Origin of the sequence: Zunongwangia pacifica, from assembly GCF_023499215.1 — a bacterium.
GTDB classification, from domain to species: Bacteria; Bacteroidota; Bacteroidia; order Flavobacteriales; family Flavobacteriaceae; genus Zunongwangia; species Zunongwangia pacifica.
Genome location: NZ_JAKHSK010000004.1, coordinates 1 through 57,671, shown reverse-complemented (window position 1 = coordinate 57,671; position 57,671 = coordinate 1). Strand labels below are relative to the sequence as shown.

General features: G+C 36.1%; 50 protein-coding genes (1 of these 50 running past the window's edge). 18 read left to right on the top strand and 32 right to left on the bottom strand.

Annotated elements, in window-relative coordinates:
• Nucleotides 1-521, bottom strand: the start of a protein-coding gene (locus L1967_RS03940; RefSeq protein ID WP_249600421.1) for a RagB/SusD family nutrient uptake outer membrane protein. The gene continues 1,399 nt to the left of window position 1, outside the view; the window shows 521 of its 1,920 coding nt (coding positions 1-521); it begins with the start codon at nt 519-521; the stop codon falls past the left edge of the window.
• Between the two features lie 9 nt (nt 522-530).
• The gene (locus L1967_RS03935; protein WP_249600420.1) at nt 531-3,671 is read right to left on the bottom strand and encodes a SusC/RagA family TonB-linked outer membrane protein; all 3,141 of its coding nucleotides are present in this window, start codon (nt 3,669-3,671) and stop codon (nt 531-533) included.
• A gap of 566 nt (nt 3,672-4,237) precedes the next feature.
• On the opposite strand from L1967_RS03935, the gene L1967_RS03930 reads away from it, so the two are divergent.
• On the top strand, nt 4,238-5,044 hold the full coding sequence (locus L1967_RS03930) for an IS5 family transposase (protein WP_249600532.1): 807 nt from the start codon (nt 4,238-4,240) through the stop codon (nt 5,042-5,044).
• Between the two features lie 145 nt (nt 5,045-5,189).
• Here the strand turns inward: L1967_RS03930 and L1967_RS03925 are convergent, their stop codons facing one another.
• From L1967_RS03925 to L1967_RS03905, 5 genes are all read right to left on the bottom strand, one after another.
• A complete protein-coding gene (locus L1967_RS03925; protein WP_249600419.1) occupies nt 5,190-5,756 on the bottom strand; it encodes a phosphatase PAP2 family protein in 567 nt (188 codons plus the stop codon).
• A 106-nt stretch (nt 5,757-5,862) separates the two neighbouring features.
• Nucleotides 5,863-6,093 carry a hypothetical protein gene (locus L1967_RS03920; RefSeq protein WP_092544865.1) on the bottom strand — a complete coding sequence of 77 codons (231 nt, stop codon included), beginning with the start codon at nt 6,091-6,093 and terminating at the stop codon, nt 5,863-5,865.
• A 12-nt stretch (nt 6,094-6,105) separates the two neighbouring features.
• On the bottom strand, nt 6,106-7,479 hold the full coding sequence (locus L1967_RS03915; protein WP_249600531.1) for an MATE family efflux transporter: 1,374 nt from the start codon (nt 7,477-7,479) through the stop codon (nt 6,106-6,108).
• A gap of 100 nt (nt 7,480-7,579) precedes the next feature.
• Nucleotides 7,580-7,987, bottom strand: coding sequence for a hypothetical protein (locus tag L1967_RS03910; RefSeq protein ID WP_249600418.1), 408 nt, complete (start codon nt 7,985-7,987; stop codon nt 7,580-7,582).
• Nucleotides 7,988-9,370: a M20/M25/M40 family metallo-hydrolase gene (locus L1967_RS03905; protein ID WP_249600417.1), complete on the bottom strand. Its 1,383-nt coding sequence runs from the start codon at nt 9,368-9,370 to the stop codon at nt 7,988-7,990. It abuts the gene before it with no gap.
• Between the two features lie 186 nt (nt 9,371-9,556).
• Between L1967_RS03905 and L1967_RS03900 the strand changes: the two genes are divergently transcribed.
• Nucleotides 9,557-10,153: a hypothetical protein gene (locus L1967_RS03900; RefSeq protein ID WP_249600416.1), complete on the top strand. Its 597-nt coding sequence runs from the start codon at nt 9,557-9,559 to the stop codon at nt 10,151-10,153.
• A gap of 85 nt (nt 10,154-10,238) precedes the next feature.
• On the opposite strand, the gene L1967_RS03895 is transcribed toward L1967_RS03900, so the two are convergent.
• Entirely contained in the window at nt 10,239-10,679 is a 441-nt protein-coding gene (locus L1967_RS03895; protein ID WP_249600415.1) for an Hsp20/alpha crystallin family protein, read from the bottom strand.
• Between the two features lie 171 nt (nt 10,680-10,850).
• Between L1967_RS03895 and L1967_RS03890 the strand changes: the two genes are divergently transcribed.
• The 3 genes from L1967_RS03890 to L1967_RS03880 all read left to right on the top strand — a co-directional run bounded on the left by L1967_RS03890 (nt 10,851) and on the right by L1967_RS03880 (nt 14,710).
• On the top strand, nt 10,851-12,149 hold the full coding sequence (locus L1967_RS03890) for a DUF2254 domain-containing protein (protein ID WP_249600414.1): 1,299 nt from the start codon (nt 10,851-10,853) through the stop codon (nt 12,147-12,149).
• 94 nt (nt 12,150-12,243) lie between these two features.
• Nucleotides 12,244-14,085, top strand: coding sequence for an ATP-binding protein (locus L1967_RS03885; RefSeq protein WP_249600413.1), 1,842 nt, complete (start codon nt 12,244-12,246; stop codon nt 14,083-14,085).
• A 1-nt stretch (nt 14,086) separates the two neighbouring features.
• The gene (locus tag L1967_RS03880; RefSeq protein ID WP_249600412.1) at nt 14,087-14,710 is read left to right on the top strand and encodes a response regulator transcription factor; all 624 of its coding nucleotides are present in this window, start codon (nt 14,087-14,089) and stop codon (nt 14,708-14,710) included.
• A gap of 67 nt (nt 14,711-14,777) precedes the next feature.
• Here L1967_RS03880 and ettA read toward each other — a convergent pair whose 3' ends face one another.
• The 3 genes from ettA to L1967_RS03865 form a co-directional block, all read right to left on the bottom strand.
• Complete coding sequence (gene ettA / locus L1967_RS03875; protein ID WP_249600411.1) at nt 14,778-16,469, bottom strand: energy-dependent translational throttle protein EttA; 1,692 nt, start codon at nt 16,467-16,469, stop codon at nt 14,778-14,780.
• Nucleotides 16,470-16,569: 100 nt separating this feature from the next.
• The gene (locus L1967_RS03870; protein ID WP_249600410.1) at nt 16,570-17,028 is read right to left on the bottom strand and encodes a DinB family protein; all 459 of its coding nucleotides are present in this window, start codon (nt 17,026-17,028) and stop codon (nt 16,570-16,572) included.
• Between the two features lie 25 nt (nt 17,029-17,053).
• The gene (locus L1967_RS03865; protein ID WP_249600409.1) at nt 17,054-17,233 is read right to left on the bottom strand and encodes a CAL67264 family membrane protein; all 180 of its coding nucleotides are present in this window, start codon (nt 17,231-17,233) and stop codon (nt 17,054-17,056) included.
• A gap of 183 nt (nt 17,234-17,416) precedes the next feature.
• Between L1967_RS03865 and L1967_RS03860 the strand changes: the two genes are divergently transcribed.
• Complete coding sequence (locus L1967_RS03860) at nt 17,417-19,045, top strand: acyl-CoA carboxylase subunit beta (RefSeq protein ID WP_249600408.1); 1,629 nt, start codon at nt 17,417-17,419, stop codon at nt 19,043-19,045.
• A gap of 83 nt (nt 19,046-19,128) precedes the next feature.
• The gene (locus tag L1967_RS03855; protein WP_249600407.1) at nt 19,129-20,760 is read left to right on the top strand and encodes a M1 family metallopeptidase; all 1,632 of its coding nucleotides are present in this window, start codon (nt 19,129-19,131) and stop codon (nt 20,758-20,760) included.
• 66 nt (nt 20,761-20,826) lie between these two features.
• On the opposite strand, the gene L1967_RS03850 is transcribed toward L1967_RS03855, so the two are convergent.
• From L1967_RS03850 to holA, 10 genes are all read right to left on the bottom strand, one after another.
• A complete protein-coding gene (locus L1967_RS03850) occupies nt 20,827-21,024 on the bottom strand; it encodes a PLD nuclease N-terminal domain-containing protein (protein WP_249600406.1) in 198 nt (65 codons plus the stop codon).
• A 92-nt stretch (nt 21,025-21,116) separates the two neighbouring features.
• Nucleotides 21,117-21,317, bottom strand: a complete 201-nt coding sequence (locus L1967_RS03845) for a helix-turn-helix transcriptional regulator (protein ID WP_249600405.1) — start codon at nt 21,315-21,317, stop codon at nt 21,117-21,119.
• Nucleotides 21,317-21,712, bottom strand: a complete 396-nt coding sequence (locus L1967_RS03840) for a hypothetical protein (protein WP_249600404.1) — start codon at nt 21,710-21,712, stop codon at nt 21,317-21,319. The genes L1967_RS03845 and L1967_RS03840 overlap by 1 nt, the downstream gene beginning before the upstream one ends.
• Nucleotides 21,713-21,932: 220 nt before the next feature.
• Nucleotides 21,933-23,030 (bottom strand): AMP-binding protein, encoded by a 1,098-nt coding sequence (locus tag L1967_RS03835; RefSeq protein ID WP_249600403.1) that lies wholly within the window; start codon nt 23,028-23,030, stop codon nt 21,933-21,935.
• Between the two features lie 78 nt (nt 23,031-23,108).
• Nucleotides 23,109-24,095 (bottom strand): CPBP family intramembrane glutamic endopeptidase, encoded by a 987-nt coding sequence (locus tag L1967_RS03830; protein WP_249600402.1) that lies wholly within the window; start codon nt 24,093-24,095, stop codon nt 23,109-23,111.
• Between the two features lie 8 nt (nt 24,096-24,103).
• Complete coding sequence (locus L1967_RS03825; RefSeq protein WP_249600401.1) at nt 24,104-25,138, bottom strand: o-succinylbenzoate synthase; 1,035 nt, start codon at nt 25,136-25,138, stop codon at nt 24,104-24,106.
• 89 nt (nt 25,139-25,227) lie between these two features.
• On the bottom strand, nt 25,228-25,581 hold the full coding sequence (locus L1967_RS03820) for a four helix bundle protein (protein ID WP_249600400.1): 354 nt from the start codon (nt 25,579-25,581) through the stop codon (nt 25,228-25,230).
• 66 nt (nt 25,582-25,647) lie between these two features.
• Nucleotides 25,648-26,328: a metal-dependent hydrolase gene (locus L1967_RS03815; RefSeq protein WP_249600399.1), complete on the bottom strand. Its 681-nt coding sequence runs from the start codon at nt 26,326-26,328 to the stop codon at nt 25,648-25,650.
• Nucleotides 26,329-26,415: 87 nt separating this feature from the next.
• Complete coding sequence (gene menA / locus L1967_RS03810; protein WP_249600398.1) at nt 26,416-27,318, bottom strand: 1,4-dihydroxy-2-naphthoate octaprenyltransferase; 903 nt, start codon at nt 27,316-27,318, stop codon at nt 26,416-26,418.
• Nucleotides 27,319-28,323, bottom strand: a complete 1,005-nt coding sequence (holA, locus tag L1967_RS03805; protein WP_249600397.1) for a DNA polymerase III subunit delta — start codon at nt 28,321-28,323, stop codon at nt 27,319-27,321. It abuts the gene before it with no gap.
• 83 nt (nt 28,324-28,406) lie between these two features.
• On the opposite strand from holA, the gene L1967_RS03800 reads away from it, so the two are divergent.
• The 3 genes from L1967_RS03800 to L1967_RS03790 all read left to right on the top strand — a co-directional run bounded on the left by L1967_RS03800 (nt 28,407) and on the right by L1967_RS03790 (nt 30,791).
• Entirely contained in the window at nt 28,407-28,856 is a 450-nt protein-coding gene (locus tag L1967_RS03800) for a type I restriction enzyme HsdR N-terminal domain-containing protein (RefSeq protein ID WP_249600530.1), read from the top strand.
• Entirely contained in the window at nt 28,857-29,852 is a 996-nt protein-coding gene (locus L1967_RS03795) for a glycosyltransferase family 2 protein (protein ID WP_249600396.1), read from the top strand.
• A 93-nt stretch (nt 29,853-29,945) separates the two neighbouring features.
• Nucleotides 29,946-30,791 (top strand): OmpA family protein, encoded by an 846-nt coding sequence (locus tag L1967_RS03790; protein WP_249600395.1) that lies wholly within the window; start codon nt 29,946-29,948, stop codon nt 30,789-30,791.
• Nucleotides 30,792-30,948: 157 nt separating this feature from the next.
• On the opposite strand, the gene L1967_RS03785 is transcribed toward L1967_RS03790, so the two are convergent.
• The 3 genes from L1967_RS03785 to L1967_RS03775 all read right to left on the bottom strand — a co-directional run bounded on the left by L1967_RS03785 (nt 30,949) and on the right by L1967_RS03775 (nt 34,228).
• Entirely contained in the window at nt 30,949-31,569 is a 621-nt protein-coding gene (locus L1967_RS03785) for an L-threonylcarbamoyladenylate synthase (protein WP_249600394.1), read from the bottom strand.
• 2 nt (nt 31,570-31,571) lie between these two features.
• Nucleotides 31,572-31,784 (bottom strand): hypervirulence associated TUDOR domain-containing protein, encoded by a 213-nt coding sequence (locus L1967_RS03780; RefSeq protein WP_249600393.1) that lies wholly within the window; start codon nt 31,782-31,784, stop codon nt 31,572-31,574.
• A gap of 119 nt (nt 31,785-31,903) precedes the next feature.
• The gene (locus L1967_RS03775) at nt 31,904-34,228 is read right to left on the bottom strand and encodes an ATP-dependent helicase (protein ID WP_249600392.1); all 2,325 of its coding nucleotides are present in this window, start codon (nt 34,226-34,228) and stop codon (nt 31,904-31,906) included.
• A gap of 171 nt (nt 34,229-34,399) precedes the next feature.
• On the opposite strand from L1967_RS03775, the gene L1967_RS03770 reads away from it, so the two are divergent.
• On the top strand, nt 34,400-34,972 hold the full coding sequence (locus L1967_RS03770; RefSeq protein WP_338063511.1) for a DUF7935 family protein: 573 nt from the start codon (nt 34,400-34,402) through the stop codon (nt 34,970-34,972).
• 474 nt (nt 34,973-35,446) lie between these two features.
• Here L1967_RS03770 and L1967_RS03765 read toward each other — a convergent pair whose 3' ends face one another.
• The 3 genes from L1967_RS03765 to L1967_RS03755 are packed head-to-tail and all read right to left on the bottom strand — an operon-like array spanning nt 35,447 to nt 39,399.
• Nucleotides 35,447-36,367: a patatin-like phospholipase family protein gene (locus tag L1967_RS03765; protein WP_249600391.1), complete on the bottom strand. Its 921-nt coding sequence runs from the start codon at nt 36,365-36,367 to the stop codon at nt 35,447-35,449.
• Complete coding sequence (locus L1967_RS03760; protein ID WP_249600390.1) at nt 36,367-37,269, bottom strand: patatin-like phospholipase family protein; 903 nt, start codon at nt 37,267-37,269, stop codon at nt 36,367-36,369. The genes L1967_RS03765 and L1967_RS03760 overlap by 1 nt, the downstream gene beginning before the upstream one ends.
• A 12-nt stretch (nt 37,270-37,281) precedes the next feature.
• Entirely contained in the window at nt 37,282-39,399 is a 2,118-nt protein-coding gene (locus L1967_RS03755; RefSeq protein ID WP_249600389.1) for a M1 family metallopeptidase, read from the bottom strand.
• Between the two features lie 162 nt (nt 39,400-39,561).
• Here L1967_RS03755 and recG point away from each other — a divergent pair, with 162 nt between their 5' ends.
• Nucleotides 39,562-41,661, top strand: a complete 2,100-nt coding sequence (gene recG, locus L1967_RS03750; RefSeq protein WP_249600388.1) for an ATP-dependent DNA helicase RecG — start codon at nt 39,562-39,564, stop codon at nt 41,659-41,661.
• A gap of 97 nt (nt 41,662-41,758) precedes the next feature.
• The gene (gene pheT / locus L1967_RS03745; protein WP_249600387.1) at nt 41,759-44,185 is read left to right on the top strand and encodes a phenylalanine--tRNA ligase subunit beta; all 2,427 of its coding nucleotides are present in this window, start codon (nt 41,759-41,761) and stop codon (nt 44,183-44,185) included.
• 79 nt (nt 44,186-44,264) lie between these two features.
• Here the strand turns inward: pheT and L1967_RS03740 are convergent, their stop codons facing one another.
• On the bottom strand, nt 44,265-44,849 hold the full coding sequence (locus tag L1967_RS03740) for a DUF4136 domain-containing protein (protein ID WP_249600386.1): 585 nt from the start codon (nt 44,847-44,849) through the stop codon (nt 44,265-44,267).
• A gap of 508 nt (nt 44,850-45,357) precedes the next feature.
• Here L1967_RS03740 and L1967_RS03735 point away from each other — a divergent pair.
• From L1967_RS03735 to L1967_RS03725, 3 genes are all read left to right on the top strand, one after another.
• Nucleotides 45,358-46,095, top strand: coding sequence for a hypothetical protein (locus L1967_RS03735; RefSeq protein WP_249600385.1), 738 nt, complete (start codon nt 45,358-45,360; stop codon nt 46,093-46,095).
• Nucleotides 46,096-46,283: 188 nt separating this feature from the next.
• The gene (locus L1967_RS03730; protein ID WP_249600384.1) at nt 46,284-46,532 is read left to right on the top strand and encodes a putative signal transducing protein; all 249 of its coding nucleotides are present in this window, start codon (nt 46,284-46,286) and stop codon (nt 46,530-46,532) included.
• Nucleotides 46,525-46,734 (top strand): hypothetical protein, encoded by a 210-nt coding sequence (locus L1967_RS03725; RefSeq protein ID WP_249600383.1) that lies wholly within the window; start codon nt 46,525-46,527, stop codon nt 46,732-46,734. Before L1967_RS03730 ends, L1967_RS03725 begins: the two co-directional genes overlap by 8 nt.
• 156 nt (nt 46,735-46,890) lie before the next feature.
• Here L1967_RS03725 and L1967_RS03720 read toward each other — a convergent pair whose 3' ends face one another.
• A complete protein-coding gene (locus L1967_RS03720) occupies nt 46,891-47,919 on the bottom strand; it encodes a 3-oxoacyl-ACP synthase III family protein (RefSeq protein WP_249600382.1) in 1,029 nt (342 codons plus the stop codon).
• 137 nt (nt 47,920-48,056) lie between these two features.
• On the opposite strand from L1967_RS03720, the gene L1967_RS03715 reads away from it, so the two are divergent.
• On the top strand, nt 48,057-50,519 hold the full coding sequence (locus L1967_RS03715) for an alpha/beta hydrolase family protein (RefSeq protein ID WP_249600381.1): 2,463 nt from the start codon (nt 48,057-48,059) through the stop codon (nt 50,517-50,519).
• Between the two features lie 219 nt (nt 50,520-50,738).
• Here L1967_RS03715 and L1967_RS03710 read toward each other — a convergent pair whose 3' ends face one another.
• Both L1967_RS03710 and L1967_RS03705 read right to left on the bottom strand, forming a co-directional pair.
• Entirely contained in the window at nt 50,739-52,046 is a 1,308-nt protein-coding gene (locus L1967_RS03710) for an ABC1 kinase family protein (RefSeq protein WP_249600380.1), read from the bottom strand.
• A gap of 53 nt (nt 52,047-52,099) precedes the next feature.
• The gene (locus L1967_RS03705; protein ID WP_249600379.1) at nt 52,100-52,774 is read right to left on the bottom strand and encodes a TetR family transcriptional regulator C-terminal domain-containing protein; all 675 of its coding nucleotides are present in this window, start codon (nt 52,772-52,774) and stop codon (nt 52,100-52,102) included.
• A gap of 224 nt (nt 52,775-52,998) precedes the next feature.
• Between L1967_RS03705 and htpG the strand changes: the two genes are divergently transcribed.
• A complete protein-coding gene (gene htpG, locus L1967_RS03700; RefSeq protein ID WP_249600378.1) occupies nt 52,999-54,882 on the top strand; it encodes a molecular chaperone HtpG in 1,884 nt (627 codons plus the stop codon).
• A 306-nt stretch (nt 54,883-55,188) separates the two neighbouring features.
• On the opposite strand, the gene L1967_RS03695 is transcribed toward htpG, so the two are convergent.
• Nucleotides 55,189-57,405 (bottom strand): tetratricopeptide repeat-containing hybrid sensor histidine kinase/response regulator, encoded by a 2,217-nt coding sequence (locus L1967_RS03695; protein WP_249600377.1) that lies wholly within the window; start codon nt 57,403-57,405, stop codon nt 55,189-55,191.
• Nucleotides 57,406-57,671: the final 266 nt, after the last annotated feature.

Sequence of the window (57,671 nt, the reverse complement as noted above, 5' to 3'; positions counted from 1 at the left end):
GCAGAATTGTTAAATGCTAATTCGCCAGAACCTAAGTCTAGTGGTACACCTCCATAATTTTGCACCAATAAAAAGTAATTAAATGCTCTAAAAAACCTTGCTTCTGCAATTAGTGAATTATCAAGCCCTACCGCTTCAGCATTTTCAATAATTCCGTTTGCTGTATTTATGGCAGGAAAAGAATTCCCCCAAACAATACCCACTGAAAATCCACTTTCTGAACTTAGATTACCTTGCCCTGCAAGATCTAAATCGTAAAAGTTATTATTCGCACTTTGGGCAGCAACATATTCATCTGTACCTGTTTCTGTTAAGTTTAAATAATATGCAAACCCAAATACGTTTCGCATATTCTGATACAAATATGTTAAACCTCCCTGAACACCAGTTTCTGTAGTAAAAAAATCGGGAGTAAATACTCCTCTTGTTTCTTCTTTCAGTATATCATCTGTACAAGATTTTAAACCGAATACCGACACCATTGAAAATATGGCTATAGGTATAATTCTAAATTTTCTCATATTTTCTATTTAAAATGAAATGTTTAAGCCTATCAAATAATTTCTCGTAGAAGGAATGTTAGTCCCAATTGTTGGTATACCCCTAGAAATATTAGTAGTATTCACAGCGGCATTTTGACGATTACCATTACCATCAACTCCTGAGTTCGTAATCTCTGGATCTAAACCAGATTCATCATGAAAAGGTGAAAAAAGCACGAATGGGTTTTGTGCAGATGCATAAACACGTAATCTTTTTAACCCGATATTAGTAATAAATTCTTGCTCAAAATTGTATCCCAAAGTAATGGAACGAACTTTTAGATATGAACCGTCAAAATAACCTAAAGTACTAGCATATTCCTGGTTATCACCACTTTGAAGCCCTCCAGGAGCAGGATACTTAGCATCTGTATTTGTTGGTGTCCAATAATCTACATCAACGTTATTTTGTCTACCTGTTAGTAAGTTAAGATAACTACTTGATGAATAGAGTGTACTTACCACAGTACCTCCATGTTGAAACGTACCAACCATACTTAAGTCGATATTTTTATAAGCTAGACGAGTGTTAAAACCACCTTGAAAATCTGGAGTAGGATCTATAACTACCCTATCCTCAGCACCTATAGGTCGTACCGGAGATCCGTCTGCATTATATTCTCCAGTATATCGTACCTTGATCATTCCAGGGCCACTAGCTCCTGGTTCGTATTGTTGTAAGTATTGAAAATCTGGATCAGACTCATTCCAAAGACCAATTTTATCATAATCATAAATAACATTAATAGGTGAGCCAACAAACCAAAGGTTACCTTCATCACGTAATTGTCCTGAAGCTAAAGCGGTGATTTTATTTTTATTGCTATAAAGGTTAATACCAGCATCCCAAGTAAAACCATCTGGGTTATCTATTATAGTTCCGTTTAATGAGATTTCGAATCCCTTATTCTCGGTTTCACCTATATTAGTGGTTATATTCCCTACACCTGATGTAGGAGGAAGTCCTAGTGCATATAAAATATCGTTGGTTTTAGTTATATAATATTCAACAGTACCCGATAAGCGGTTATTGAACAATCCAAAATCAAGACCATAGTTATACGTCTGAGAAAATTCCCATCCCAAATTGGCATTAGGTACTTTATCTATAAAGTAACCTGTAGCAAACGTACCTCCAAAGTTATAATTTACGGTACCAAGTCTACCCTGAACGGAATAAGGAGCTATAGCCTGGTTAGAGGTTTCACCATAACCTGCACGTATTTTCAATTGGTTTAACCAACTCACATCCTTCATAAAGCGCTCATTACCAATATTCCAACCTACAGATACCGCAGGATAAGTAACCCACTTTTTACCCGGGGCTAATCTGGAAGATCCATCGGTACGTATGGTCGCGGTCATTAAATAACGGTTGTCATATTGATACATAACCCTACCCATATAGGATAATAATCCAGTAGCAGAATATCCAGTTCCATAGTTTGTGATATCTTCAGAAATTGCTGAATCTAAATTATACCATAAAGAGGATTCATCAGGAATATTCCTTGCCGTTAAACCAATATTATCATACTCTGTATTTTGAGAAGAAAATAATCCTACAAAGTTCACTTTATGCTTTTCAGCAAATGTTCTATCATATAGTATTTGATTTTCTATAACGTAGTCTCTTGTGATTGAACTGTTATAACTTGCTGATGAAGGGTTTTGTTCATTATAATTAAAAACCCCCTGTCCTGTAAAGTCTCCATCCCTATCTGTACGGAAATTCAGACCAATATTAAGTCTATACTTCAATCCTTCCACCCAGGGTATTTTAACTTCAGCATAAACGTTATTATAAGACCCGTAATCCAATTGTTGGTTTTTTCTACGGTCTCCTATTCTATTCACTTCATTCTCTGTAGGGATCCAAAGGTTATCAGCTTCAGTTTGAAGTCTTACAGATTGTAAAAAATTTCCGTTTTCGTCGTATGGACTTAATAACGGTGAAGCCGCTAATGCGCCAAACACTCCTACAATACTGCTGCTTTTGTTGAAATTCATTACTGAATTCAAACCAAATTTAAAATAAGAACCTACTTCCTGATCTACCTGAGCTCTTAACGAATATCTTTCGAAAGAATCTCCCGGTACAACTGAAGTCTCTTTAAAATATCCCATTCCAATATTATAAGACCCTTTTTCAGAACCACCTTTAACACTAATATCGTGTGTTGTTTGAAGTCCGGTACCATATAAAAGGTCCTGCCAATCGGTATCATTTGCAAGATCTTCATCACCACCTAAACCATAAATTGGACTACCACCCTGATTTGGGTGGGCTGCAACATCGGCACGTAATTGCGTAAGTTGCGCAGCATTCATCATTGGATATTTAGCAAACACATCTTTTACCGCATAATACGTATTATACGAGAATGTTGGTTTTTGCCCTTGTCGTCCAGACTTGGTGGTTATCAATACAACACCATTCGCTCCTCTAGAACCGTAAATAGCTGTTGCAGAAGCATCTTTAAGAATATCCAGACTTTCTATATCATTAGGGCTAATATCACTTAAACCACCAGAAAAAGGAATACCATTTAATACAATTAAAGGATCATTGTTACCTGAAAGGGAACGCGTACCACGAATACGAACTTGTGGAGAAGCTCCCGGTCTGGTACTGTTGGTAGAAATATTAACACCAGCAGCGCGCCCTATAAGTGCTTCCTGAAAGTTTGCCGTTTTTACTTCGGTTAATTCTTCGCTTTTCAATGAGACCACCGACCCGGTAACAGATTCTCTACTTTGGGTACCATATCCTACAACTACTACTTCGCTTAATGCTTCTGTATCGTCTTGCATGGTTACATTAATTTGTGTGCGTCCATTCACCGGGATATCCTGACTTTGATAGCCCATAAAACTATAGCTAAGTGTAGCGTCTGAAGGCACATTATCTAAAGTATATTTGCCATCAAAATCTGTTGTGGTCCCCCTGCTGGTACCAACAAGGAAAACATTTACTCCAGGCAAAGGCATCCCCTGTGCATCAATGACTTCTCCAGTTACTGTTATATCCTGGGCGTAGGCCCCAGTAAATATCATCAAGAAAAGTAGGAGTGAAAATTTAGGTTTTCTACCCAAACTTCTTACATAGTTAGTAATCTTTTCTTCCATATTAAGAAATTTTAAATTAAAAGATTTAAATCATATTAGAATCACAAAAATTGATAGGTTAAATTTTTGATATGATAAATATATTATAAAATTACTAATTACGAAATCGGTTGCGCTATTTTTTATATTCAAAATGACTATAAGTGCAGAAATAAACAGTTAAAAACTTAAAAATCAACAAATTAAATACTTAAAATTATTTTAAAAATAAATAAAAAGGAGGTAAAGTTGCGCTATTTTTAACCCAAATGGATTATATATAATCCGTCATTTATTAAAAAAATACTACTATGAAGATCAAATTATAGTTAATAAAGGTTAAATTTTAATAATGCTTCAAAAATAAGCGTAATAATTACATACAAACACAATACGCAATCGGTTGTTTTTAATTTGCACACAAAGTTTCTATTAATTCATGTTAAAAATCTTAAAAAGGTACTAAATGGTTTATTTAGTAAATGAATTCATCTTGACTTTTCTTTTAGAAAAAATAAAAGGGTTGTAGATATTTGTGTTGCGAAACATAAACATACAACCCAGTGTACAAAGTACTAGACAAAGATATGATAGAATTAGAAATAGTTCCCTATTTACCGGTAACAAAAAGGGGGTTCAAACCCAGGGCACCTCTATATGAAATCATTAATGCAATTTTATATAAGCTAAAGACAGGGGTGCAATGGGAATATTTACCGGTCGAAAGTTTGTTCTGTAATGAAAAACTGCACTATAAAACTGTTTTTGGCCATTATCGAAAGTGGTGCCTTCAAGATGTTTGGAAATCCTGTTGGATACAAACCTTAAAAAATAACAAGTCAAATATTGACCTATCGAGCGGCGATCTGGATGGTAGCCATACCACGGCATTAAAAGGTGGCCAGCAGGTAGGTTACCAAGGCAGGAAAAAGCGAAAAACCACCAATGCACTATATTTAACGGACAGGCAAGGGCTGCCGTTAGCCATGTCCGAACCGGTATCGGGAAACCACAATGATTTGTTTGACATAGAGGTCAGCTTTGAAGAAGTGTTGGGTACATTGGAGCAGGCCGAAATTAGTGTGGATGGACTTTTCATCAATGCAGATGCGGGTTTTGACAGTCAAAAATTAAGGGATAAATGGGAGAACAAGGGAATAATAGCCAATATTTGCCCGAACAGGCGTAATGGTAATGCAGATGCCAACCATTACTTTGATGAAAAATTATATAAAGAGCGCTATTCAGTTGAACGTACCAACGCTTGGATGGATGGTTTTCGTTCTCTTTTAAACCGTTTTGATACAACAATAACAAGCTGGAAGGGATTTAACTTTCTCGCATTTATAGTCATCGGACTAAAGAAATTTTATAAACTTAAAATGTCAAGATGACTTCAATGACCCCAAGGCAAGCTCCTGAGAACGAATAGGAACTTTATCCCGCTGATCGAGTAAAGGTTGATGAGCTTAAAGAAGAAGAACCTTAAGCTATATAAAGGTGAATACTATTACAACAAAAATTCTCTTATTATATTAGTTAAACCAATTTTAGCTTTTTAACTGCAAACTGTTGGAGTAAATAAAGTAGATAACCATATAATATTCCAAAAATAGCCCCTATAAGTATGTCCCCGGGATAATGCACCCCAAGATAAATACGGCTATAAGCTACCAAGGAAGCCCAAACCAGAAGATACCCGATTAGGCTTGGAATTTTCTTTTTAAAGATAGATCCTAAAAAAAAGGCCAAAGCAAAAGTACTTGAAGCATGTGCCGAGTAAAATCCGTATTTCCCACATCGCTCTGCTATAATCCTGGCAAATTCGGTTACGCCTTCCTGCCTACAGGGACGCGGACGCATAAAAAAGTCTTTAAAAACATTAGACATCTGGTCGGTACAGGTAATTAACAACGCTATGCAAACCATCGTTACCACACTGTACTTCCAGTCAAATTTTTTAAAGAGAAGAAATAGTAATAAAGCATAAAGTGGGATCGCCATCCATTTATCGCTAATAACGATCCACATCCCATCCCAGGTTTCAGAACCTAGATTGTTTAAATAAAGGAATAATTTGTGGTCTAATTCAATTAATTCTTCCATGCTTTTTTACTCGATAATCGATATTAACTACGTCAAGGCAAACCTCGAAATTAAAATCATTTTCTAACAAGTGCACCATGGGCTTTCCATGAGATGATTTACTGTTTTAATCTTCCTCGTATCGAGCTACTTCACGATCGTAGAAATCATTAGCCTGCTGAATTAAACTTTCGGCTTCATTTGCCAGTTCTTCTTCATCAGCTTTATCAAAATCTTCCAACCATTCTACCTCATCATTTTCAAGATTAATGATAAAACGGGGAAACTCAGTATGAATTACAAAAATCGCATCTGAATAATCAGTATTATCACCCAATAAAAATTTAGGAAATTCCATTGTATATTATTTTTAAACAGTTTCGTTTTTAATTTCTTTTGATTTATTCGCAATCAATTTATGGCTTAAATAATTGAACCTAAAATACAACATTAATGCAGAAGCGGTTAATCCTGCCAATAAGCCCATCCAGATGCCCATACTTCCCATATTTTCAGCTTTTCCAAAATACCAGGACACCGGAAAACCGATAATCCAGTAAGCGACAAAACAAATCGCTGTGGGTACTTTTACGTCTTGTAACCCCCGTAGTGCACCAAGAATCACCACCTGCATGCCATCACTTAACTGAAATAATGCCGCTACGATTAATAATTGCGATGATAAAAGTACAACTTCGGCATTTTCAATATAAAAAGTAGGCAGCCAGTCTTTAAGTAAAATAAAACCTACTGCGAATATGGCTTCGATAATAAAGACCAGCAAAAATACCGACATTGCAATTCTACGCAACTCTTTATAATGATGCAATCCTTTTTGATTCCCAACACGAATGGTTGCCGTAACCCCTAATCCTACAGCGATCATAAATGTCATCGAGGCTAAATTTAAAGCAATTTGGTTTGCTGCCTGCGGATTTGTTCCTAAAAGTCCCGCCAGGAATACGGTAGCTGTGAAAATTGCAACTTCAAAAAACATTTGTAGCGCTGTTGGGAAACCTAGACTTAATATCTTTTTGAAAATATCGGCTTTAAAAAGTTCTTTTTTAGACCAGACAAAATAGGCTTTAAACTTCGATTTTCGCCTTAAAATCTCCCAAATAAACCAAAGCATAAAGAACCTTGAGATTAAAGTACCTATGGCTGCTCCTTCTAAACCGAGTTCTGGAAAAACCCAAACTCCATAGATTAATAAATAATTGAACAGTACGTTAACCACATTGGCCAATATGGTGGCATACATCGAATATTTGGTTTGGGATAAACCATCGGCAAATTGTTTGTAGGCCTGGAATATCATTAAAGGAAGCATCGAAAAAGCTACAATTTCGAGATAAGGTATAGCGTATTCGACCACTTCTGGTGGCTGATCCAGATAATATAAAAGTGGTTTTGCCAATAGAAGCAGCAAAAAAAGAAGAATTCCGTTTATTCCGCAGAGAATAATCCCATGATGAAAATAACTTCTCCCCTTTTCTATGTCGCCAGAGCCATCGGCTTCAGCAATAAGTGGAGTGATCGCAAAAGAAAAACCGATTCCCAGGGATAGTGCGATAAATACCAAACTATTTCCCAGAGAAACTGCTGCAAGGGGAGCTGCTCCTAGCCTACCAACCATAAGATTATCGGCTAGTCCTACAAGTACATGCCCTAATTGTCCTAACATCACCGGATAAGCGATGTTTAGATTTTTCCCGAATTCCTTTGTGTAATCTGAAAGCTGCAAAACCAAAAATTTAGTCCGCAAAGATAATGGGTTTTATCTGGCTTCAGATTGATTTATCATTAAAAAATTGCTTTAAAAAACCTACAATATTACAAGATAGCTAGTTTTGCTTTCCTAAAATTAATTCTTGATAAGAATTTGCCTTTCTAAGTTCTAAAATCCATTTTACTTCAAAATTGCCATAGCCTAAAGTTTTTACTCTTTCAATCATAAAATCACGTAGATCATTTAAAGTCAGATACTCATTAGTCGCTTCAAAAACCAATTCAATTTTATAGCTATTGGGCAAAAAGAAAAAGACTTTTCTAAAGATTGATTTTGGTTGTTTTTTGCCGATAATTTTAAAGATTTTACCGTTGCTATCACAAAAAAAATGTTCATTTAAATATTCCTGAAAATAAGCTTCAGCATTGTTATAGATAAAAGCATCCATAAGCAAAAAAGAAGTTAAGTCTTCCTCCCTGCTAAAATTTGGATTTGATATGTTAATCGCCGGGAACGTTATCACTTATAAACCGTATTTATCTACCAGGTAAATAAGAGCGGCCATACTGGCTGCCCCTAATTCGAGCTCTCTTTTATTAATTTTATCAAAGGTATCTGTAGTGGCATGATGATAATCGAAATACCGCTGCGAATCGGGTTGCAAACCGGCCAAAACCGTTCCATCGCCTTCAAGAGGACCTATATCTGCACCGCCTTCTCCCTGCTGAAAAATATGTAAGTAGTACGGAGCAAATAACGGCGCCCAGTTTTGTAGCTTTTTAAGCTGAGCATCATCTGCATGAAAAGTAAAGCCTCTTGGCGTAAATCCGCCCGAATCACTTTCTAAAGCAAAAATATGATCTTCGTTTTTTTCTTTAGCCACCTCAGCATATTTTAGTCCGCCTCGCAATCCATTCTCTTCATTCATAAACAAGACTACGCGTACACTTCGTTTTGGCTGATATCCCATTTCTTTAAAAAGACGCAATACTTCCATCGATTGCACACAACCAGCCCCATCATCGTGAGAACCATCGCCTAAATCCCAAGAATCTAAATGCCCACCCACAACAATATATTCATCGGGATACTGGCTACCTGTAATTTCTCCAATCACATTATAACTCTTTACATCGGGATGGGCTTCGCAATTCATTTTAAAATACACTTTAAGATCTTTTTGCAGCTTTAACACCGAACTTAAATATTCTGCATCCTTGGTACTAATAGCAGCCGCCGGGATTTTTTGCACTTCAGGAGTATTGCCGTAATACATCGCTCCGGCATGCGGATATTCATCAATGCCAAGATTCATTGATCTTACCAGTACACCAACAGCTCCATATTTTGAAGCCTCAGCCGCACCATTAGCGCGTTGATCTACCGCTCCTCCATAAGCTTTAAACGTATGGATATTTGTCGCGTCCATTGGTCGGTTAAAAAAGACGATTTTACCTTTAATTTTTTCTTCACCAAGTGCCGCAAGCTCTTCAACACCCTGCACTTCGATAACTTCAGCTTTAGTTCCTTCTTCAGGTGTGGCAACAGAGCCTCCCAAAGCACAAATATTAATAGGTGTAGAACTTCCCGGAATGGTTTCGATATATGCATATTCACGAACACCCCGAGTCCATTTTGGTACCATCACTTCCTGCAACCAAACTTTATCTAAACCAAGACTATCCAACTCTTTTTTAGTGTAGTCTACCGCCCGCTGGGCATTATAAGATCCCGATAACCTACCGCCAATATTATTTGATAAATGGGCTAACCAATCATAGCTTTTACCATTGGTTAAGGCATTATTATAAATTTCTCTGATTGTTGCTGAATCACTTTCTTTTGATGACTGTCCAAAAACCGACAGTACGAAAAGCAATAAAATAGGGAAAAGAATTTTCTTCATTATCGGGATATATTTTCGCTTAAATTAACTACAAAATCAATCAATATAAAAATTAAGGGACGTAAACCTGAATTTATATCACCTGGAAATAAAATTTAGTAACAACCAATCACAAAATTACCGCACCATGGCCAACCAGAAAAACTCTTGATTTTTGTTATATTCGCAGTCTAAAAACATCGTATTTTGACTCAGGAAGAAAAAGCAGATATCATTAAAAAAGTGACCACTCTTTTAAAAGAAATCCCATCGTCGATGGATATCGTTAAAAAGGGGGGAAACGAGCACAGAAGATATGAATACCTTGCGATACACATGGTTAATAAAGCCATTGAAAAAGATGCGCTTATTGTAAGTGAAGATGGAAACGGTATTGCTATTTTATTTAGAACGAGCAAAAAAGACGATAGTTTTTGGAAGAATGCATGGTCTGAGCTAAAACTGGTTTTTAAAGTAACCGGTATAAAAAATGCCTACAAAATTGTAAAAACCCAGAATTACATTAAAAAACAACGCCCACAGGAAGGCGAATATCTGTACTGCTGGTTTTGGGGAATTCTTAAAGAATCCCGTGGCCCCGGGACACAGGTTGGCGTACAAATGAAAAATGAATTCTATAGACGCGCTAAGCTTTATAATTTACCGCTATATGCAGAAACCAGAATGCGTAAAAACGCTATTGTTTATCAAAAATTTGGATTCCAGCTTTTCAATAAATGGGAACATCCTAGTGGAGACACCATGTATTTTCTAAGATATATCCCTGAAGAAAACAGCAAATAATTGAAGCTTTAAAAGCTTAAATAGCATAAAAAAGCCGAATCTCACGATTCGGCTTTTCACTTTTAACTAACTAAATAACCTAAACTTATGATATTGCTATCATTCTTTTAGCCTGCACTTTAGCTTCTTCCTTTTTTGGAAGCGCAATTTCTAAAACTCCGTTATTGTAATTTGCAGAGATTTTAGAGTTATCTACTGTATCTGGTAAACTAAATGCTCTTTTAAATGTGCTATAGCTAAATTCTTTACGAGTATATTTTCCATTTTTTTCTGAAGTTTCTTTTTCTAATTTATCTTCAGCCGAAATGGTTAATACATCATTATCCAACTCAATTTTAAAATCTTCTTTAGATTTTCCGGGAGCTGCCACTTCAACGATAAAATTCTCATCTGATTCGTGAATATTAACCGCAGGAATTCTTGTTCCTATATTATTCACATTTGTAGTTCCTCCTAACCAATCTGTTTTAAACATATCATCGAATACAGATGGTAACCAATTTTCATTTCTCTTAATTAAACTCATAACTTTTATATTTTTTGTTAAACTTTATTTCTTTTAAGAACATTTATCTATTAGCAATTTGAATTCCAATTAAAATTTAACGCCATTTTGGCAGTTTTTAAGGTTTTTAACATGACTTTTTAACATGTTTAGTATTTTTACAGCTATATTAGCCCCCATATTAACTGACAAATGAAAAAACTATTTACCCGGCTACTCTCTTTTTTTAATGCTATTCGTAGCCGAATTGCATTTTATCCAACAGTAATTGCTTTACTTGGGTTTTTATTTACATTTATCACACTATTCCTGGAAGAATATGGAGCGTCAGACCTTTTAAGAAAGAACTTTCCCTCTCTTATTGTTAATAGCGGAGATACCGCATTAAGCGTTTTAGGGGCAATCATTACAGGACTCATCTCGATGATGGTATTTAGCTTTTCGATGGTGATGGTGTTGCTAAACCAGGCTACCAATAATTACTCGCCAAGATTATTGCCCGGCTTAATTTCAGATCGTAAACACCAAACCGTGTTAGGGATCTATCTTGCCACCATACTCTATTGTATTTTTATCATGGTCGCCATCAATCCCGATGTTTCACCAAAAAAATTACCCGGATTTTCGGTGTTTTTGGGTATCCTTTTTACAGTGATCTGTATGGGAGCGTTTATCTATTTTATCCATACTATTTCTCAAAGCATCCAAATAAGTAATATCCTTGAGCATATTCACCACCAATCTAAAAAAAGACTTTCTAAGTTATTGGACAGTGAACGCAATCAAACCGATAACTTTCCAAATACCGACAACTGGCATGTATATACAGCACAGAAAAGTGGCTATTTCCAGAACCTATCCATAGCAAACATGCTAGACCTTTGTGAAGAATTAGAAACAAAATTTCATATTCTTCCGGTGAAAGGAATCTTTATTTTAAAAGGCACGCCGGTATTCCGTTCAGAAAAAAAACTGGATAATGATAACGTAGATGAAATTTTAGCGAATTTCAATTTTGCACGTAAAGAACTTGTTGCCGATAATTATGTGCTGGCTTTTAAACAAATTACTGAAATTATTGCCAAGGCGATGTCGCCTGGCATTAACGATCCCGGCACCGCAGTAAATGCCATTGATTATTTAACCGAATTACTGGCGCTAAGAATGCTAAAAAAGGACTGTAGCATTGTAAAACGGGAAGATAAATGCCTTTTAAAATTGAATACCGTAGATTTTAAAGATTTACTCTATAATGTGCTGGTAACGATTAGAACTTATTGCTCTCACGATCTAATCATTATTCAAAAAATAGGCGTGATGTTTCAATATTTACTTCAACAAGAACAAAAAGAAGCATATTATAAAGAGATTATTCGTAGAGAAGCTACATTTTTCTTCAACAGTGCTTTAGAAGCGATTGAATCTGAAAATGACATTGAAATTATAAAAAAGTATGGTAAAATCTTAAAAATCGATCTTGCAATCGACTAATTTCAATGCTATTTAAAAAATACCTGTCATTGGGTATGTATCCTTCAATCTATTTAGCTAAATTTAGTTACGCTCCAAATCACTGGAAATTAACGTGCTAAACAGGTGTTTTATTCTTTTTTGCTTTCTTCTGGCACTTTCAGCGAACGCTTCAGAAGATGATACGCTTTTTGTAAAAGGAGTGTACCCCAACCATATTGTCAATTTTTTCAAAAGATTTCAGGACTGCGAAGAAAAAACTTCCAAAGAGATTATTCAGCATTATAAAAATGGGCAGTTTGAAGATATGCAGCCCAGCCGAATGGTAAATCTTGGTTTTACGAAATGTTTTAATTATTTCTCGTTAACGGTTAAAAACGATCAGCCTTCGGCAGAAAATTATTATTGGAGTTTCTATAACGACGGAATTTTATTCACTTTATATGAATTGAAAAATGGCCAACTGGAGCAGATTGGTGAAACCTCGGTTGCTCAAAAACTGGAAGAAAGACCAACAGCAATTAGATGTCTTTCTTTTAAGGTTGAAATGAAACCTTTTGAAACCAAAACCTTAATTTTAAAAACAAAATTACAGGGACATTCCAATCTTTACTTCCCAACAGATTTTACTACCGTTGAAGATATTCTTATTTACGAGGCCAATAATTCTTTCCTCTTAGGACGGTATTTTGGCTATTTTATTTTTACCGCTTTATTTAATTTATTTCTGTTTATCCTTATTCGAAAAAAGCTTTATGGGTTTATGTTTGGGTATATTTTAAGCATGATGGCCTTTAATGCTATAGAATATATGTATGATGCGCTGTTGGTACCAGACTTTATTCATAGCTTTTGGATACGTTTTCCAAAAATGTTCTTTGTCTTACTAGCCTCTTATTTTCACACAAAGGTATTTCAATATTTTACCGCTCATAAAGAGCATTTCCCTAAATGGAATTCAGTATTAAACTTTCTTAACAACTTCATCCTCTTTATACTCATCTTGTTTGTAGTAATTAAGATGATCATTCCGCATAACATCGCCTTTTTTAATCAGTATCGACTATTATTATTCCTGCTTTTTCTAATCAATTTACTGGTTCTTATAGTTAATCTTTTCTATTCGATTTTTAAGAAGAATAAACAGGCGTTGTATTATATCTGCTGTAACTTTTTACTCATCCTTTCGCTACTATTCTACATCACCAATACCTTCCAGATAGGAGGCGCTACTATTTATATGCCTCCGGGAAACATCATTAACAGCGTTGCTTTTGAAATTATAAGTTTGACCATCGCCTTTTTACTGAATTACAGAAAAGAGCTGAATGAAATGAATCAAAACCTGGCCGCTGCCAAACTAAAAAGCGAAAAATTAAGTAAAGAACTTATTGAAGTCCAGGAAAACGAACGCCAGATCATTGCCAGAAACCTTCACGATGGTCTGGGAAATACCATGAATGCCTTACGGCTTTTACTTGAAGCGCCTTATAAAAATGAAAAACAGTTCTCTGGAATATTTAATCTTGCCAAAGAACAATTTCGTACCTTAATCTATCAAATCTCACCTAAAGAGATAGAAAGCATTGGCTTATACAAGACCATTCGCCAGGACCTGGAACTTTTTAAAAACACGCCAATAGAAGTGAACCTTACCCTGCTGGGAAATGATCATACCATAGCCAGTATAAAAGCCGTTAATATGTACCGAATTTTTCAGGAGCTTATTTCTAATATTATAAAACATTCCAAAGCCACCGTTGTTGATATCACTATAAATTGTGATGAAAACACCTGTAGTCTTCAGGTTGAAGATAATGGTATCGGGTTAAAAAATGAAGTCACAAAAGGTATGGGGATAAAAAACATACAATCCAGAGTATCTTATCATCAGGGCATATTTCATATGGAAAACACTGAAAAAGGGATGATAAGCATCATTGAAATACCTATTTAAAATGGAAGCAATAAAAATCGTACTGGTTGATGATCATTCGTTATTTACAGAAGGACTCATGCAAATTCTGGATCCTATCACCGATTTGCAGGTTATTGCCACGTTTAGGGATGGTGAAACCATGCTTAGGAGTGATGAAATTCATCAAGCCAACGTCCTTTTACTGGATATTAATCTCCCCGGGAATTCTGGAATTAGTATTGCGGAACAAATGGCGCCTTATTTTGGATCTTTAAAGATCATCTGCCTTTCTATGCTGTTTGAGGAAAATATTCTTGAAAGACTTAAAAATATTGGTGTTGCCGGTTATTTACCAAAATTTATTCATACCAACGAACTTATTGAAGCGATACGAAAAGTGATGAACGGAGAAATAGCTTTTTACGAAGAAAAAACAAAAGCAATAAGCAATATAAAAGTGTGGACCAGCGATTTTAAACTGACCAATCGCGAGTTAGAAATCCTTCAGCTTATCAAAAACGGTAAAAGCACAAAAGAAATTTCAGAAATTCTTCACCGTAGCCAGTTTACTATCGAAACCCATCGTAAGAATATGATCAGAAAACTGAACCTTAAAAATTCAAGTGGACTACTACACTTCGCCATGAAAAACCTACCGACTTAATTCGAAAACAGATTCTAAAAATAACGGCATAAAAAAAGGCTCCCAAATGGGAGCCGATTTTGTATTATTATCGCGTCAGTTTTTTATACTTAATTCGTTTTGGCATCACATCGCCACCAAGACGTTTTTTCTTGTTCTCTTCGTAATCAGAGAAACTACCTTCAAAGAAATACACTTGCGAATCCCCTTCAAAAGCAAGGATATGAGTACAAACCCTATCCAGGAACCAGCGGTCGTGAGAAATCACTACAGCACAGCCTGCAAAGTTATCTAAACCTTCTTCTAAAGCTCGTAGCGTATTCACATCAAGATCGTTGGTAGGCTCATCAAGTAACAATACGTTTCCTTCTTCTTTTAAAGTCATCGCAAGGTGAAGCCTGTTACGTTCCCCTCCAGAAAGCATATTAACCTTCTTGTTCTGCTCGCTTCCGCTAAAGTTAAATCTACTTAAATATGCTCTTGAATTTACCTGTCTGCCGCCCATCATGATAAGTTCCTGCTCATCACTAAAGTTTTGCCAGATGGTTTTTTCAGGATCAATGTCTGCATGACTTTGATCTACGTAAGCGATTTTCGCCGTTTCCCCAACATCAAAAGTTCCTTTATCGGGTTGCTCCTCGCCCATTATCATTTTAAAAATGGTGGTTTTACCGGCTCCGTTTGGCCCTATAATTCCCACAATTCCTGCCTGTGGCAAACTAAAATTAAGATCTTCGTACAACAATTTATCGCCAAAAGCCTTACTTACTCCATTTGCATCGATTACGTTAGTACCTAATCTTGGACCATTCGGGATGTAAATTTCCAGCTTTTCATCCATTTGTTTTTGATCCTGACTCAGTAACTTGTCGTAATTTTTAAGACGTGCCTTTTGCTTAGATTGGCGACCTTTAGGGTTCATTTTAGCCCATTCCAGCTCTCGTTCCAGTGTTTTCTGGCGTTTGCTGGCCTGTTTTTGCTCTTGTGCCAATCGTTTAGATTTTTGATCTAACCAGGAAGAATAGTTTCCTTTCCAGGGGATTCCTTCCCCTCGATCTAATTCTAAGATCCAACCGGCAACATTATCCAAGAAATAACGGTCGTGCGTTACCGCGATCACCGTTCCTTTATATTGCGCTAAGTGATGCTCTAACCAATGTACAGATTCGGCATCCAGGTGGTTGGTAGGCTCATCTAAAAGCAGTACATCTGGCTCTTTTAATAACAAACGACAAAGCGCCACACGTCTTCTTTCCCCTCCTGATAAAACTGAAATTTTCTTATCAGCCTCAGGAGTTCTTAAAGCATCCATCGCAATTTCCAGCTTGGTATCTAATTCCCATGCATTGCTGGCGTCGATTTTATCCTGAAGTTCTGCCTGCTTATCCATAAGCTTTTGCATCTTATCGGCATCTTCATAAACTTCAGGCAAACCAAACATGTCATTTATTTTGTTGTATTCATCGAGCACTGCAACTGTTTCAGCAACCCCTTCTTTTACAACCTCAAGAACGGTTTTTTCTTCATCTAACTCTGGTTCCTGCTCTAAATAACCAACACTATATCCAGAAGAAAATACTACATCTCCCTGATAATTGGTATCACGACCGGCAATAATCTTTAATAAAGTAGATTTACCAGAACCGTTAAGACCAAGGATCCCGATTTTTGCTCCGTAGAAAAAACTCAGGTATATATTTTTTAAAACCGGTGTATTCGCAGATTTGTAGGTTTTGGTAACTCCACTCATCGAGAATATCACTTTTTTATCATCTGCCATGTAATCGTAAAATTTTTGGTTGAATTAATCTTATTTAAATTCGGTTTCAAAAAATGAATTTTGAAACCGCGCAAAAATACAAATAAAGAAATACAAAATATTAGTGATCGCCTAAAAGTCGAAGTAAAACGATAAGTTGCCCGGTATGATACGCATTATGCTCTATCACAAGCAATAGCTCCCATAATAATGTATGATCTTTACTGTTTTTTACCGGCTTTTGTAAATCATTATTTTCATCTAAAATATAATCGGCCAGATCCTGTCTTTCTTTAAAAAACCGGGATTTTAACTGCTCCCATTCATTTTCGGTTTCAGGAGCTTTTTTATCGTCCCAATACGCTTCAGGCCATTTTTGTGCCGTATAATTATCTGAAATTATATAATCCAGAATATCCTTTTGTGCGTAGGTGATGTGATAAAATACCTCGTAAAAAGAGTATGGTAAACCGTGTATTCTTTCACCAATCCTATCAAACGATACTTCCTCTAAAACTTTATCAATAGGCATAAAAGCCTCGCCACCCATAAGATGTTTTATTAACTGTGCTCTCTCCATAATCTTGCTTCTTTAAATTATAAAATCAAATTCGGCCTTTCAATGCATTAAAAACCCACGAAATGGCAAAAAAGCCAATCCCCACAACAGAAAAACCTATTGCGTGATCTTTATATTTTAAGACACCCAGCAGTACGATCGCCGTAGCCACTAAAAAAATAATAAATGAGGCCCAAGCAAAAATGCTGTTCTTATTTAATCCCATAAAATCTTGTTTAAGACACAAATATCGGATATTTTGATTAGTAATTTCAAAATTGAATAGTCCGTATTTTGTATTTTAGCCAATATTGTGAAAATTTTTAAATTATTTTTGAAAAGAATTAAGCAAACTAAGGTTAAAATTCATTTTTACTCATTCTAAAATTACTTCCAAAAAACTGTTTATATGGATATTAACTTCAATAAAAATGAAGATCATAATAAATTATTAGTTTCAGATTTAAACCACAAGCTTAAGAGCGTATATCTTGGTGGTGGTGAGAAACGTATCGAAAAACATCACGCTAAAGGAAAAATGACCGCCAGAGAGCGGATAGATTTTTTACTGGACAATCCTGAAACGGCTATCGAAATTGGTGCCTTTGCCGGCGATGGTATGTATAAAGAACATGGGGGCTGTCCCAGTGGCGGTGTTGTGGTAAAAATTGGTAAAGTTTCTGGCAAACAATGTATCGTAGTTGCCAACGATGCTACGGTTAAAGCGGGTGCATGGTTTCCTATTACCGGAAAGAAAAATCTGCGAGCCCAGGAAATTGCTATCGAAAATAAACTTCCTATCATTTATCTTGTAGACAGCGCGGGGGTTTATCTGCCTATGCAGGACGAAATTTTCCCAGATAAAGAACACTTTGGAAGAATCTTTAGGAATAATGCCGTGATGAGCAGTATGGGAATTACTCAAATCGCGGCGGTAATGGGAAGTTGTGTTGCTGGTGGTGCCTATTTACCGATTATGAGTGACGAAGCTATTATTGTTGAAAAAACCGGAAGTATTTTTCTTGCCGGAAGTTATCTGGTGAAAGCAGCTATTGGGGAGACCATCGATAATGAAACCCTTGGCGGTGCAACCACGCATACTGAAATTAGTGGTGTAACCGATTATAAAGCCAAAGATGATAAAGATGCGCTTACCAAGATTCAAAATATTATGGATAAAATTGGCGATTTTGATACTGCTGGTTTTAGCCGAAAAAAAGCATTAAAACCGAAATTAGACAGCAACGAGATCTTTGGGATTTTACCTAAAAAACGCTCTGATCAGTACGATATGATGCAAATTATTGAGCGTTTGGTTGATGGCTCGGAATTTGAAGAATATAAAAAAGGCTACGGAGAAACCATTATCACCGGTTATGCGCGTATCGACGGCTGGGCCGTGGGAATTGTTGCCAATCAACGTAAAATTGTAAAAACCAAAAAAGGAGAAATGCAGTTTGGCGGAGTAATTTACTCAGATTCGGCAGATAAAGCCACTCGATTTATTGCGAATTGCAACCAAAAGAAAATTCCGTTAGTGTTTCTTCAGGATGTTACAGGATTTATGGTAGGGAGCAAAAGTGAACATGGTGGGATCATTAAAGATGGTGCTAAAATGGTAAATGCGGTAAGTAATTCTGTCGTACCAAAATTCACTATTATTATTGGTAATTCTTATGGTGCCGGTAACTACGCGATGTGTGGTAAAGCTTACGATCCAAGACTTATCGTTGCCTGGCCAAGTGCCGAGCTTGCCGTTATGGGTGGTACCCAGGCTGCAAAAGTTTTAGCACAAATCGAAACCGCTTCTTTAGAGAAAAAAGGTGAAAAAGTGGATGCTGAAAAAGAGAAAAAAGTATTTGAAGCGATCAAATCCCGATACGATGAACAAACTTCAGCCTATTATGCAGCGGCAAGATTATGGACAGATGCCGTAATTAATCCTTTGGATACCCGCCAATGGATTTCTACCGGTATCGAAGCTGCAAATCATGCCCCAATCGAAAAAGATTTTAATTTAGGTGTTATTCAAACTTAACCTCAACACCACTAGTTTGGAAAATAACCTCTAAAATTATCGAATATAGTCACAAACCACATTGTTTAATTTAATCATCTGGAATGAAAAAAGTTCTTTCTACATTTTTATTTTCAATGCTTGCTTTTGCAGCTTCCTCACAAGTGCTAAGCGACAAAGAAAAATATACAGAAGCTGATACCCTTCGTGGCTCATTAAGAGCTGAACGGGCTTACGACGCTTTAAAATATCACCTAAAACTAAAGGTAGATCCCGCAGAAAAATTTATTGGCGGTAGCAATATCATTACTTTTAAAACCGAACAGAAATTACCGGTAATGCAAATCGACCTATTCGAAAATATGGATATAGATTCGATTGTTTTTCATGGTAAAAACCTAAAATACAACCGAAAATACAATGCTGTTTTTGTTGAGTTTGAAGAGGCTTTAGCGGAAAACACCACTGATTCTTTAGAATTTTTCTACTCCGGTCATCCAACCGTAGCCAAAAACGCACCCTGGGATGGTGGATTTGTATGGACACGCGACGAACAGGGAAATCCCTGGGTTGGTGTGGCCGTACAGGGAACCGGTGCGAGCCTTTGGTACCCTAACAAAGATCACCAAAGCGACGAGCCAGAAAGTGTGCAATTGGATATTGCAGTGCCAAACGGATTAATGAATGTGTCTAATGGCAGGATGATAGGCAAAAAAGATCTGGGCAACGGTTATACTGAATGGAGCTGGAAAACAGTAAATCCCATTAATAATTACGATGTCATGATTAACATCGCTAACTATGAACATTTTTCAGATCAGTTTCAGGATCTAACACTAGATTACTATGTACTTCCTTACAATCTTGAAAAAGCTAAAAAACAATTTGAAGAAGTAAAAGATATGATGGCCTGCTTTTACGATAAAATGGGCCCTTACCCATTTGTAGAAGATGGTTATAAATTGGTAGAAACGCCATATTTGGGAATGGAGCATCAAAGTGCAGTTGCCTACGGAAATAAATATATGAAAGGTTATTTAGGCAGAGATCTTTCTGGGACGGGCATCGGACTAAAATGGGATTATATTATTATTCACGAATCCGGGCACGAATGGTATGGCAATAGTATTACCGCCAAAGATATCGCCGATATGTGGATTCACGAAGGCTTCACCACCTATACCGAGGCTATTTATACCGAATGCGGCTGGGGAAAAGAAGCAGCCTTAAAATACATAAAAGGGCAACGTGCTAATATTCAAAATAGAGCAACCATTATTGGTGATTATGGTGTAAATGCTGAAGGCTCTGGAGATATGTACTTTAAAGGATCTAATTTGCTAAATACCATTAGAAGCATTTATGATAATGATAAACTTTGGTGGGATACTTTTAGGGATTACACAGCGACTTATAAACATAAGATCATCGATACCAAAACCGTAGAAGATTTCTTCAACGAACCTATAGAAACCGATTTAAAGCCGGTATTCGATCAATATTTAAGACATACCAGAATTCCAGAATTACAATTCAAAAAAAGTGGTAAAACTTATGCGTACCGCTGGAGAGCAGATGTTGAAGATTTTAATATGCCGGTAGATGTATTTATTAATGGTAAGGAGACCCGTTTAAAGCCTACTTTAAAATGGAAAAAACTAGACAAGAGAGTTTCTGATAAAGATTCGATAAAACTTAACGATCTTGAATTTTACGTGAATACGAGTTTTAAATAACCCACTCTATTATAAAAACGGAAGACTAAAGGTTGAAATTAGATAATTTCAGCCTTTATTTTTTATTTAGCTTAACTTCTGTTTTCTCCCCATTATAAAATAAAGAATCGTCCCAAAAAAGTTCAAGAAAACAACCACAAGCAACCAAACGATCTTATCATTCCCTTTAAAATCATTTCTTACAATATCAATTATCGCCAAAAGGGGAAACAAAAATCCAAACAAAAAAGCGATTAAAACGAAAATGATTTGAAAGGAACCCATGGAAAGTATATGATATAGTTAAGTTTGCTTAATTCTATAAAACTAACGCTTTTCCTCTAAAATAAAACAATCTTTAGTAAAAAATAAATACACTAATCTGTATTTTCTAATTGAAAAATATCATTCACCGAACAATTAAAAATTTTAGAGAGTTTTAAAGCCAGGATGGTAGAAGGAGCATATCTATTTTTCTCCATAGAATTTACAGTTTGTCTGGAAACCCCAAGTAATTTTGCCAGATCCTCCTGAGTCATATCTTTTTTGGCACGTTCAACTTTGATTGTATTCTTCATTAATTGAACTTTTTCATAAAGTAGAAAACAACAAAATACCATAGAAACATGGTAAAAAGTAACTGGTAAGCATGGATATCGATTTCAAAACTTCCGTGAAACAAAATATTTACGAACGGACTAACAATTATAAAAAGAACTCCATATAAGAAAGTAGCAGCAAAAGCAACCAATCTTAACTTCATACTACGCTCATCTTCTATCTTTTCTTTTGAAATGGCTAATATCAGGAAAGCGATCAGTACCAGATTAAATAAAACATTCTTTATAATCGCTTTTTCTACGGAAATAATTTCTGTAAAAGCGCCAATAAAGACCAAAATAGAAATAGCGAGTAATGCATATCCCACTATTTTAAATTTATACGGAAGTAATTTGAGATCTTTATTTTCCATTTGTAAAAAAATTAAGTCTAAATGACAAAAATACTTTACATTTCTAAATAATCAAAAAACTTAAGATGAAATTTAGAATTTCCGAAATAAACTACATCGGGAAAAGCCCACGAAGCATTCGATAGGGACAAAATTTCAATTCCGAGGCACCCCGATAGCTATCGGGACGGGGTATTAAAGCCTTTGGCGGTGGCCTTTCAATTATCATTTTTTGCTTAGCTTAGCCTACCCTACTTTTTAATGTATTATCGCGATGAATTTTCCCGCTAGAAGTTTCTTCAAATTTTTCAACAAAATAGATCTTTTTAGGACGTTCAAATTTCTCTAAAGATTTAAGGTTTGCTATATTCGTTTTCATTTCTTCTAAACCTTCTTCAGAAAAAGCAGCTTCAATAAAAAGTACCAGCTTATTCCCCAAAGCATCATCTGGAATTGAGGTGATAAAAAATCGGGAATCGATTATTTTACCCAGTTTTTTTTCAATTTCTTCCGGATGTAATTTTATACCCCCGCTATTGATCACATTATCAATTCGGCCTTTCCAATTAAATTTTTTATAGGTAACAATGTCTACAACATCGTTGGTAACGATCACCTCATCTGAAAGATTTGGCGCTTTAATCACCAGACAACCGCGTTCATCTTTGCTAATATTGATATTGGGAAGCACCTTAAATGGTCTGGATTGCTTCTTTTTCTTGGTAGGATTAATCCGTCTGGCGGCAATATGAGTTATAGTTTCGGTCATACCGTAGGTTTCATAGACCTTCGTATTGATCTCTTTCACCATTTTCTGAAGCCTAAGGGACATCGCCCCGCCACCAACAATTAGCTTTTTTACCAGATGTAACCGCGCAACCGAATTATCCAATTGAAAAGGCGTCATGGCACAAAAATCATAAATCTTAAATACCTGATCTAAAGGTGTTGCAGAAGGCGGCACCAGATCGAGCTGCCAACCACAAACGATAGCCCTAATAATCATCATCTTACCGGCAATATAAGTTGCAGGAAGACAAAGCAAAGCTTTAGTATCTTCTGGAAGATCAAAATACTTGGCAGTGGCTAAAGCCGAATTCACCATGTATTCTTTTTTAAGCCGAATGGTTTTAGGTTTCCCTGTAGATCCTGAAGTTTTTACTTCCACGTATTCCTGTGGTTTTAACCAATCCAGGATAAAGTTCCCTACTTCCTCTTCAAAAGCTTCGCCTTCTTTTATAAAATGAAATGCGTGCTGTCGCAGTTCAGCGTTACTGAAGTGTTGCTTATTCAGTTTAAAATGAGGATGCGTCTCCGGAACCTTATAGTAGTCTGCCATATTGCTTACCAAATATGTTTGAAATCTGACTAATCCAAGTTATCAAATTGCTATTATAAGTTTAAAAATAGCTAATTTTTAGTAATCTTCCTTAATTTCTGATAAATCTTCAATATCATTCCCTCTATAAGTTTGATTAACCACTGGTCGTTCTACTTTCCCGAATAGTCGATTTCCCCAATTTTTCCAATGATATTTCTTAGCATAGATTAAAAGAATTAAAGGATATATTACCAAAACACTTACCCAAACATCCCAACCGGCAACGGGACTGGAAACATCACGTAAAATAGATTCTGTATTAAAGGCCGTCCAATAGGCTGTAACTAGCAAAGCAGCAACAAGATTATTGGCTGCATGAAATCCTAAAGGCAATTCTAGGCCTTCGTCCATCAGTGTCATGATCCCCAGCATAAAGCCAGTACCAATGTAACTTACCATCACGAGATCTCCCATTTGAGTCACTTCAGGATTCCAATAGTGTAAACCTCCAAAAACGACCGAAGTAATTACTAAAGGAATCCAGCGATAACCGGTTTTAATCCCTATGCCCTGCATTAAATACCCTCTAAAAAAATATTCTTCGAAACTGGTTTGTAAAGGTACCATCACAATGGCGATTGCTGTTAAGATTAAGAAAGGGATAAGATTAAAATTAAGTACATAATTCTCTGGACTGATAAAGAAAAAATCAACGAGAATTAAAGTAACATTTAAAATCACGATCAATCCGAACGAAAACCAAAAACGACTCCAATCGATCTTTTTCCGGCTCGTGGTTAATTGAGTTAAAGACTGCCGATGTAAATTTTTAACCAGAAAAAGCAAAGCACCCAAAGCAATGGCAAAACTTAACAAGAGGAAGAAAAAAGTGAGATTACTATTTAAAGCACTCATCATGGTAGCTTCATCCATTGCGCTAAAATCTCCAGTTATACCAATTTTAAAAATAACGGCTATTGCTAATGGAAGTTGCCCTGCAAACATCGCTACTATCGTAACAATTGTTCCTAAAATATACCGCCAAACATTATTCTTGCTTTTAAAAGCCTGTTCTATATACATTTATGTATTTAAAAATTAAAGTCCCAATTTAAGATGGGATTATATCTAATTTGTCCGTTTTTAACCTCTAAAGGACTCTCAATATTATTGGTGTACAAACTTCCTGTTCCTAATCCCTGCGGCATTGTTACGCCCTTTTTATAAGTAAATTGCGAAATGGCATTTAAGCCAATATTACTTTCTAAAGCGCTTGTATTCCACCATCCAATATTATTATTTTCGGCCAGATCGATCCATTGTTGAGTTCCTTTAAACCCTCCAATGAGGCTGGGCTTAAATATCAAATATTGCGGTTGTATGGTTTGTACAAGTTTTCTCTTTTTCGTTACATCAAAAACACCTATCAGCTCTTCATCCAGCGCAATAGGAAGCGGAGTTTCAGCACAAAGTCTTGCCATTTCTTCCCAATTGCCCTGCTTTATGGGCTGCTCGATACTGTGAAGCTCTAATTCACTTAAACGCTTCAGTTTTTCTAATGCATTTTTTGGATCGAATGCGCCATTGGCGTCAACGCGGAGTTCTATTTCTTCTGCGGAATATTGTGACCGGATATACTTCAGCAATTCAATTTCAGTATCAAAATCTATGGCTCCGATCTTCATTTTAATGCAGTTGAAACCCGACTTCAATTTATCTGCAATTTGAGATTTCATAAAGTCCTTTTCACCCATCCAGATGAGTCCGTTTATCGCTATAGCGTCCTCTCCTTTGGTAAATGCTGAAGGAAATAATTCAAATTCATTTTCATTTTTGAAAGACTGAAAAGCCATTTCGATCCCAAACTGAATACTTGGAAATTCTATCAATTGCTCCCAAAGCTCATCTTTACCTAAATGAATATTTTCACAAGCCCATTTTAGCCTTGCTTCATAATCTGGCCTGTCGTCGATACTTAATCCTCGTAAGATTCCGCATTCCCCGTAACCAAAATTATCAACACTCTCTATTTTGATAAACCAGGTTTCTTTCACAGTAAGAACGCCCCGCGAAGTTCCGCTGGGGCGTTTAAAATTTAAAATATGCTTTTTATAAGTTGCTTGCAACTGCGTTGTCTTTAGTCTGTTAGTATTTTAGATTTTTAGTAAACTAGAATGCAATTCTTGTTATAATTTTGAATAAATTCAATGTCGGATTATGAACTTAATGTGGTTCTAAGTTTTGAAGTCATTTTTATAATCTCATCCAATTTACTCGAAAGTTCTTCAAAAGTATTCAAATCTAAAAAATTAAGATCATTTGCAATGATTAATTGCGTTTCCAATTCGTAACATGAACCTAGCGCAATCTCTAAAAATCTTGAAAAATCCCTTTTGGATTTTCTTGAGGCTCCTTCAGCAATATTAGAAGGAATTGAGATGACTGCTCTTCTCATTTGCGAGGTTATTCCGTAACGCTCATCCTCTGGAAAATGTTTAGTTGCTAAATAAACTGACTTACAAAATAATCGGCTTTGCTGCCAAACTCGTAAGTCTTTAAATTTATGCATCTCTAAAAATCTAACATTTTAATCTACTAATAATCCAAGATTCCAATAATCTAATATTCTCTAAAATTAAACACTTAATTTTTCACCAATATCCAATAAGATCAACTCTTTACCTTTATCGGTAAATTTCTTTTTAGCTTCAGCATGATCTATTTCGATATATCCAAAAGTATCGTAGTGACAACCTAAAATTCGGTCACATTCAATAAAATCACTTGCGATTACCGCCTCGTCTGGTCCCATGGTAAAATTATCTCCAATTGGTAATACCGCTAAATCCAGTTTGGTAAATAACGGAATTAACTTCATATCCATACTTAAAGCCGTATCTCCGGCGATATAAAGATTTTTTCCTCCTGACTGAATAACAAACCCACCGGGTAATCCACCAGAAGCACCATCAGGGAACGTACTACTATGCCAGGCCTGTACATACTTTACTTTTCCAAAATCAAATTGCCAGCTCCCCCCGTGATTCATTGGGTGTACCGTAAAACCTTTATCTTCGTAATAGGCAGCAATTTCAGCATTACTTACAATAACCGCATCTGTATTTTTAGCTACTGTTTCTACATCTAAAACGTGATCCTGATGCGCGTGTGTTACTAAAATATAATCTGCTTTTATTTCTTTTAAATTGATTTTATCCTTTGCCTTTTCATTTCCTGAAATAAAAGGATCGACCAGAATATTAATATCTCCTATAGTGAGGCCAAGACAATTTTGACCATAAAATGTAAGTTCCATAACAATTTTATTTGATTTGCACCTAAAATACTAATTGATGGCTGGAGAATTAGAATTTAGAATTCTATAATTTTGTTAAACTTAGGCTTACAAAATCTGTCCAAATCCAAACAACAAAGACATGGCAAATGTTGATAGTGCAAGTACTTTAAGCTCTGGATCGAGCAGCGCCGGAGATTCATTTTGCATGACTCTTTTTAGATGAAGTACAAGCGGAATAAATGCGATATAAAAAATAATATCGTCCCATCCTTCAAAAATCAGTGCTGAATATACCGTCATAAGAAAAATGGCACCTATGATTAAAAAATAGTGGTAGGTCTTGGCTCCTTTCTCTCCCAATTTTACGGCTAAAGTAATTTTTCCCGATTTTTCATCAGGAACCCTATCGCGCATATTGTTAAGGTTAAGCACTCCTGCACTTAAAAGTCCAATAGCTGCGGCCGGCATAAGCACCGTCCAATCAAAATCATTTACATAAAGAAAGAAAGATCCAAAAACCGCTACAATTCCAAAGAAAATAAATACAAAAATATCCCCTAAACCGCGATAGCCATACGCGGAGTTTCCCACCGTATATTTTATGGCCGCAACAATAGAAGCCACTCCTAAACCAATAAAAACCAGGCTATACAAAAAATCCTCACTACCAAAAGAAGCATAAATTAAACAGATAGCCAGGATAAAAGTGATGATAGAAGTAAGGATAATTCCGTTTTTCATTTCAGAATGCGATATCAATCCACTTTGTATAGCTCGTTGTGGACCAATACGTTCGTCGTTATCTGTTCCCTTTACGCCGTCACCATAATCGTTTGCAAAATTCGACAATACCTGAAGTCCCAGTGTCGTGGCAAGTGCCAGCGAGAAAATCCCCAGACTAAAATAGCCTTGTTGGGCTGCAATGGTGCTCCCCACTAAAATCCCTGAAATGGATAAAGGTAAGGTTCGTAATCGGGCAGCATTTACCCAGGAATTAATTTTTTTCATTTAACGCATTATTTTAACCAACACTTCTTTTAAAAGATCCCCTGAAGATAAATTTACTGCACCCACTCCTTTACTTTTAACATCGGCTTCCTGCAAAACATGTATCGCATAACTGACTTTTTTCATAGGATAATTTCTTGCGGCCACCGTATAATCGTTCACAAAATAAGGATTCACTTTAAGCTGTTTGGCAACGTTCATTTTAGATTTATCGGGCAAACCATGGTATTGTAGCAATTGCGAAAAATAAGAGAATAAAAGTGATATGGTAACGACAAGCGGATTATCTTTTGGGTTTTGCGAAAAATAATTGATAATGCGATGGGCCTTTACCTCATCTTTTAAACCTACCGCTTTACGCAACTCAAAATTATTGAAATCTTTACTAATCCCTATATTCTGCTCAATAAGCTCTGGAGTAACATCGGTTCCTTTTTCACAGACCAATTGAAGTTTTTGCAACTCATTATCGATTTTGCCCAAATCTGTCCCTAAAAATTCAACCAGCATTTGCGAGGCTTTTGGAGAAATCCCCAGTGATCTGGATTTCAAATTACGAACAATCCAATCTGACACCTGATTTTCGTAAAGTTTTTTACTATCCAGGATTACCCCGCTTTTCTTGATGGTTTTATACACCTTTTTACGCTTATCCAGCGTTTTATGTTTATAGCAAAGCACCAAAACCGTTGTGGGCTGTGGATTTTCGGCATAATCACTCAATTTATCTATGGTTCGAGAAAGATCCTGAGCTTCTTTTACGATCACCACCTGCCGCTCGGCCATCATAGGATAACGCTTGGCATTTCCCACAATCTCATCGACATTGGTATCGCGGCCGTACATAATGATCTGGTTGAATCCTTTTTCGTCTTCACGCAATAAATTGTCCTCGATATAATCGGCAACTTTATCCACAAAATAAGGTTCTTCTCCCATTAAAAGATAAATAGGAGCAATTTTGCCATTTTTAATATCGGTCACAATTTGTTTTGCGTCGTCCATGCAGAAAAAGAATCGTTTAGGCTGAAATTAGTTTTACCTTTAAAGGCTTTTAGATGTTGTATTCTTTAGTATTTTTGGGGCCTATGATCGACCTTAATTTTCCAAAATATAATTTCAGGTTCAAAAATAGTCAAAATAAAATAGCTGTTTTCGACGAACTACGGAAAAAATTTATCATTCTTACTCCTGAAGAATGGGTACGCCAACATTGCACCCAATTCCTTATGAAGGAGAAAGAATTTCCAAAAAGTCTTATTAATGTTGAAAAACAACTGAAACTAGGCAAATTAACCAAACGTTACGATGTTGTGGTTTATAATCGTGATGGTAGTATTCATCTAATTGTAGAATGTAAAGCGCCCCATATAAAAATCACCCAAAATGTGTTCGATCAAATCGCACAGTATAACATGACCCTGGATGCAGAGTTTTTAATGGTGACCAATGGTTTATCCCATTATTACTGCAAAATGAATTACGAAGAAGGACAATACGAGTTTCTAAAGGAAATCCCAGCGTATAAATCGATATAAATGAAAGTAGCAATTGTGATCTTAAATTGGAACGGGAAAGCTTTGTTAGAACAATTTTTACCCTCGGTTACCCAATTTTCTACAGAAGCGAATATTTATGTTGCCGATAATGCTTCAGGTGATTATTCTATAGGTTTTCTTCAAAAAAATTATCCTGAAGTAAAGATTATTCAGAATAAAGAAAATGGGGGATACGCAAAAGGTTATAACGATGCCCTAAAACAACTTTCAGAAGAAATATTAATCCTTTTAAATAGTGATATTGAAGTCACCAAAAACTGGTTGCATCCCATAGTAGAAGTTTTTAGCAAGGATTCTAAAACTGCTGCGGTACAACCTAAAATATTGGATCATAAAAACAAATCGTATTTTGAATATGCCGGTGCTGCCGGTGGATTTATTGACAAATATGGTTTCCCCTACTGTCGTGGAAGGATTTTTGAAACGATTGAAGAAGATAAAGGCCAATATAATGACGAAACTGAGATCTTTTGGGCCAGTGGCGCTTGTTTAGCAGTAAGAAATGCTGTCTTTAAAGAAGTTAGAGGTTTTGATGAAGATTTTTTTGCCCACCAGGAAGAAATAGATCTATGCTGGCGAATAAAAAATCTTGGCTATACGATAAAATACACCGGAAAATCCTGCGTTTATCACGTTGGAGGGGCCACTTTAGATAAAATGAACCCTAAAAAGACCTTTTATAATTTTAGAAATAGTCTTTTTATGCTAGTAAAGAACCTTCCTAAAGAAAAAATGCGTAAAATTGTGTTTCAGAGAATGGTTTTAGATGGTATTGCCGGACTTAAATTCCTTTTTCAGGGAGATTTTAGACATTTTTTGGCGGTATTAAAAGCACACTCCAATTTTTACGGTAGTTTTTCTAAAATGAATAAAAAAAGGATTGAAAAATCATCTAAAATTAAATACTATAATATAAAGTCTATCGTTTTTGAATATTTTGCATTAAAAAAAACGACTTATAAAAAATTAATATAAAGCCGATCTAAAGTATTGTTAATACTACTTTTAAGCTTTATATTTTTTTGATACTTTTGGAAAATCTAACATTAACAATAATTACAATAAGTTATGAAAAAAATCATGCTTTTATCGGCCACTGCGGCTATTTTGCTATCTTCATGTGTTTCTAACAAGAAATACGCTGAACTAGAAGCAAAACAAAAAGAAACTCAAGACCAGCTTAATACCGCCACTGTAAAATTAAACGCTTGTCTAGAGGATAAAAATGAAATGACTGAAAGAATTAAAGTTCTTAACAATACAAATGCTGCCTTACTAAATAACGTTGGTGATCTTGCTACACTTTCTAAGAAAGAAGCTGAAAACTTAGAGCGTTCTCTAGAAAGCATCAAAGAAAAAGATCTTGCTATTAAAAGCATGAGAGATGCGATCAACAAAAAAGACTCTGTTACTTTAGCACTTGTAACCAGCTTAAAAGGAGCGATTGGAAACATGAACGATGAGGATATCGAAATTAATGTTGAAAAAGGTGTTGTTTACGTTTCTATTTCTGATAAACTATTATTTGACAGTGGTCGTTACAATGTAACTAACCAGGCAAGAGAAGTTCTTGGAAAAGTTGCTACAGTAATTAAAAACAAACCAGACATCGAGTTTATGGTAGAAGGTCATACTGATGATAAATCGATCTCTACTTCTATGTTCCAGGATAACTGGGATCTTTCTGTAAAAAGAGCTACTTCTGTAGTTAGAATTCTTCAGGATGAGTTTGGTGTAGATCCTAAGCGTATGACAGCTGCAGGTAGATCTTACTACATGCCAGTAGCTTCTAACGAAACTGCTGAAGGTCGTGCTAAAAACAGAAGAACAAGAATCGTTGTACTTCCTAAACTAGACCAGTTCTACGGAATGATCGAAGAAGGTATGGAACAAGCTTCTAAAGCTTCAAACTAATAAGATTAACCATCTTAATATACAAAAAAGAGCCACGCGATTGCGTGGCTCTTTTGTTTCTGCCCCTATTCATCATCAAACTTCCTGCAAAAAAAATCCCCGGGTTGAACCCCGAGGATTAAATTGTTATTTATTCAAAAAAGGATAATTGCGCTTATCACATAATTACTAAACTTCCTTTACCTTCTCTAATTACTTCGGGTTGATCGGTCGTTAAATCGATTACCGTACTCGGTGTATTATCACCATAACCGCCATCGATCACGATATCAACCAGATTATCCCATTTCTCCTGAATCAGTTCAGGATCGGTAGTATATTCAATCACCTCATCTTCATCTCGTATTGATGTCGAAACTATTGGGTTTCCTAATTCCTTTACAATCGCTCTACAAATATTATTATCTGGCACTCTAATTCCCACCGTTTTCTTTTTCTTAAAAACCGTTGGTAAATTGTTATTTCCCGGCAGGATAAAAGTATAAGGTCCCGGTAAACAGCGCTTCAATATTTTAAAAGTTGAGGTATCAATTTGCTTTACATAATCAGAAAGATTACTAAGATCGTGACAAATAAAACTAAAATTGGCTTTTTCAAGTTTCACCCCTTTAATTTGAGCGATCTTTTCTAAAGCCGAATTATTGGTAATATCGCAACCTAAACCATAAACCGTATCGGTTGGGTAAATAACGAGTCCGCCACTTCGCAGGGTTTTAACCACTTTAGTAATTTCACGCGGATTCGGGTTTTCATTATAAATACGAACAATTTCTGCCATTTTTAATCAGCTTTTTCAACTTCTTTTTCTAGTTTCAGGACTTTGCTTCCGTCTTCCTGCTCGATATAAAGAGCTTTATTTCCCTGTTTTCCTTTGCGGGTAATTTCGCTGCCGTCGATAGTTTTGGTGACTTCTTCAGTATAGGTTTCAGTTACTTTACCGGTGGCGGTACCATTTCCCCATTCCCATTTTACATTACTTCCTTTTTGAATCATCTTTTTCTTTTGAAGATAAAAAGAAAGCCGCATTTTGCGGCTCTGAATAACACAAGTTTAACTCGAAAACCTTTTCAATAAAAAAGAGTTTAATGAGAAAAACTATTTAAAATAGCTTTCTAAGAAAGTAACTTCAATTTAGCGAATCTCAGCAACAGTTTTTTAATGCCTCCATTTTCAAAATGTATTTCGGCTTTTCTATCCTGGCCTACGCCTTCTATTCCTAATACTTTTCCTTTCCCAAACCGCATGTGCTCTACTTCATTTCCCACTTCCAACTGTATGGCATTAGATGCTTTAGCAGGTTCTGAAGCTGCTGGCCTTAACTTTCGCAATTTCCTAAGCTGCTCTTCAGTAGGCTTATGCGCTGGTGGTGGCGTTCCTGCTTTGGGTTTGTTTTGTCGAAGTTTGGATTTATCTACTTCGTCTCCAAAAATATCGGTATTAATAAGCGGTTTGTATTTATAATCATCCTGCGGAATCATATAATCTAAATACTTATCGTCTATTTCCTCAATAAATCGGCTTGGCTCGGCGTCTACTAATTTCCCCCATCGATATCGGCTTTGCGTATACGTTAAAAAAGCCTGTTTTTCAGCTCTGGTTACCGCAACGTAGAATAAACGTCGTTCTTCCTCCAGATCAGATCGCGTATTCATACTCATTGCCGAAGGGAACAAATCTTCTTCCATTCCCACTATATACACGTACGGAAACTCTAATCCTTTGGCCAGGTGAATCGTCATTAGCGCCACGCGGTCTTCATCTTCGGTATCCTTATCAAGGTCGGTTGCCAGCGCCACATCTTCCAAAAATTCGGCTATAGACCCATTAGCATCGGCCAGTTCTTTTTGCTCTTCCACAAAATCCTTAATACCGTTTAATAATTCTTCGATATTCTCGATTCTCGCAATACCCTCTGGAGTACCGTCTTTTTTAAGTTCCTGTACGAGTCCGGTTTTTTTGGTCACCGTATCGGCAACGGTAAAAGCATCAGCATTATTAGCCAAAATTGTAAAATGCTTAATCATATTTACAAAATTGTCCAGCTTGGTACGTGTACTTTTGGTGATTTTAAGCTCCGGTAAATGATCCAGATTTTCTAAAACTTCAAAGATCGATTTTCCATATTTATTGGCGGCGATACTCAGCCTGTCCATCGTTGTTGCTCCAATACCACGGGCAGGATAATTAATCACACGCTTTAAAGCTTCTTCATCTTTTGGATTAATTAATAATCGCAAATAGGAAAGCACATCTTTTATTTCTTTACGCTGGTAGAAAGATAATCCTCCATAAATTCGGTACGGAATGTCTTTTTTCCGCAGCGCATCTTCCATCGCCCTACTCTGCGCATTAGTCCGATATAAAATTGCAAAATCACCATTAGCCATTTGATTTTGCATCTTATTTTCAAAGATCGAACTGGCAACAAATCGGCCTTCCTCACCATCGGTCAATAATCGATTTACCACGATCTTTTGCCCATCATCATTGGCCGTCCAAACTACTTTATCAAGTTTGGTCTGGTTTTTATCGATTATCGAGTTTGCAGCGTTTACAATGTTTCCGGTAGAACGGTAATTTTGTTCCAAACGGTACATTTCCACGCCTTCGTAATCTTTCTGGAAATTCAGGATGTTATTAATATTCGCTCCACGGAACGCGTAAATACTCTGCGCATCGTCCCCAACCACACAGATATTCTGAAATTTATCAGACAATGCTTTTACGATTAAATACTGGGAGTGATTGGTATCCTGATACTCATCTACCAGAATATAACGGAAACGATTCTGATATTTCTGAAGCACTTCAGGAAAACGGTTTAAAAGCTCATTGGTTTTCAGCAATAAATCATCAAAGTCCATCGCTCCGGCTTTAAAACAACGCTGTACATATTCCTGATAAATATCGCCCATTCTCGGCTTTTTGCTCATGGCATCAGCCTCCATTAATTCTGGATTATTAAAATAGGCTTTAACGGTAATCAGGCTGTTTTTATAAGATGAAATTCGGCCATATACCTGTTTATACTTGTACACATCCTTATCCAGCTGCATATCTTTAATTATCGCTCTAATCACACTTTGCGAATCCTGCGTATCATAAATCGTAAAATTAGAAGGATACCCCAATTTATCGGCTTCAAAACGTAGAATCTTGGCAAAAACCGAGTGGAATGTTCCCATCCAAAGATTTTTGGCTTCACTCCTACCTACAATCTGGGCTATACGATGCTGCATTTCCCGCGCTGCTTTGTTGGTAAAGGTTAAAGCAAGAATATTAAAGGCATCAATCCCTTTACTCATCATGTATGCGATTCTATACGTAAGCACCCGGGTTTTACCAGAACCGGCTCCCGCAATTACGATCATAGGACCATCAATCTGCAATGTTGGTGCCCGTTGGGCATCATTTAATTCGGCTAAATAAGCTTCCAATTTCCTTCAAATTTTAAAAGGGTGAATTTAACCAAAATCAATCAATTTCTAAACCCAGCCTGTTAATACTTTTAAACAGCGAGATTTTGTAATGTTTTGTAGTAGCTGATCTCAATTTATTTAACAATAGTAGTAAGTGGAAAATATAAGAAAGGTACTTTTTGGTTAATTTTGACGTTTAACTTAGAAAAAGTACCTTTCGATTTTTTAGAACAGACCAGCATGAGCGATACCGATTTATTGCAATTACTTTATAACATCTTACCGGCATTAATTGTTGCTGGTGTAGCATTTTATTTTTTTAAAACTTTTTCTGAAAACGAAAATCGCAGACGCCGATTTTTATTACATCAGGAAAATCAGAAAACCGCGCTTCCTTTAAAATTACAGGCCTACGAAAGAATGACGTTATTTTTAGAACGAATTTCTCCCGGCAATTTACTGGTAAGGATCAAACCTGCATCTTCAGATAAGATTCAGTATTCAAACACTTTGGTTACTGCTATAGATCAGGAATTTGAACATAATTTGGCACAACAAATCTATGTCTCTAACGAGTGCTGGAATTATATAAAAACGGCTAAAAATGCGACCATATCGCTCATTAGGCAAAGTGCCGCCGATAACGCGATAGAAAATGCTGCGATGCTTCAGGAAAAAGTGCTTACTGTTTTAATGGACGAAGATGCACCCACGGTTGCTGCACTTACTTATGTTAAAAACGAAGTGAAAGAGATTGTTTAGCTTCGCTAGCTGTTGGCTTTCAACAATTAGCTAATAGCTGAAAGCTAAATTTAAAAAAGTTGTCATTTCGAGCGAGGTACGAGTCGAGAAATCTCAATTTCAAAAACAAGCTGCAAAAAGATCTCTCCGCTGCGGTCGAGATGACAGCGCCCGGTTTTATTACTTTCCCTTCTTCCGTTGAAATCTATTGATTATTTCTCGTAAATCTGCTCTTCACAAGCATAGGATAACATACATTGAGGTCATTTCGACCCTGCCTCACCGGCAGGCAGGTGAAACATAAAGAAATGGAGAGTAGAGTTCAACGTTCAAAAGTTTAAGATTTAAAGTTGTGTTTTCTTCATTATCACATCTACACATTTTCAAATTATCTTGGTTCCTGGGGCCTGTTTCTTGTTTCCAGAATCAAGACTCCCTAGTCTATTTTCTTTTCTCTCTCTTTTCTACTTTCTTACTTCTAAATTCTAACTTCCATTACACCTCAGCTTTGGTCTTTTTGGCAGTCTCTTTATCTTCTTTTACCTTTTTGGCCGCATAATCATAACCTTGCTTCCACCAGTCGGTCATTAGTTTTTTGTTGAAAACCAACGAATTTTCGGTCAGTTTTGTGGGCGTGTAAAAAATATTCAGTTTTACGTTTTTATTCAATGCTGCCAGTTTTCCTTCAATCACATCGTGATATTCTACCTGATCGAGCACAAAGCTGTACAAATTCAGCATTAAACTAAACGGATTTTTGCCCAGCACCTTGTTATATTCCATATTTTCAGCTTCTAAAATTATGGCATCCACTTCAGTTGCGCCACGTTTTATAGCTTCTCGAATAGGCACTACACATCCCAAACCTCCATCGGCATATTCAAATCCGTTTTTCTTGGCCAAACTCATAAAAGGAATATAATTACAGGAAATCCAGATCCACTCACAAAAATCGTCATAAGAAAAATCATGAATCGATTTATACTCTACCCTATTTTTGGATAGATTAGAAACGGTCACCACAACATCCCCTACTTTAGCTTGTAGGTTTTTAAAATTCTCTTCAGAAAAATTACGCCGAATATGTTTTAAGAGATTTTTACTTTCTCCAAAAGTGCGCTTCTTTTTTAAAAACTGCCAGAACATGTTAAAGTAGTTAATCGTCACATATTCCCGGCCTTCTTTCTTCTTTACGATAAAGGGATTTAAACTGAAGATTTTACGCTGATTTACATTGGTATATAGCTCGTAAACTTTTTTGATCCTACCGGCTGCAAGATGCGGAATTAAAAGACTACCGGTAGAGGTGCCCAAAAAAAGATCGTATTTCTTCTTTTCGGCCTCCATTAAATATTGGGCTACTCCTCCTGCAAATGCTCCTTTACTGCCGCCGCCCGAAATTACCAATGCTCGCATTAAACTTCGATTTGGTTTAATTCTTCACTCTTAAGTTTAGCGTAATTAAATCCGCTTTTCCACCACCGCTTCATCTTTTCTTCTTCAAAAATAAGAGAATTCGTTGTTAAAACTGTGGGTGTATAATAAAAATTAATAATTACATCTTTATTTGCCGCTGCAAACTTACCAATTCTAATATTTTGATTTTCAACCCGGTCTGTCACAAAATTAAACAAGTTGGTAATTAGTCCAAAAACATTTTTAGAAGGCATACGGTTTAAATGACTTACTTCGGTTTTTAAAATGATGGCATCAATCTCTGTAGCTCCGCGTTTTACCGCTTCTTCGATAGGAACCATCGATCCAAATCCTCCGTCGGCATACTCGCAACCATTCTTTTGCACCAAACTCATAAACGGCGTGTAATTACAAGATATCCATATCCATTCCACAAAATCCTGATAATCAAAATCTTTTATCGATTTATATTCAACATCATTTAAAGACAAATTCGAAACGGTGACTAAAATATCTTTTTCTGAAAATTTTAATTGCTGAAATTCTTCTTCGGAAAAGGTATTTAGAATGAGCTTTTTAAGATTCTTGCTTTCACCAAAGGTTTTTTTACCCTTAATAAAATTACGAATTACATTGAAGTGATTAATGCTAATATGGTCTATCCCGTGTTTATGCTTAATTAAAAACGGGCGGTTATTAAAAATGCTCGATTCGTTTACTGAGGTATAGACCTTCCTTATCTTCTCTACTTTTTGCAGTGCTAAATGAGAAATTAGCAAACTTCCGGTAGACGTTCCCACGTACAGATCGTAATCTCGTTTCTTTTCTTCAATTAAATATTGTGCCACGCCACCGCCAAAAGCTCCTTTGCTGCCACCTCCCGAAATTACCAATGCCTTCATTAAATTATAAAATTATCTAGAAAGTTGAGATTGTAAATATTCCTGTTCTTTTTTTGAAAACGAATCTGATAGATCCTGAATCTTTTTAAAATATTTATCATGCGTTAATAATTCCTTTAGTAACTGCCGGCAAAAATCCCTAAATCTATAGGTATGGTGCTGCGTTCCCTGCATTAAATCTTTTAAATTCTGATCTGAAAATGCATCGATCTGAAATAAATAGCTAAACGCGTTTTGCCGAATTTCCATAGGATATTTTGTTTGTGTATATCCCGAAAGTTCGGCATAATTGGCCTGACTATTACCAGCATCGTATTCTGGAGTTACCAAATTTAGGGTTAACCATAACATTCGAACATTCTTATCATAAAATCCCTGTACATTTTTGGTTTTGCTTAAATATTTAGCCCGATCCTCTGGGAAATTAGTCCACAAATTCATCAACGCATATTCCTTTGTTAAGTAAGAATCATCATTTAATAAATCTTCAAATTCCGATTTTAAGGACTGCGGGATTTCTTTCATACTCGATGCAATAGCCTGTCGTACAAAAACATTACCCGTAGCAAAAGCCTTTTTATACAAATCTAAGGCTTCTTGGGCTTTGGCTCCCTGTAATTGCATTACAGCTTCCTGCCCCACGTAATCGTTTACCGGAAAATCCAGTGCGCCATTTAAAATATTATATTTTGTTCCCACGCTTTGTTCCCTAACGGCAGCAACATCTAAATACTTTCTAATAAATGCCGATTTTTGCAAAGAGTTTAGCGCAGCATTTGCTTTAAAAGCCGATTGTTCCAGCCAATCTTTTTTAAATTGCACTAAATCCTGACCGCTTATGTTTTCCATTACTTCCAGAAAATCTTCTGTTGTAGCATTGCTAAAACTATATAATTTCAGGTAGTTTTTTACTCCGGCTTTAAAAGCTTCATCTCCCAGCCGTTCTCGCAAAATATGTAAAGCCCAGGCGCCTTTTTGATAAAAAGTAAGCGAACTGGCTTTGGCATTTAGTAGTGCTTCCCCTTCCCCACGATCACTCATTTTCTTTAACTGCTCGGCCGTTTCGTATAATTTCCAGTAATAGTAATCTTCTCCAAAAATCTGTTTTTCTGCTAATAACGCATAATACGTTGCAAATCCTTCCTGTAACCAGTGATGTTTGCCACTCTCCTCGGTAACCAGATCGCCAAACCACTGGTGGGCCAGTTCGTGAGTATTTACATTTACATAGTTTCGATCTTTAAAACCTATGCTATCGGTAAGCATAGCTTCAGAAAAAATTGTGGTTCCCGTATTCTCCATTCCTCCGTAAAGAAAATCTTCTACCGGAATCTGTTTATAATTTTGCCAGGGAAAATCGACCCCGATTTCTTCCACCAAAAAGTCGAATATTTTCTTCGAATATCGGTACGTAGGCTCTACCAGGTTTTCATCTTTAGGCTCATAAAATAAAGAAATAGGCACTCCGCCTGCACTTTCCAAATCTTTACTTTTATAATTTCCGGCAGCTACTGCAACCAGATAACTGCTCATAGGATCTTGCATACTAAACGACCATTGTTTGATCGAATCGTTAAGCATTGCTTCATTTTTCAATGCTCCGTTCGCAATAACCCGATAGTCTTTTTTAAAATTGATTTTTAAATTAAAAACCGCTTTCTCCCTAACATCATCAAAACTTGGTAACCAATGCGACGTGTAACGTCCCTGCCCCTGCGTCCAGACCTGTTTGCTTATTCCTTCAGAAGTTTCTTTATCCCAGTTAATAAAATACAGGGTTTGTTTTGGTGAACCAGCATACTGCAACTGAAGTGTGTTTTCTTCAGAAGGATTTAGTTTTCTTTTTATCCAGATTTTATCTTCAGCTAAATGAAAATCGGCTTTTTTTCCATTTACGTTTACTGCCCTAAAGGTCATGTCTTCAACATCAACAAAAAAGGAATCTACCGGTTTTAAAACTTCAAAAGAATAATTGACGTTACCATCGATTTTGGCTAATTCAGGATAAATACTTACCTCAGCATTTACCGTTTTAAAATCTACAAATTCAATTTGATTTTCAGGAGAGATCGATTGCGCTACCGCCAAATAGGCTTTTAAGAATATGAGGGAAAAGAATATTTTCTTCATTATAAGAGACTGTCGTTTGGTATTGCCAAATTACAAAATTTAATGCCAGAGGCTTCGTTTTACCGCTAATCTTTCAGGGGTAATTGGTAATTCTTGAAAAGAAATAGCATAAAATATGCCTGAAATAATTCTAAAATTGCGCATTTTAATATCTTCGTTTTTATGAATCCTAATATTCTTCAAACTCCGATTGATTATTTAAAAGGCGTTGGGCCTAACCGTGCCGATGTGCTACGAAAAGAATTAGGGATTCACACCTATCAGGATTTAGTGAATTTTTTCCCTAACCGCTATCTGGATAAAACACGATTTTATAAGATTGCCGAATTACAGCGAAACTCCGCTGAAGTACAGGTGGTGGGGAAAATCACACATATTAAAATGGTTGAGCAAAAACGGGGAAAACGTCTTGTTGCCGATTTTGTCGATGAAACAGGAAAGATGGAGCTGGTTTGGTTTAGGGGACATAAATGGATTCGTGAAAACCTAAAACTGAATACTCCCTATGTTGTTTTTGGAAAAACCAATTGGTTTAATGGGGTATTTAGTATGCCGCATCCCGAAATGGATACACTGGCCGATTTTAAAAAGCAATTGCGTGCGGCGATGCAGCCTATTTATCCTTCTACCGAATTATTACAGAAAAAAGGGATTACCAATCGCGTGGTGAATAAAATGCTACAACAGCTTTTTACCGAAACCCAGGCACGATTTTTTGATACGTTAAGCGAAGAAATTAAGAGCGAATTCCGGCTAATTTCGAAAGCTGAAGCGCTTTTTAATATTCATTTTCCTAAAAATGCCGAGTTACTTGCCAAAGCGCAGTTTCGGTTAAAGTTTGAAGAGCTTTTTTATATTCAGTTGCAATTATTACTGAAAAATCAGCTTCGAAAACAAAAAATAAAAGGCTTTGTTTTTGGCGAAATTGGAGAAAATTTTAGTGGATTTTATAAAAACCATTTGCCCTTTGATCTTACCGATGCTCAAAAAAGAGTGATCAAAGAAATTAGGGCAGATCTGGGTACGGGCGCTCAGATGAACCGACTGTTACAAGGTGACGTTGGCTCAGGAAAGACCATCGTGGCTTTAATGAGCATGCTTATTGCCATCGATAATGACTTCCAGGCCTGTTTAATGGCGCCTACAGAGATTTTAGCGATTCAGCATTACCAGGGATTGGTAGAATTATGCGAAAAAATGGATATTTCTATTTACCTGCTTACCGGTTCTTCCAAGAAAGCCCATCGTCGTGAACTGCACGAAAAACTGGAAAATGGCGAGATCCATATTCTTATTGGTACTCACGCGCTTTTAGAAGACAAGGTAAAATTCCACAATCTTGGTCTGGCAATTATCGACGAGCAGCATCGTTTTGGGGTGGCACAACGTGCAAAATTATGGCGAAAAAATAAAATTCCGCCTCATATTTTAGTAATGACGGCAACTCCTATTCCGCGTACTTTGGCAATGAGTTTGTATGGCGATCTGGATATTTCGGTCATCGACGAGTTACCTCCGGGAAGAAAACCAATTAGAACCGTGCATCGTTTTGATAGTAACCGTTTAAAAGTTTTCCGGTTTCTAAAAGAAGAGATCGATAAAGGCCGACAGGTTTATGTGGTATATCCGTTAATTCAGGAATCTGAAAAAATGGACTATAAAGATCTAATGGATGGTTACGAAAGTATTGCCAGAGAATTTCCCGATTTTCAGATCTCTATTGTTCACGGCCAGATGAAACCTGAAGATAAGGATTATGAAATGCAACGCTTTGCTGAAGGCAAGACCGAAATCATGGTGGCCACTACCGTGATCGAAGTTGGTGTAAATGTTCCCAATGCCAGTGTGATGGTTATAGAAAGTGCCGAGCGATTTGGGCTTTCGCAATTGCACCAGCTAAGAGGTCGTGTTGGTCGTGGTGCCGAGCAGAGTTACTGTATTTTAATGACCGGCCATAAATTATCGAACGATAGCAAAACACGCTTAGAAACCATGACAGCAACTAACGATGGTTTCCAGATCGCTGAAGTCGACTTAAAACTTCGTGGACCTGGAGATATTATGGGAACACAACAAAGTGGTGTCCTCAACCTTAAAATTGCCGATATTGTAAAGGATAATGATCTGCTTAAAACGGCGCGCCACGTAGCCCAAAGAATTTTAAAAGAAGATCCAAAACTGGCGTTGGAGAAAAACAAAGTCTTGCGTTTTACCTACGGCCAACTTGCAAAACACCAGAATATCTGGAATTACATCTCGTAATTCTAAAAATTTACGCAAATCGACCTGAATTTTACAAACCTTAGATTATGCCAAAATAATTGGTAATACTATCTTTGTAGATTGTAAAATTACTTAGATGAAGATTTCATACAACTGGTTAAAACAATTTATAAAGCTTCCTGAAGATGCCGAAAAAACCGGCGAATTACTAACCGATCTTGGTTTAGAGGTAGAAGGTATTCATAGTTTCCAAAGTGTAAAAGGTGGTTTAGAAGGTATTGTGGTTGGGCACGTACTAAGTTGCGAAAAACACCCAAATGCCGATAAACTTAATCTTACCAAAGTAAATATTGGTAATGGCGAAGAAGTACAAATTGTATGCGGCGCACCAAATATTGCTGCCGGGCAAAAAGTTCCGGTTGCAACCATAGGCACTGTTCTTTACGACGAGAAAGGTGAAGAATGGCAAATAAAAAAAGGAAAGATAAGGGGCGAAAGCAGCTTCGGGATGATCTGTTCTGAAAAAGAAATTGGTATTGGTAGCAGTCACGAAGGTATTATGGTTATGGAAAACGACCTGATCCCGGGAACGCCTGTTGCTGAAATTTTTGAAGTAGAAAACGATAAGGTTTTTGAAATTGGACTAACGCCAAACCGTGCCGATGCTATGAGCCATTGGGGTGTAGCCAGAGATTTAAAAGCAGGTTACCAGCAAACTAGTAAAAGTTTAGAACTTATCACACCATCGGTAAGTAATTTTCATGTAGATAGCCGTAGCCTTAGAATTCCGATTTTTGTAGAAGATTCTTCTTTAGCACCGCGTTATTGCGGGATTACCATTAGCGATGTAAAGGTTCAGGAATCCCCAAAATGGTTACAAAACCGTTTAAAAGCAATTGGTCTTACACCAAAAAATAACATCGTAGATGTTACCAATTATGTTATGCATGAGCTTGGGCAACCGCTTCATGCTTTTGATGCTGCAAAGATAACCGGGAACGAGATCCATGTAAAAACATTGGAAACCGGCACCAAATTCACCACTTTAGACGAGGTAGAAAGAGAACTTCACGAAGAAGATCTAATGATCTGTGATAAAGAAAAGCCACTTTGTATTGCCGGAGTTTTTGGCGGTTTAAATAGCGGAGTTTCTGTAAATACCAATCAGGTTTTTCTTGAAAGTGCTTATTTTAATCCGGTAAGTGTTCGTAAAACGGCTAAAAGACATGGTTTAAATACCGATGCTTCTTTCCGTTTTGAGCGTGGTATCGATCCTAGCATAACTGAATATGCATTGAAACGTGCCGCACTTTTAATTACTGAACTGGCCGGTGGGGAAATTACCAGTGATATCGATGATCTTTATCCTAAGAAAATTGAAGATTTCCAGGTATTCTTAACCTTCGATAAGGTAAATAAACTGATTGGTGAAAATCTTGAAGAAGAAACCATAAAATCGATTTTGGCTTCTTTAGAAATTCGTGTAAATAACGTTACAGAAACCGGAATGGGGCTTACCATCCCATCGTATCGTGTAGACGTACAGCGTGAATCTGATGTTATCGAAGAGATCCTTAGAGTGTATGGTTATAACAATATAAAAATCAACGAAAAGTTTAATGCTTCGGTTTCCATTTCATCGAAATTCGAAGATTATAAGCTTCAGAATATTATTGCCAATCAATTAGTTGGACAGGGATTCTATGAAACCATGGCGAATTCACTTACCATGCCATCGCACATAGATCTTAGTGAACAGTTAAAAAGCGAGTATAATGTTGAAATGCTGAACCCACTGAGTAGTGATCTTTCAGTAATGAGGCAATCGATGTTATTTAGCGGTTTAGAAAGTATTCGCCATAATTTAAACCGAAAAAGAAGAGATCTTAAATTATTCGAATTCGGGAAAACGTATCACAGCTACGTAAGTGGGCGTGTAGAAAACAAACACCTTTCAGTTTTTGTAAGTGGCAATCGATCTGGTGAAAGTTGGAATTCGGCTGGACAAAAAGGAACGTTCTTTTATCTAAAAGGAATTATTGAGGTGATTTTCCAAAGATTGGGCATTAAAAACCTTAAATCTGGCGCTTCTAAAAATGATGTTTTTGCTGAAGGTATCATGTTAAGTTCTGCGAAAGCGAAACTGGTAGAATTTGGCGTGGTAAAAAAATCGATCTTAAAACATTTTGATATCGATCAGGAAGTTTTATTTGCTGATTTTAACTGGGATGCGGTGATAGAAATCGCTAAAACACAATCTAATAAATTTGTGGGCATTCCAAAATATCCTGAAGTACGACGTGATTTCGCGTTACTTCTAGACGAGGCAGTATCTTATGCTGAAATTGAAACGATTGCCACGCAAACAGAGAAAAAATTACTTAAAGAAGTAAATCTTTTTGATGTATACCAAGGCGATAACCTACCAGAAGGTAAGAAAAGTTATGCGGTGAGTTTTACCTTTCAGGATGAAAATAAAACCATGACCGATAAGCAAATAGATAAGATTATGAGCAAACTTCAGTATCGATTTGAAAACGAACTGAAAGCAGAATTACGATAATTCCGAAGAAAAAAATTATAAAACAAAGGCTGAAATTATCTAATTTCAGCCTTTGTTTTATAAATATATATAACGGTGATTATGGAAATTGTTTAAAAATTTCGTCCACATATTTTCTTACATCGCGGGCTGTACGGCGATCATCTATTTCTACATCATTCGTGGTACCTCGCCAAATAATCTTATTGTTCTTGCGGTTAATAAAATCGATCACTATAGATTTTGATTTATAAGGGATCTGATCGATGTTATCACCTGTAATACGCTGTATCGTGTAATAGTCTTTGTACATAAAAGGTTTATAATAGTCTCCTATATAAAAATCTGGGCGATAATACGAATAGCTGGTATATACAGGATCGGCATTCACCTCAACTTTATCATCAAACATAGTATGAACATATACTAAAACCTGAGGCTGATCTTCTACATAACGATAGCCTTCATCTTTCATATTCTCGTTGATTGTATTAACGATTTCGGTATTAATTTCCTGGTTATTATAACCCGGGGTGGTAATTTTATTCTTGTTTGGTAAAAAAGCGTAAGTATTGTAATTCTTTAAATCCTTTGGGTTCTCGCCAACTTGGGTAGATTTGTTTCCTCCGCAACTTGCAAAAAGAATGATCATCGTTAAAAGTCCGCTCCATTTAAGTAATTTCATAATTATAAATTTTTGGCGCATGATAGCAGCTTTAGGTGATATTTCAATGGGTTTTAGCATAGTTTAGATATAATTTTAACAAGCGTTTAGAAACGTATATCTTGAATGTGATTTAATAATTACTTATCCGTAATTAGTAATAATTTGTTGTTTTTATCATTCCGTTCCGATAGCTATCGGAATTGATCCGGAATCTCATACTATACTGAAAAACTAAATCTTGAAAATGAGATCCTGTCCCGATAGCTATCGAGGACAAGTTCAGGATGACAATAGCTTATATGATTCATTCCAGAAATTCAATTTAATAAAGAAACAGAAGCATTACGCTATAAATCTCATCTTAAGGTGCATTAAATGATCCAAGATTTACGGAATCATCGAATTCAGGTTATAATTATTTCTGGATCTTTTTTCAGCTTAGATTAAAAACTATGCAGGATTAACAAATACAAGATTGCGAATTACATTGATATTATATATTTTAGTAGCTCATGCAAAGTGATTGATGATGAAGAACTTTCCCCGAACAAACATTGAAACCCAACTTTTAAAAGCCAGAAATAAGCGAAAATCTGAACATCTTTTCCTGAAAGAAATCAATGCTATTTTTAAGGAAAATGAGCATAGAGATCACAGTATTTTACAGCAGCTAAAAAATACTGATGACAGAGAACATGCTTCAAATTCATTAAATTTCGATCTCTTGGAATCTAAACGGATTTTCCATATTAGCGATATCCAGAAAATATGTATTGATTATCGACTACGGTTTTTAAGTTCTGCCTATTTTAAAGCTGAAATTCCTTACGATGCCATTATGTCCATCCGAAAACTGGAAAACGACCATCATACCAAACTTAGCGGCTTTAGGATTATCGCTCCTGCACGATTATTTAAATTAGAAAATGCCGATGATCCATTATTAATGGCTCCAATAGGAAACGATTATTATTACCTGGTACATAAATGGGGAAACGATCTGCATCCCTTTAGAAAATTATTAATGTGGCCTTTTAAACAATTAGAAAACTTTATTTTCTCTATGTTTTTACTCAGTCTGGCCATCACTTATTTAATACCTCAGGAACTATTTGCGCACGGTCACCAGCAAACCACTACTGAATTTTTAATGATTTTATTTTTTGTATTTAAATGGGTTGGCGGTCTTGCTATTTTTTATGGTTTTAAAAAAGGCAAAAATTTTAGCGAATCTATTTGGGACAGCAAATATTACAACGCATAGTAAATTACGCAGGGGCAAGCCCATGAGGGATTATTATATTTTTTATTTCGAGGTGTCGCTATCGCGATAGCTATGAGGCGGGACTATTAATCTTGATGAGCGAGTAAACATTTGAGAACGTTAAACTCTAATTAAATAAAGTATTTAAAATAGCCAATCTTCGTATTTTAGAATCTTAAATTTAAATTATGAGTACCAACGAAACATACGAAAGGGTTTACACCGGTAGCGATGTAAACGTGCAATACTTACAGGAGTTATTTAATAAATCTGGAATTTCTAATCGCGTTAGAAATGATATGGAATCTGGATTAAGAGCAGGATTTGGTGGCGGTTTACCGGGACAAGTTCAGCTTTTTGTGATTAAAAGTCATTTTGACGAAGCTTCGGCTATTGTAAAATCGGCATTTCCAAGTGATGTTGCCGAACATGAATAAACAAAATTCACCATCTAAAGGACGAAATTATGCATATTTGGCCGTTGGTATTTTTTCACTGGGATACGGCGCGTATCGCGTAATAAGTTTATATGAAAATTATCAAAAATACGAACTGCAATTTGCTATTGCTATAGGCTTTATCGCGGCAGGAGTAATTTGTATCTATAAGTTTTTTAAAAACTTAAATCCTATAGATTAAAAAGCGGCTAAAAGCCGCTTTTTAATCCTTCATTGAGGGTTTAATTCCCCGTCCCGAAGCTATCGGAATGCCCCGAAATTGGTTAATCTGTTTCCTTTAAATATCTTGTAGGCTTGCCCCAAGGTGATTGATTTTTTCTAAAATACAGTCTATTTTTTACCATTCTATTACCGCACTGGCCCAGGTAAATCCACTACCAAAAGCAGCCAGAACAATCGTATCCCCTTCTTTAATTTTCCCTTCTTCCCAGGCTTCGGTTAACGCGATAGGAATCGATGCTGCTGTAGTATTTCCATATCTTTGAATATTATTATACACCTGATCGTCCCTTAACTGGAATTTTTGCTGAATAAACTGTGAAATCCTAAGATTTGCCTGATGTGGGATAAGCATATCGATATCTTTTACATCAAGTCCATTTTCCTTCAGGCCTTCCATAATTACTTCAGAAAAACGGGCTACTGCATTTTTAAATACAAATTGTCCATTCATATATGGATAATAAGGAATATCTTCCTGAGAGTCTTCTCCTCCGGCAGCTAAATTTTCAGCAATAATTTCAGGTACCCAATGATTCGTACTTGGCCCTTTCAAGCTTAATTCCAACGCATGTTTTCCTTCAGAATGTAAATGTGTAGAAAGTATTCCCTGCCCAACATGATCACTTCTTGTTAATACCGCTGCTCCTGCTCCATCACCAAAAATCACAGATACCGAACGCCCGCGAGTGGTGAAATCTAAACCGCCACTATGATTTTCACTTCCTATTAAAAGCACATTTTTATACATGCCGGTTTTAATAAATTGGTCGGCAACCGATAGTCCGTAAATAAAACCGCTACATTGGTTACGAACATCCAGGGCAGGACAGGTATCAATTTCTAACATCTCCTGAATTTGCACTCCGCATCCAGGAAAATAATAGTCAGGACTTAGTGTGGCAAAGACAATTAAATCGATCTCATCTTTGCTAATATTGGCTCTTTCTAAGGCTATCTTTGCCGCCTTAAAGCCCATACTTGCTGTGGTATTGCCATCGCCTTTTTTAATATGTCGCCTTTCTTTTATACCGGTACGCTCCTGGATCCAGGCATCATTTGTATCCATTATTTTGGATAAATCATCATTGGTAACCACATTCTCTGGCACATATTTTCCTAATCCGGCAATTTTAGACTGATACATTCAGTTTATTTTAAGTAATTAAAAATCTATACACTTCAATTTAGCAAATATCTAAATTTTAAAGATCGAAATATAGTAAAGATTAACATTTTACAGAATACCTTATATTAGTTACATAAAATTCTAAAAATTCATCCATGAAAAAACAAATTATCGTTTGTTTTCTATGCATTGCTGCTTCTGTATTACGTAGCTATGCCCAGGAAAACCTAACCTATCAAAAACCACCAAAGCCCATTTTAGACTTAGTAGATGTCCCTTTGGCTCCAGGAACTTACATCAACAGCAAAGGAGATCTAATGCTATTTCTTTACCGCGATCAATACAAAACTATTGCAGAATTAAGCGAAAAAGAATTACGTCTTGGTGGCTTAAGAATCAATCCGGCAACTAATATTAGCAGCCGTGCCCGCTATTTTACCGACATAAAAATAAAACCTGTAAAAGATAACGAACCTACAAATGTTAACGGATTACCAGAAAATCCAAGAATTGCAAATCTTAGCTGGTCACCAGACGAAAAGAAAATTGCATTTACTCAAACTACCAAAACCGGAGTAGAGTTATGGGTGATAGATATAAAATCGGCCATAGCCAAAAAACTTACCGATGCTTCTTTAAATGCTAATATGGGCAATCCCATTAACTGGTTTAAAGATAGCGAAGCTATTCTCGTTAAAATGCTTCCTGAAGATCGCAAAGAGCTTATCGACGAAGCCATGGCAATACCTACAGGGCCAACAGTTAGTGTAAGTGATGGTAAAGAAGCACAAAACAGGACCTATCAGGATTTACTTAAGGATCCTAACGACGAATATAATTTTGAGCAATTAGCACGCTCCTCTCTATTCAAAATAGATTTAAGCGGAAATAAATCGCAATGGATGGAAGCAAAAATGTATGATGACATTAGCTTTTCTCCAGATGGTGAATATGTAATGATCAGTCATATAAAAAAACCTTTTTCTTATTTGGTTCCTTACTACAGGTTCCCTACCGAAACAAATGTGTATAAAAACAACGCCAGTTTCGTGAATATGGTAAATGATGCGCCTTTACTAGAAGATTTGCCGCAAGGTTTTATGTCTACCCAAGAAGGTAGAAGAAGCTTAAACTGGCGCGCAGATAAACCGGCAACCTTAATTTACGCTATAGCTTTAGATGCTGGTGATCCTGAAGTTGAAGTAAAGTATAGAGATCAGGTATTTATGCTGGAAGCCCCATTTAAGGATGAAGGAAAAGCATTCTTAAAAACAATTAATCGCTACAGCGGTATTATCTGGGGGGATGACAAGACCGCAATCGCAATGGATTACTGGTGGAATACAAGAAATAGCAAGACATATTTAATCGATCCATCCAGCAATAACGAAGATCCTAAAATTCTTTTTGACAGAAATTACCAGGATGTTTATAGCGACCCAGGAAATTTTGTTACCCATAAAAACGACTTCGGAAGGTATGTTTTAGAACTGGATAGCAAAGATGCCTATCTGATTGGCGATGGATTTTCGGATAAAGGACAATATCCGTTTATAGATAAGATCGATCTGAAAAATGGAGATACAGATCGCCTTTATCAATCTACTTTTGAAGATAAAAAAGAAAGTATCGTCGAAGCTTTAGATATCGATAAAGGTGAAGTATTGGTTAGAATTGAAGCTTCTACCGAATATCCCAATTATTACATTAGAAACATTAAGAAGAAAAATGATCTTCGGCAAATCACCAATTTCGAAAATCCTTTTAAAAGTTTACAAGACGTAAGTAAAGAAGTGATTACCTATAAACGTGAAGATGGCTTAGAACTAAACGCAACCTTATATTTACCTGCTGGTTACAATAAAGAAAATCCTGAAGCTTTACCAATGATTATGTGGGCCTATCCTCGTGAATTCAAAGATAAAAATTCGGCTTCCCAAAATACCAGTAATGCCAACGATTTCACTTATCCATACTACGGTTCCCCTATTTATTGGGTTAACCGAGGCTATGCGATATTAGATGACGCAGCTTTCCCTATTATTGGTGAAGGTGATGAAGAACCCAACGATACTTTTAGAAAGCAATTGGTAGATAATGCCGCCGCAGCTATAGATGCTGTAGACAAAATGGGCTATATCGATCCAGACCGTGTTGCCGTTGGAGGGCATAGCTATGGTGCTTTTATGGTTGCCAATCTTCTATCTCACTCCGATTTATTTGCTGCCGGAATTGCCCGAAGCGGAGCTTACAATAGAACTTTAACTCCTTTTGGTTTCCAAAGTGAAGAGCGCAATTATTGGGAAGCTCCAGAAGTGTATTATAACATGTCACCCTTTATGCATGCCGATAAAATGAAAACGCCCTTATTACTAATTCATGGGGAAGCCGACAATAACTCGGGGACTTATCCTATGCAAAGTGAGCGCTATTTCAATGCTCTAAAAGGCCTTGGAGCCACTGCGCGATTGGTGATGTTACCTAAAGAAAGTCATGGATATAGTGCGAAAGAATCTGTATTACATGTGCTTTGGGAACAAGATGAATGGCTGGAAAAGTATGTGAAGAATAAACCAAAAAATAAAGTAGAAGCTACTAAGGACAAAGTTCAAGATTAGATAAAATTGACTATCTTTTTTTAAAGCCTTCTGAGAAATCAGAGGGCTTTTTAATGAGCTGAATTGTATAAGCTTATATCGTATTTTGTACTGAAGTTTTTTAGCAGCATTTCGATTTAGGTTTTCCTTAAAAATTACTGAATCGAGTATATAAGAAAAGCGCAATTTCGAAGAATGAAATCGCGCTTTCCAACCTAACCAATAAATCAAAATATTACATTATAAGTAACTACGGAATCTATTAATCTCTACTTTAGCTTCCAGGTCATGTAATAAATTATAAAGCCCGAAGAATGTCCTGTTAATGTAAAGGAAATGTTTACTTCCTCGATTTCCATTCATTTTTCTTAGTTCTTCATCTTTGCTATATTTTTCACTAAACTTGGTAATAGCATTCCAAAAACCTTCATCTGAAAAATCGAAGGTTTCAGAGTGAAACGGACTGGTAAAAATACTCAGCATTTGAAGAAATAACTCTGAAAAATACTTCACCTCGCTTTCTGTATCATCTTCTCTTAAAATTTCAAGTTCAAATAACTTTTCATTGAAGAATTCAGGATCATTAATGTTTTCTTTTTTCGCTAATTCAAAATAAGGTACATAAAAAACATCTGGCACTTTTTTAATACACCCAAAATCGATCGCAATCAGATTTCCTGCTTTATCGACTAAAAAGTTACCGGGATGCGGATCTGCATGTACTTCTTTTAATCCATGCATCTGGAACATATAGAAATCCCATAAGGCCTGCCCTACTTTATTAGCTTTTTCCTGATCTCTATTTTCTTTTACAAACTCACTAAGGTGCTGGCCGTCCATCCAGTCCATCGTGATAATTCGCTCGCTGGATAATTCTTCATAATACTGCGGAAATTTAAGATTTGGGATATGGCTACATGCTTTTGAGATAGCCTTACTCTGCTGTACTTCCAACACATAATCGGTTTCTTCTAAGAGCTTCCCTTCTACTTCCTTAAAATATTTTTCTGAATCTTTACCTTGTAGATTAAACATTCTAATCGCAATGGGTTTAACCATTGCTAAATCTGAACTTATACTATCGGCTACCCCGGGATATTGGATTTTCACAGCAAGTTTTTTCCCATCTTTTGTTGCCCGGTGTACCTGCCCAATGCTTGCCGCATTTACAGATTGTGAGGTAAACTCATCGTACAGTTCTTCGGGATAATTCCCGTTATATTTTTTAAACGTTTTTCGTACTAAAGGTGCCGATAATGGCGGAACGCTAAATTGTGCCAAACTAAATTTCTCTACATAAGCATTTGGCAATAAACTTTTCTCCATCGAAAGCATTTGTGCCACCTTAAGCGCGCTACCTTTTAAGCTTTTTAGACCATCATAAATATCACTGGCATTCTCGCGATCTAAATCGTCCCTTGTTAGATCTTTATTAAACGCCTTTTTACTATAATATTTTAAATAGTTTCCCCCTATTTTAGCTCCAGTTTGCACCAACTTACTGGTTCGGCCAATTTTGCCGGTAGGGATTTTATCGATCGATTTCATCTCATTTTCTTTTATGGCCTTTCGGCCTTTTTCATAGCAATTTTTAGAATGGATTATTTCGCCATTCTTTCTTTATAAAGAAATTTTCCGAAATCAATTACGCGCTCTAAGGGCGTATTATCAAAAACATCAAATACCGTATTTACTGATTTTTCGATCGCAACATCTGTACTTTCAAATTGTGGAGAGTTGTCGTCCATCCAAAACTTTAGTAAAAACATCAGTTGAATCCATGCAGCTTCAGAGAACACTTCTTCAGGTTGCTGTAAAAATTTCAGGGTCTTTTCTTTATTGCCGTCTTCAATTAATCCTTTCGCGAAAGACTTTACATTTTTACGCAATCCTTTTAATTGCTCAAGATTCTTGATTGGTTTTGGATCTTTTTTCAGCGTAAATAAAACATAGCTTCTATTGGCAGTAAGCACTTCAAAAAACGTGTAATAAAAAGTGAGCATTTTTTCACGATTGGTGAACGCTGGATACTCCGGACTTTTCTCGATTACGTTTACGGTATTTAGGTAAAACTTCTCCCAAATTCCTTTCTCTAAACCTTCAAAACTTCCGTAGAAATTATAGAATTCTTCTTCCTGAAGTTCATTCTCCTTACAAAATTTATAAACTGTCTTAGGAGCATACTCATTTTCAAGCACATAATCCATATAAAGGCTTATCAATCTGTCTGAATCTAACTTCTTTTTTGCGGTGGTTGCTTTCTTTGTCGTTGCCATAATTTCTTTTTCTCTTCTTCAAATATAGTTATTGTTTAACGTATAAATGAATTAGTTAAACAAAATGTTTGTTAAAAATTCAACCTGTCTAATTTTGATCGTCAATTAATTAGACGTTTAATGGGCATCATAATTACAAGTCTTATGCCAAGATGACAGCAAAACTGTAATGGTATTTTTTTTGGTTACTATAAACCGAATTTGATAATAAAAACTAAAAATATATGGTAACTGGAAAGATTAATGTATCTGTAGACAACATTTTCCCGCTGATTAAAAAATTCCTTTACAGCGATCACGAAATTTTCCTGAGAGAATTAATTTCTAACGCTACCGATGCAACTTTAAAATTAAAGCACCTTACCAATATTGGTGAGACCGATGTTGAATATGGTCATCCTGTGATCGACATCAAAGTGGATAAAGAGAATAAAAAAATCCATGTTATCGATCAGGGTATTGGTATGACCAAAGAGGAAGTTGAAAAGTACATTAACGAAGTAGCTTTTTCTGGTGCTGAAGAATTCCTTGAAAAGTATAAAGATTCTGCAAAAGACAGCGGAATTATTGGGCATTTTGGTCTTGGTTTCTATTCTGCTTTTATGGTAGCCCATAAAGTGGAGATCATTACCAAATCTTATAAAGATGAGCCTGCAGCGCATTGGACCTGCTCTGGAACAACCGAGTTTACTTTAGAAGATGCTGATAAGCAGGAACGTGGTACAGAGATTATTCTTCATGTAAATGAAGACGATGAAGAGTTTTTAGAAGATAACCGAATTGAAGAATTATTGGTGAAGTATAACAAGTTTATGCCAATCCCAATTCGATTTGGAACCAAGGAAGAAACCATTCCGCTTCCAGACGATGCTCCTGAAGATGCAAAACCAGAAACAAAAACAGTAGATAAAATCATCAACAATCCAGATCCGGCCTGGACAAAGCAGCCTACAGACCTGGAAGACAAAGATTACAAAGATTTTTACCGTGAACTGTACCCTATGCAGTTCGAAGAGCCTTTATTTCATATTCACTTAAATGTAGATTATCCTTTTAATCTTACCGGGATTCTTTATTTCCCAAAGATGTCTCAGGATATGAACATTCAGCGTGATAAAATTCAGCTATACCAAAACCAGGTTTTTGTAACCGATAATGTAGAAGGTATTGTTCCTGAATTTTTAACCATGTTACGTGGAGTTATCGATTCTCCGGACATCCCGCTAAATGTTTCCCGATCTTACCTTCAGGCAGATGGTGCGGTGAAGAAGATCTCAAGCTATATTACCAGAAAAGTTGCTGATAAGTTAAAATCACTTTTCAATAATAATCGTGAAGATTTTCAGGAAAAATGGAACGATATTAAAGTGGTTATCGAATATGGTATGCTTACCGAAGATAAGTTTTACGAAAAAGCTCAGAAGTTTGCTTTATATCCAACCATCGATAATGAATATTATACGTTTGAAGAATTAAAAGAAGCGATAAAAGATAACCAGACCGATAAAGATGGGAATCTTGTAATTCTTTATGCGTCTAACCAAAACGAACAACACAGCTATATTCAGGCTGCTAAAGATAAGGGATATAAAGTAGTACTTTTAGATTCTCCAATTATTTCTCACCTGCTACAAAAACTAGAATCATCTGAAGAGAAAATCACGTTTACCAGAGTAGATTCAGATCATGTAGACAATCTTATTAAAACAGACGAAGAGAAAATCTCTAAATTATCTGATGATGAGAAAGAGAAATTAAAAGGTGATTTTGAAAAAGTAGTGCCAAAAGAAAAATATACGATCCAGATGGAAGCAATGGATAGTACTGCGGCACCGCTTATGATCACGCAACCAGAGTTTATGCGAAGAATGAAGGAAATGCAACAAACCGGTGGTGGTGGTATGTTTGGAATGGGTAATATGCCCGAGATGTACAATCTTGTGGTAAATACCAATCACCCATTAACCTCTGAAATTTTAAGTGCAGACGAGGAAACCCAGCAACGATTAATAAAACAATCTTTAGACCTTGCCAGACTTTCACAAAACCTGCTTAAAGGTGAAGAATTAACGGCATTCATCAAACGTAGTTTCGAGATGGTGAAATAAGTTTTTTCATATTATTAGTTTAAATAAAAGCGTTATTCTAGAATAAATTGAATGACGCTTTTTTATTTGATTATGGATAGTTTTTACAAAAAGGGTTGCTACGCATAAAAATATGATTATGGAAAAACTGTTTTCTACAATCTAGCTTCTTCTTACCAAGAATAAAATAGTAAAGATGCTTTAGCGAATTCATTACTTCTGTTTTTTTGAAGCTCCTGAAAATTCGTAATGGCTATAATTGCAGAAAAATTGTTTCAACCTGGTTTGAACAAATTTTGCAAAAATCAGGTACTAAAATCGCCAATATTACAAAGCAATAGGGACTATATTTCTATAAATTACGCGGTAAAATTGCTGTATATCGTAAGGTTTTATGATAATGTCATTCATGCCCGCGCTATGGATTTCTTCTCTAATCTCTTCGACCTCAACAGCGGTAAGAGCTACAATTGGAATTAACTTGTTAAATTTTCTAATCTCTATGGTAGCTTCCATCCCTGTAATGCCCGGCATGTTTACATCCATCAATACCAAATCGAACGTAGTCTTCTTCACTTTCCTAATTGCCTCATGCCCATCTTGGGCAATTTCACAAACAAAGTTTTTCTGCTCTAAAATTCGCTTGGTCACCACCTGATTGATACGATTATCATCGACAATTAAAATGCAATTCTTTGACTTTAAACTCCAATTATTTGAATTATCTTTATTTAAGTCTTCAATCTTTGTGACAGGGGCTTGAGCTTTGTCATGATCTTTCTTAAAATTAATCACAAAACTGAAACAAGAACCTTCATGCTCTTCACTTCTCAGATGAATATCCGATTTAAATAATTTCAGCATTTTTTTTACGATTGGCAAACCTAATCCCGTTCCCTGATAATTATAATTGGTAGGTTTTAGCTGTGAAAATTCTTCAAAGATCTCCTGCTGTTTACTTAATGGAATTCCTATTCCATCATCCTCAACTTCAAATTTAATATCATAATCATTTTCCGAAGCATTCATCACTATCGCCCTAATCCAAATATTACCACGCTCGGTAAACTTAAGTGCATTGCCTACCAGATTTACCATAATCTGAGAAAGTCTTACCGAATCTCCCAATAAAAATGATGGGATGCTTTCATCAATTTCAAGATGAATCTCGTTTTTATTCTGAAGTCTGGTAAATTCAAGCGTTTGCGTAATACTTTGTAATAACTCTCTAAAATTAAAAGAAATGGACTCTAATTTTACTTCTTTAGCTTCCATCTTATTAATCTGAAGCACATCGTTAATTAGTGCTAATAAATAATCTGCCGAAAATTTTAAGGATTTTAAATCCTTTTTATGATCTTTTAAGCCTTTATCCTCTAGTAATAAAGAAGTTAAACCAATCACACCATATAATGGTGTCCTTAATTCGTGACTAACCGTCGAGAAAAATTGTGTTTTTAAGTTAGAGAGGCGCTCTGTTTCCTCCTTCGATTTTCTTAATTCCAGATTTTTTTTCTGTAATTCTATAATAAGTGTCTTACGCGACCTGTTAATACGATTTAGAAAAATTAAAATAATGAACAGTACAATAGCCGCTACGATTAATAGAATGAGCTTTTCGTTAGATTTGGCAATAATTTTTTCCTGATAGCTTTTTTGTTGTTTGGCCAGTTCTAAATTTTTCTGGTATTCGTTTACATCAAACCTGGTGTTTGCGGCCTGAATTTGTGCTGTTTTAGTATAATCGAAAATTTGAGATTCATATTGCTGTTGAGTTTTTAGCGCTTTATAGGCCGCTTTAAATTCACCATTTCTAAAAAGCATTTCAGCATACCATTTGTAGGTCTCGGCTCCCTCGTAAACCAGGCTGTCTTTATCTACAATTTTTGCCGATTTTTCAAAAAACACTTTAGCAGAATCTAATTGGTTGGTTTCTAAAAAATACCTTCCATAGAGCATATCCAATTCGGCATCCTGATAATCCTCCCGTTTGCTTTTCAAAACATTTTTTGCGTTGTCCAAATATTGCTTTGCCTTCAGTATCTTATCTTTATCTAGATACGTCCATGCAATATTAATATTAGGCGCTATAAGCTCTTCTTTATTGTCTAATTTTGTGGCCAGATCTATTACTCTGTTATAATAATCGATCCCTTTTTGGTAATTCACTTTGGATTCAGAATAAATATTCCCCATATTATTGTAGGCCCACATAATAAGGGTATCGTTTTTTATGGCATTGGCAAAATCTAACGATTTTTCATAATGTATTTTTGCACGCACCGTATCACCTAGCTCTTCGTAAGCAACGCCAAGATTATTATAACCATGGTATAGATAATAGTCACTGTCTACCAACTTTGCCAATTCAATTAAATCCATAGAAATCTGGATACCCTCGTGGTAATTATAATCGGCAAATAAATCGATAGAATGGTTTAACAGCCGTTCTAAGCTGTCTTTGCTAACCTCTTTGTTTTGAGCACTTAGAGGCTGAATAAATAAGATAAAAAAAAATGAAGAAAAAAAAAGTTTTCGTACCAAGCCTAAAGGAAATATTTAGCGATATCCAGCAGAGAAAATTAATCTATTTAAGCTAATTACACAAAAAAAGTGCTAAACCGGCTAAAATTAGTTTCAAAAGTATCAATATTAAACTTATTAAGATTATATTTCTTTAAAAAATTATGAAGTGATCTAAACTTTTTTTGAGAGAAAAAAATAGGCTGTGGATATTTGTGTTGCCAAACAAAAAAATCACACAGCCATGTACATCGTACTGTGCAAAGATATAATAGAAAGTGATATCA

Bases quoted from the DNA above. Each gene is read 5' to 3' on its own strand.
- L1967_RS03935 (WP_249600420.1), bottom strand. From the start codon at position 3,671: ATGGAAGAAAAGATTACTAACTATGTAAGAAGTTTGGGTAGAAAACCT.
- L1967_RS03930 (WP_249600532.1), top strand. From the start codon at position 4,238: ATGATAGAATTAGAAATAGTTCCCTATTTACCGGTAACAAAAAGGGGG.
- L1967_RS03925 (WP_249600419.1), bottom strand. From the start codon at position 5,756: ATGGAAGAATTAATTGAATTAGACCACAAATTATTCCTTTATTTAAAC.
- L1967_RS03920 (WP_092544865.1), bottom strand. From the start codon at position 6,093: ATGGAATTTCCTAAATTTTTATTGGGTGATAATACTGATTATTCAGAT.
- L1967_RS03905 (WP_249600417.1), bottom strand. From the start codon at position 9,370: ATGAAGAAAATTCTTTTCCCTATTTTATTGCTTTTCGTACTGTCGGTT.
- L1967_RS03895 (WP_249600415.1), bottom strand. From the start codon at position 10,679: ATGAGTTTAATTAAGAGAAATGAAAATTGGTTACCATCTGTATTCGAT.
- L1967_RS03890 (WP_249600414.1), top strand. From the start codon at position 10,851: ATGAAAAAACTATTTACCCGGCTACTCTCTTTTTTTAATGCTATTCGT.
- L1967_RS03880 (WP_249600412.1), top strand. From the start codon at position 14,087: ATGGAAGCAATAAAAATCGTACTGGTTGATGATCATTCGTTATTTACA.
- ettA (WP_249600411.1), bottom strand. From the start codon at position 16,469: ATGGCAGATGATAAAAAAGTGATATTCTCGATGAGTGGAGTTACCAAA.
- L1967_RS03870 (WP_249600410.1), bottom strand. From the start codon at position 17,028: ATGGAGAGAGCACAGTTAATAAAACATCTTATGGGTGGCGAGGCTTTT.
- L1967_RS03865 (WP_249600409.1), bottom strand. From the start codon at position 17,233: ATGGGATTAAATAAGAACAGCATTTTTGCTTGGGCCTCATTTATTATT.
- L1967_RS03860 (WP_249600408.1), top strand. From the start codon at position 17,417: ATGGATATTAACTTCAATAAAAATGAAGATCATAATAAATTATTAGTT.
- L1967_RS03855 (WP_249600407.1), top strand. From the start codon at position 19,129: ATGAAAAAAGTTCTTTCTACATTTTTATTTTCAATGCTTGCTTTTGCA.
- L1967_RS03850 (WP_249600406.1), bottom strand. From the start codon at position 21,024: ATGGGTTCCTTTCAAATCATTTTCGTTTTAATCGCTTTTTTGTTTGGA.
- L1967_RS03845 (WP_249600405.1), bottom strand. From the start codon at position 21,317: ATGAAGAATACAATCAAAGTTGAACGTGCCAAAAAAGATATGACTCAG.
- L1967_RS03840 (WP_249600404.1), bottom strand. From the start codon at position 21,712: ATGGAAAATAAAGATCTCAAATTACTTCCGTATAAATTTAAAATAGTG.
- L1967_RS03835 (WP_249600403.1), bottom strand. From the start codon at position 23,030: ATGGCAGACTACTATAAGGTTCCGGAGACGCATCCTCATTTTAAACTG.
- L1967_RS03830 (WP_249600402.1), bottom strand. From the start codon at position 24,095: ATGTATATAGAACAGGCTTTTAAAAGCAAGAATAATGTTTGGCGGTAT.
- L1967_RS03820 (WP_249600400.1), bottom strand. From the start codon at position 25,581: ATGCATAAATTTAAAGACTTACGAGTTTGGCAGCAAAGCCGATTATTT.
- L1967_RS03815 (WP_249600399.1), bottom strand. From the start codon at position 26,328: ATGGAACTTACATTTTATGGTCAAAATTGTCTTGGCCTCACTATAGGA.
- menA (WP_249600398.1), bottom strand. From the start codon at position 27,318: ATGAAAAAAATTAATTCCTGGGTAAATGCTGCCCGATTACGAACCTTA.
- holA (WP_249600397.1), bottom strand. From the start codon at position 28,323: ATGGACGACGCAAAACAAATTGTGACCGATATTAAAAATGGCAAAATT.
- L1967_RS03800 (WP_249600530.1), top strand. From the start codon at position 28,407: ATGATCGACCTTAATTTTCCAAAATATAATTTCAGGTTCAAAAATAGT.
- L1967_RS03795 (WP_249600396.1), top strand. From the start codon at position 28,857: ATGAAAGTAGCAATTGTGATCTTAAATTGGAACGGGAAAGCTTTGTTA.
- L1967_RS03790 (WP_249600395.1), top strand. From the start codon at position 29,946: ATGAAAAAAATCATGCTTTTATCGGCCACTGCGGCTATTTTGCTATCT.
- L1967_RS03785 (WP_249600394.1), bottom strand. From the start codon at position 31,569: ATGGCAGAAATTGTTCGTATTTATAATGAAAACCCGAATCCGCGTGAA.
- L1967_RS03780 (WP_249600393.1), bottom strand. From the start codon at position 31,784: ATGATTCAAAAAGGAAGTAATGTAAAATGGGAATGGGGAAATGGTACC.
- L1967_RS03765 (WP_249600391.1), bottom strand. From the start codon at position 36,367: ATGCGAGCATTGGTAATTTCGGGCGGCGGCAGTAAAGGAGCATTTGCA.
- L1967_RS03760 (WP_249600390.1), bottom strand. From the start codon at position 37,269: ATGAAGGCATTGGTAATTTCGGGAGGTGGCAGCAAAGGAGCTTTTGGC.
- L1967_RS03755 (WP_249600389.1), bottom strand. From the start codon at position 39,399: ATGAAGAAAATATTCTTTTCCCTCATATTCTTAAAAGCCTATTTGGCG.
- recG (WP_249600388.1), top strand. From the start codon at position 39,562: ATGAATCCTAATATTCTTCAAACTCCGATTGATTATTTAAAAGGCGTT.
- pheT (WP_249600387.1), top strand. From the start codon at position 41,759: ATGAAGATTTCATACAACTGGTTAAAACAATTTATAAAGCTTCCTGAA.
- L1967_RS03740 (WP_249600386.1), bottom strand. From the start codon at position 44,849: ATGAAATTACTTAAATGGAGCGGACTTTTAACGATGATCATTCTTTTT.
- L1967_RS03735 (WP_249600385.1), top strand. From the start codon at position 45,358: ATGATGAAGAACTTTCCCCGAACAAACATTGAAACCCAACTTTTAAAA.
- L1967_RS03730 (WP_249600384.1), top strand. From the start codon at position 46,284: ATGAGTACCAACGAAACATACGAAAGGGTTTACACCGGTAGCGATGTA.
- L1967_RS03725 (WP_249600383.1), top strand. From the start codon at position 46,525: ATGAATAAACAAAATTCACCATCTAAAGGACGAAATTATGCATATTTG.
- L1967_RS03720 (WP_249600382.1), bottom strand. From the start codon at position 47,919: ATGTATCAGTCTAAAATTGCCGGATTAGGAAAATATGTGCCAGAGAAT.
- L1967_RS03715 (WP_249600381.1), top strand. From the start codon at position 48,057: ATGAAAAAACAAATTATCGTTTGTTTTCTATGCATTGCTGCTTCTGTA.
- L1967_RS03710 (WP_249600380.1), bottom strand. From the start codon at position 52,046: ATGAAATCGATCGATAAAATCCCTACCGGCAAAATTGGCCGAACCAGT.
- L1967_RS03705 (WP_249600379.1), bottom strand. From the start codon at position 52,774: ATGGCAACGACAAAGAAAGCAACCACCGCAAAAAAGAAGTTAGATTCA.
- htpG (WP_249600378.1), top strand. From the start codon at position 52,999: ATGGTAACTGGAAAGATTAATGTATCTGTAGACAACATTTTCCCGCTG.